Annotated in this window: 48 protein-coding genes and 1 pseudogene (1 of these 49 running past the window's edge); 30 read left to right on the top strand and 19 right to left on the bottom strand. The window is 70.3% G+C overall.

What is annotated here, in order from left to right; all coding sequences use genetic code 11:
* The 4 genes from cysD to QMO76_RS35260 all read right to left on the bottom strand — a co-directional run.
* Positions 1 to 877, bottom strand: partial view of a sulfate adenylyltransferase subunit CysD gene (cysD, locus tag QMO76_RS03575; RefSeq protein ID WP_306359712.1) — the 5' portion only. Its footprint begins 95 nt before the window's first position; 877 of the gene's 972 nt are visible here — the first part of the coding sequence; its start codon is at positions 875 to 877; its stop codon lies beyond the left edge, outside the window.
* Positions 856 to 1,563: a phosphoadenylyl-sulfate reductase gene (locus QMO76_RS03570; RefSeq protein ID WP_306359711.1), complete on the bottom strand. Its 708-nt coding sequence runs from the start codon at positions 1,561 to 1,563 to the stop codon at positions 856 to 858. Before QMO76_RS03570 ends, cysD begins: the two co-directional genes overlap by 22 nt.
* A gap of 16 nt (positions 1,564 to 1,579) precedes the next feature.
* A complete protein-coding gene (locus QMO76_RS03565) occupies positions 1,580 to 3,370 on the bottom strand; it encodes a nitrite/sulfite reductase (RefSeq protein ID WP_306359710.1) in 1,791 nt (596 codons plus the stop codon).
* Between the two features lie 138 nt (positions 3,371 to 3,508).
* Complete coding sequence (locus QMO76_RS35260) at positions 3,509 to 3,601, bottom strand: Ms4527A family Cys-rich leader peptide (protein WP_368857812.1); 93 nt, start codon at positions 3,599 to 3,601, stop codon at positions 3,509 to 3,511.
* 121 nt (positions 3,602 to 3,722) lie between these two features.
* Between QMO76_RS35260 and QMO76_RS03560 the strand changes: the two genes are divergently transcribed.
* From QMO76_RS03560 to QMO76_RS03530, 7 genes are all read left to right on the top strand, one after another.
* A complete protein-coding gene (locus QMO76_RS03560) occupies positions 3,723 to 3,851 on the top strand; it encodes a hypothetical protein (RefSeq protein WP_306359709.1) in 129 nt (42 codons plus the stop codon).
* Between the two features lie 121 nt (positions 3,852 to 3,972).
* A complete protein-coding gene (gene hemW / locus QMO76_RS03555) occupies positions 3,973 to 5,196 on the top strand; it encodes a radical SAM family heme chaperone HemW (protein ID WP_372341892.1) in 1,224 nt (407 codons plus the stop codon).
* Positions 5,197 to 5,338: 142 nt separating this feature from the next.
* Positions 5,339 to 6,481, top strand: coding sequence for an epoxide hydrolase family protein (locus tag QMO76_RS03550; RefSeq protein WP_306359708.1), 1,143 nt, complete (start codon positions 5,339 to 5,341; stop codon positions 6,479 to 6,481).
* Positions 6,482 to 6,536: 55 nt separating this feature from the next.
* Complete coding sequence (locus tag QMO76_RS03545; RefSeq protein WP_306359707.1) at positions 6,537 to 7,115, top strand: thioredoxin family protein; 579 nt, start codon at positions 6,537 to 6,539, stop codon at positions 7,113 to 7,115.
* Positions 7,116 to 7,278: 163 nt separating this feature from the next.
* On the top strand, positions 7,279 to 8,319 hold the full coding sequence (hrcA, locus tag QMO76_RS03540) for a heat-inducible transcriptional repressor HrcA (RefSeq protein WP_306359706.1): 1,041 nt from the start codon (positions 7,279 to 7,281) through the stop codon (positions 8,317 to 8,319).
* Between the two features lie 65 nt (positions 8,320 to 8,384).
* Positions 8,385 to 9,536, top strand: coding sequence for a molecular chaperone DnaJ (dnaJ, locus tag QMO76_RS03535; protein WP_306359705.1), 1,152 nt, complete (start codon positions 8,385 to 8,387; stop codon positions 9,534 to 9,536).
* A gap of 4 nt (positions 9,537 to 9,540) precedes the next feature.
* Positions 9,541 to 10,281 (top strand): 16S rRNA (uracil(1498)-N(3))-methyltransferase, encoded by a 741-nt coding sequence (locus QMO76_RS03530; protein ID WP_306359704.1) that lies wholly within the window; start codon positions 9,541 to 9,543, stop codon positions 10,279 to 10,281.
* A 204-nt stretch (positions 10,282 to 10,485) separates the two neighbouring features.
* Here the strand turns inward: QMO76_RS03530 and QMO76_RS03525 are convergent, their stop codons facing one another.
* Complete coding sequence (locus QMO76_RS03525; protein ID WP_306359703.1) at positions 10,486 to 11,760, bottom strand: MFS transporter; 1,275 nt, start codon at positions 11,758 to 11,760, stop codon at positions 10,486 to 10,488.
* Between the two features lie 101 nt (positions 11,761 to 11,861).
* Here QMO76_RS03525 and QMO76_RS03520 point away from each other — a divergent pair, with 101 nt between their 5' ends.
* The 6 genes from QMO76_RS03520 (at position 11,862) to era (ending at position 17,279) form a co-directional block, all read left to right on the top strand.
* Positions 11,862 to 12,791 (top strand): LysR family transcriptional regulator, encoded by a 930-nt coding sequence (locus QMO76_RS03520; protein ID WP_306359702.1) that lies wholly within the window; start codon positions 11,862 to 11,864, stop codon positions 12,789 to 12,791.
* 147 nt (positions 12,792 to 12,938) lie between these two features.
* A complete protein-coding gene (locus QMO76_RS03515; protein ID WP_306360167.1) occupies positions 12,939 to 14,018 on the top strand; it encodes a PhoH family protein in 1,080 nt (359 codons plus the stop codon).
* Positions 14,019 to 14,040: 22 nt separating this feature from the next.
* Positions 14,041 to 14,595, top strand: a complete 555-nt coding sequence (gene ybeY, locus QMO76_RS03510; protein ID WP_306359701.1) for an rRNA maturation RNase YbeY — start codon at positions 14,041 to 14,043, stop codon at positions 14,593 to 14,595.
* Positions 14,592 to 15,953 carry a hemolysin family protein gene (locus tag QMO76_RS03505; RefSeq protein WP_306359700.1) on the top strand — a complete coding sequence of 454 codons (1,362 nt, stop codon included), beginning with the start codon at positions 14,592 to 14,594 and terminating at the stop codon, positions 15,951 to 15,953. The genes ybeY and QMO76_RS03505 overlap by 4 nt, the downstream gene beginning before the upstream one ends.
* Positions 15,946 to 16,356: a cytidine deaminase gene (locus QMO76_RS03500; protein WP_306359699.1), complete on the top strand. Its 411-nt coding sequence runs from the start codon at positions 15,946 to 15,948 to the stop codon at positions 16,354 to 16,356. Before QMO76_RS03505 ends, QMO76_RS03500 begins: the two co-directional genes overlap by 8 nt.
* Positions 16,347 to 17,279, top strand: a complete 933-nt coding sequence (gene era / locus QMO76_RS03495; protein WP_306360166.1) for a GTPase Era — start codon at positions 16,347 to 16,349, stop codon at positions 17,277 to 17,279. The genes QMO76_RS03500 and era overlap by 10 nt, the downstream gene beginning before the upstream one ends.
* A 19-nt stretch (positions 17,280 to 17,298) precedes the next feature.
* On the opposite strand, the gene QMO76_RS03490 is transcribed toward era, so the two are convergent.
* The gene (locus QMO76_RS03490; protein ID WP_306359698.1) at positions 17,299 to 18,360 is read right to left on the bottom strand and encodes an aldo/keto reductase; all 1,062 of its coding nucleotides are present in this window, start codon (positions 18,358 to 18,360) and stop codon (positions 17,299 to 17,301) included.
* A gap of 115 nt (positions 18,361 to 18,475) precedes the next feature.
* On the opposite strand from QMO76_RS03490, the gene QMO76_RS03485 reads away from it, so the two are divergent.
* On the top strand, positions 18,476 to 19,318 hold the full coding sequence (locus QMO76_RS03485) for a helix-turn-helix transcriptional regulator (RefSeq protein WP_306359697.1): 843 nt from the start codon (positions 18,476 to 18,478) through the stop codon (positions 19,316 to 19,318).
* Here QMO76_RS03485 and QMO76_RS03480 read toward each other — a convergent pair.
* The 4 genes and pseudogenes from QMO76_RS03480 to QMO76_RS03465 all read right to left on the bottom strand — a co-directional run bounded on the left by QMO76_RS03480 (position 19,305) and on the right by QMO76_RS03465 (position 22,375).
* Entirely contained in the window at positions 19,305 to 19,685 is a 381-nt protein-coding gene (locus QMO76_RS03480; RefSeq protein ID WP_306359696.1) for a DUF1304 domain-containing protein, read from the bottom strand. The two genes, QMO76_RS03485 and QMO76_RS03480, sit on opposite strands and share 14 nt — an antisense overlap.
* Before the next feature lie 50 nt (positions 19,686 to 19,735).
* A complete protein-coding gene (locus QMO76_RS03475) occupies positions 19,736 to 21,190 on the bottom strand; it encodes an amidase (protein ID WP_306359695.1) in 1,455 nt (484 codons plus the stop codon).
* 198 nt (positions 21,191 to 21,388) lie between these two features.
* Positions 21,389 to 21,881 (bottom strand): annotated as a pseudogene (locus QMO76_RS03470) (2OG-Fe(II) oxygenase).
* The gene (locus tag QMO76_RS03465) at positions 21,878 to 22,375 is read right to left on the bottom strand and encodes a methylated-DNA--[protein]-cysteine S-methyltransferase (RefSeq protein WP_306359694.1); all 498 of its coding nucleotides are present in this window, start codon (positions 22,373 to 22,375) and stop codon (positions 21,878 to 21,880) included. Before QMO76_RS03465 ends, QMO76_RS03470 begins: the two are co-directional and overlap by 4 nt.
* Positions 22,376 to 22,738: 363 nt before the next feature.
* On the opposite strand from QMO76_RS03465, the gene recO reads away from it, so the two are divergent.
* The 5 genes from recO (at position 22,739) to QMO76_RS03440 (ending at position 26,039) form a co-directional block, all read left to right on the top strand.
* Positions 22,739 to 23,515 carry a DNA repair protein RecO gene (gene recO / locus QMO76_RS03460; RefSeq protein ID WP_306359693.1) on the top strand — a complete coding sequence of 259 codons (777 nt, stop codon included), beginning with the start codon at positions 22,739 to 22,741 and terminating at the stop codon, positions 23,513 to 23,515.
* 272 nt (positions 23,516 to 23,787) lie between these two features.
* Positions 23,788 to 24,015 (top strand): hypothetical protein, encoded by a 228-nt coding sequence (locus QMO76_RS03455; protein WP_306359692.1) that lies wholly within the window; start codon positions 23,788 to 23,790, stop codon positions 24,013 to 24,015.
* 63 nt (positions 24,016 to 24,078) lie between these two features.
* On the top strand, positions 24,079 to 24,882 hold the full coding sequence (locus QMO76_RS03450) for an isoprenyl transferase (protein WP_306360165.1): 804 nt from the start codon (positions 24,079 to 24,081) through the stop codon (positions 24,880 to 24,882).
* Positions 24,879 to 25,283 carry a CesT family type III secretion system chaperone gene (locus tag QMO76_RS03445; protein ID WP_372341891.1) on the top strand — a complete coding sequence of 135 codons (405 nt, stop codon included), beginning with the start codon at positions 24,879 to 24,881 and terminating at the stop codon, positions 25,281 to 25,283. The genes QMO76_RS03450 and QMO76_RS03445 overlap by 4 nt, the downstream gene beginning before the upstream one ends.
* 75 nt (positions 25,284 to 25,358) lie before the next feature.
* The gene (locus QMO76_RS03440) at positions 25,359 to 26,039 is read left to right on the top strand and encodes a TetR/AcrR family transcriptional regulator (protein WP_306359691.1); all 681 of its coding nucleotides are present in this window, start codon (positions 25,359 to 25,361) and stop codon (positions 26,037 to 26,039) included.
* Positions 26,040 to 26,060: 21 nt separating this feature from the next.
* On the opposite strand, the gene QMO76_RS03435 is transcribed toward QMO76_RS03440, so the two are convergent.
* Complete coding sequence (locus QMO76_RS03435; RefSeq protein ID WP_306359690.1) at positions 26,061 to 26,678, bottom strand: TetR/AcrR family transcriptional regulator; 618 nt, start codon at positions 26,676 to 26,678, stop codon at positions 26,061 to 26,063.
* A 103-nt stretch (positions 26,679 to 26,781) separates the two neighbouring features.
* Here QMO76_RS03435 and QMO76_RS03430 point away from each other — a divergent pair, with 103 nt between their 5' ends.
* Positions 26,782 to 27,750 carry a hypothetical protein gene (locus tag QMO76_RS03430; protein WP_306359689.1) on the top strand — a complete coding sequence of 323 codons (969 nt, stop codon included), beginning with the start codon at positions 26,782 to 26,784 and terminating at the stop codon, positions 27,748 to 27,750.
* A 120-nt stretch (positions 27,751 to 27,870) separates the two neighbouring features.
* Here QMO76_RS03430 and QMO76_RS03425 read toward each other — a convergent pair whose 3' ends face one another.
* Entirely contained in the window at positions 27,871 to 28,296 is a 426-nt protein-coding gene (locus QMO76_RS03425; protein ID WP_372341890.1) for a Fur family transcriptional regulator, read from the bottom strand.
* The gene (locus QMO76_RS03420; protein ID WP_228807276.1) at positions 28,293 to 28,688 is read right to left on the bottom strand and encodes a metalloregulator ArsR/SmtB family transcription factor; all 396 of its coding nucleotides are present in this window, start codon (positions 28,686 to 28,688) and stop codon (positions 28,293 to 28,295) included. The genes QMO76_RS03425 and QMO76_RS03420 overlap by 4 nt, the downstream gene beginning before the upstream one ends.
* A 201-nt stretch (positions 28,689 to 28,889) precedes the next feature.
* On the opposite strand from QMO76_RS03420, the gene QMO76_RS03415 reads away from it, so the two are divergent.
* The 4 genes from QMO76_RS03415 to QMO76_RS03400 all read left to right on the top strand — a co-directional run bounded on the left by QMO76_RS03415 (position 28,890) and on the right by QMO76_RS03400 (position 46,302).
* Positions 28,890 to 30,281 (top strand): glycine--tRNA ligase, encoded by a 1,392-nt coding sequence (locus tag QMO76_RS03415; protein WP_306359687.1) that lies wholly within the window; start codon positions 28,890 to 28,892, stop codon positions 30,279 to 30,281.
* Between the two features lie 189 nt (positions 30,282 to 30,470).
* Positions 30,471 to 31,187, top strand: coding sequence for a DUF6875 domain-containing protein (locus QMO76_RS03410; RefSeq protein ID WP_372341889.1), 717 nt, complete (start codon positions 30,471 to 30,473; stop codon positions 31,185 to 31,187).
* A gap of 6 nt (positions 31,188 to 31,193) precedes the next feature.
* Positions 31,194 to 44,750, top strand: coding sequence for a non-ribosomal peptide synthetase (locus QMO76_RS03405; protein WP_306359684.1), 13,557 nt, complete (start codon positions 31,194 to 31,196; stop codon positions 44,748 to 44,750).
* Between the two features lie 109 nt (positions 44,751 to 44,859).
* On the top strand, positions 44,860 to 46,302 hold the full coding sequence (locus QMO76_RS03400) for a molybdopterin-dependent oxidoreductase (protein WP_306359683.1): 1,443 nt from the start codon (positions 44,860 to 44,862) through the stop codon (positions 46,300 to 46,302).
* 18 nt (positions 46,303 to 46,320) lie between these two features.
* On the opposite strand, the gene QMO76_RS03395 is transcribed toward QMO76_RS03400, so the two are convergent.
* Both QMO76_RS03395 and QMO76_RS03390 read right to left on the bottom strand, forming a co-directional pair.
* Positions 46,321 to 46,761, bottom strand: a complete 441-nt coding sequence (locus QMO76_RS03395) for a DUF6247 family protein (RefSeq protein ID WP_306359682.1) — start codon at positions 46,759 to 46,761, stop codon at positions 46,321 to 46,323.
* Between the two features lie 74 nt (positions 46,762 to 46,835).
* A complete protein-coding gene (locus QMO76_RS03390) occupies positions 46,836 to 48,830 on the bottom strand; it encodes a YgcG family protein (RefSeq protein ID WP_306359681.1) in 1,995 nt (664 codons plus the stop codon).
* Between the two features lie 65 nt (positions 48,831 to 48,895).
* Here QMO76_RS03390 and QMO76_RS03385 point away from each other — a divergent pair, with 65 nt between their 5' ends.
* The 5 genes from QMO76_RS03385 to QMO76_RS03365 all read left to right on the top strand — a co-directional run bounded on the left by QMO76_RS03385 (position 48,896) and on the right by QMO76_RS03365 (position 53,265).
* On the top strand, positions 48,896 to 49,591 hold the full coding sequence (locus QMO76_RS03385; protein ID WP_306359680.1) for an MBL fold metallo-hydrolase: 696 nt from the start codon (positions 48,896 to 48,898) through the stop codon (positions 49,589 to 49,591).
* A gap of 29 nt (positions 49,592 to 49,620) precedes the next feature.
* Positions 49,621 to 50,283 (top strand): YdcF family protein, encoded by a 663-nt coding sequence (locus QMO76_RS03380; RefSeq protein ID WP_306360163.1) that lies wholly within the window; start codon positions 49,621 to 49,623, stop codon positions 50,281 to 50,283.
* Positions 50,284 to 50,286: 3 nt separating this feature from the next.
* Complete coding sequence (locus tag QMO76_RS03375) at positions 50,287 to 51,540, top strand: deoxyguanosinetriphosphate triphosphohydrolase (RefSeq protein ID WP_306359679.1); 1,254 nt, start codon at positions 50,287 to 50,289, stop codon at positions 51,538 to 51,540.
* Positions 51,541 to 51,666: 126 nt separating this feature from the next.
* The gene (locus QMO76_RS03370; RefSeq protein WP_306359678.1) at positions 51,667 to 52,374 is read left to right on the top strand and encodes a hypothetical protein; all 708 of its coding nucleotides are present in this window, start codon (positions 51,667 to 51,669) and stop codon (positions 52,372 to 52,374) included.
* Between the two features lie 189 nt (positions 52,375 to 52,563).
* Complete coding sequence (locus tag QMO76_RS03365; protein ID WP_306359677.1) at positions 52,564 to 53,265, top strand: 2OG-Fe(II) oxygenase family protein; 702 nt, start codon at positions 52,564 to 52,566, stop codon at positions 53,263 to 53,265.
* A 13-nt stretch (positions 53,266 to 53,278) separates the two neighbouring features.
* Here the strand turns inward: QMO76_RS03365 and QMO76_RS03360 are convergent, their stop codons facing one another.
* Genes QMO76_RS03360 through QMO76_RS03350 form a run of 3 tightly spaced genes read right to left on the bottom strand, consistent with a single transcriptional unit; the run spans position 53,279 to position 55,147 of the window.
* Positions 53,279 to 53,953, bottom strand: a complete 675-nt coding sequence (locus tag QMO76_RS03360; RefSeq protein WP_306359676.1) for an energy-coupling factor ABC transporter ATP-binding protein — start codon at positions 53,951 to 53,953, stop codon at positions 53,279 to 53,281.
* Positions 53,950 to 54,498, bottom strand: a complete 549-nt coding sequence (locus QMO76_RS03355; protein ID WP_306359675.1) for a biotin transporter BioY — start codon at positions 54,496 to 54,498, stop codon at positions 53,950 to 53,952. The genes QMO76_RS03360 and QMO76_RS03355 overlap by 4 nt, the downstream gene beginning before the upstream one ends.
* A gap of 58 nt (positions 54,499 to 54,556) precedes the next feature.
* On the bottom strand, positions 54,557 to 55,147 hold the full coding sequence (locus tag QMO76_RS03350; protein ID WP_306359674.1) for an energy-coupling factor transporter transmembrane protein EcfT: 591 nt from the start codon (positions 55,145 to 55,147) through the stop codon (positions 54,557 to 54,559).
* Between the two features lie 109 nt (positions 55,148 to 55,256).
* Here QMO76_RS03350 and dnaG point away from each other — a divergent pair, with 109 nt between their 5' ends.
* Positions 55,257 to 57,173, top strand: coding sequence for a DNA primase (gene dnaG / locus QMO76_RS03345; RefSeq protein ID WP_306359673.1), 1,917 nt, complete (start codon positions 55,257 to 55,259; stop codon positions 57,171 to 57,173).
* Positions 57,174 to 57,213: 40 nt separating this feature from the next.
* On the opposite strand, the gene QMO76_RS03340 is transcribed toward dnaG, so the two are convergent.
* Complete coding sequence (locus QMO76_RS03340; protein WP_306359672.1) at positions 57,214 to 57,459, bottom strand: hypothetical protein; 246 nt, start codon at positions 57,457 to 57,459, stop codon at positions 57,214 to 57,216.
* Positions 57,460 to 57,671: the final 212 nt, after the last annotated feature.

Below are 57,671 nucleotides of genomic sequence, written 5' to 3'. Positions count from 1 at the left end.
CCACCTCGGCGAGGATCGCCGCGTTGTCGGCGGCATCGGAGATGATCGCGCCCGTGGTGGAGCCGTCGCCGACGGTGCGGTAGCGCACCGATTTGACGACCAGCTCCTCACCCTCGGCCGGTCCGCCCCAGCTGCCCGGGGTCATCCACATGCCGTCGCGCAGGTACACCGGGCGCTCGTGGGCGTAGTAGATGGTGGCCAGCTCCACGTTCTCGCGGGCGATGTAGCGCCAGATATCCAGCTCGGTCCAGTTGGACAGCGGGAACACCCGCACATGCTCACCGGGTGCGTGGCGACCGTTGTACAGGTTCCACAGCTCCGGCCGCTGCCGCTTGGGATCCCAGCGCCCGAAGGCGTCGCGCAGCGAGAAGATGCGCTCCTTGGCGCGCGAGCGCTCCTCGTCGCGGCGGCCGCCGCCGAAGACCGCGTCGAAGCGGTTCTCGGTGATGGCGTCCAGCAGCGGCACGGTCTGCAGCGGATTGCGGATGCCGTCGGGGCGCTCGGTCAGCCGCCCGTCGGCCAGGTACTCCTCGACCGAGGCGACATGCAGGCGCAGCCCGTACTTCTCGACCACCTTGTCGCGGAACTCCAGCACCTCGGGCAGGTTGTGCCCGGTGTCCACGTGCAGCAGCGCGAAGGGCAGCGGCGCGGGCCAGAACGCCTTGATGGCCAGGTGCAGCAGCACCGTGGAGTCCTTGCCGCCGGAGAACAGGATCACCGGCCGCTCGAACTCACCCGCCACCTCGCGGAAGATGTGGATGGACTCCGACTCCAGCGCGGCCAGGGTGTCGAATTCGGGGACGGTGTTGTCGGTGACAGGGGTGTCGGTGACAGCGTTCGGCTCGATCAAACTGGTCATGAGGCGTGCAACCCGCATTCGGTCTTGGCGAGCCCGGCCCAGCGGCCGGATCGCGGATCGGATCCCGGTTCCGGCTTCCGTGTGCACGGAGCGCAACCGATGGACGGATATCCCTCTTCCACAAGGGGATTGACGAGGATGCCGTTGGCCTCGATATAGGCGGCCATCTCTTCGTCGGACCAGGCGGCGATCGGATTGATCTTCACCAGGCCGAACGCCTCGTCGAAGGAGATCAGGGGCGCGTTGGCGCGGGTCGGGGACTCCACCCGGCGGATACCGGTCACCCAGGCGTTGTAGCCGGACAGCGACTTGCGCAGCGGCACCACCTTGCGCAGGCGGCAGCACTCCCCGGCGTCGCGGGCGAACAGATCCTTGCCGAGCAGCTGATCCTGTTCGGCCACAGTGTGTTCGGGTGTGACGTTGACGATGTTCACGCCGTAGACCGTCTCCACGGCGTCGCGGGTGCCGATGGTCTCGGCGAAGTGGTAGCCGGTGTCGAGGAACAGCACGTCGACGCCCGCGCGGACCTGCGCGGCCAGCTGCACCAGCACGGCGTCCTGCATATTGGAGGCGACGATGTAATCGGATCCGAAGGTGTCCTCGGTCCAGCGCAGCAGTTCCTGTGCGGAGGCGTCCGGACCGAGTTCGGCCGCGCCCTTCTCGGCGATGGCCCGCAGTTCGGATTCAGCGAGTTTCGTTTTCATACCGGATATCTCCCAACTACCGCAGATCTGCCTCGTCGGCGCGAACAGCCCACTGCGCGAACCGTTCTTCACCGTCACGGTTCTTGACGAAGTTGCGCACCACGCGCTCGATGTAGTCGCCGAGCTCGGCGCTGGTCACCTTGTGCTGGCGCAGCTTGCGGCCGAAACCGCTGTCGAGCCCGAGGCTGCCACCGAGATGAACCTGGAAGCCCTCCACCTGATTCCCGTCGCCGTCGTCGACGAGCTGGCCCTTGAAGCCGATATCGGCGATCTGGGACCGGCCGCAGGAGTTCGGGCAGCCGTTGATATTGATGGTGATCGGCACGTCCAGATCGGCATTGATATCCGCGAGCCGCTGCTCGAGCTCGGGGGCCAGCACCTGCGAGCGCTTGCGGGTCTCCACGAACGACAGCTTGCAGAACTCGATACCGCTGCACGCCAGCAGATTCCGCCGCCAGTGCGACGGGCGGGCGTGCAGTCCCAGCGGTGCCAGCTCGTCGATCAGCTGATCGACCTTGTCGTCGGCCACATCCAGGACGATGAGCTTCTGGTAGGGGGTGAAACGCACCCGATCGGAGCCGACCCGCTCCACCGCGTCGGCCACCTGCTGCAGGATGGTGCCCGAGACGCGACCGGCGATGGGGGAGAAGCCGACCGCGTTGAGCCCGTTGCGCAGCTTCTGCACCCCGATGTGGTCGATGGGGCGCGCGGGCCGCTCCGGGGCGGGGCCGTCGACGAGCTTGCGCTTCAGGTACTCGGTCTCGAGCACCTCGCGGAACTTCTCGATGCCCCAGTCCTTCACCAGGAACTTGATGCGGGCCTTGGTGCGCAGTCGGCGGTAGCCGTAGTCGCGGTAGAGCGCCACGATGGCCTCCCACACGTCGGGCACCTCGTCGAGGGGCACCCACGCGCCAAGACGCTGCGCCAGCATGGGGTTGGTGGACAGTCCGCCGCCGACCCAGACATCGAGTCCGGGACCGTGCTCGGGATGCTCGACGCCGATGAAGGCGACGTCGTTGATCTCGTGCACCACGTCCTGCTGGCCGGAGATGGCGGTCTTGAACTTGCGCGGCAGGTTGGAGTAGCGCTTGTCGCCGATGTAGCGCTTCACGATCTCGTCGATGGCCGGTGTGGGATCGAGGATTTCGCCGAAGGATTCACCGGCCAGCGGCGAACCGAGGATGACGCGCGGGCAGTCGCCGCACGCCTCGGTGGTGTGCAGGCCGACCTCCTCGAGCCGCCGCCAGATCTCCGGCACGTTCTCGATCTCGATCCAGTGGTACTGCACGTTCTCGCGGTCGGAGAGATCGGCGGTGTCGCGGCCGAATTCGGTGGAGATCTCGCCGATGGTGCGTAACTGCCGGGCGTCGAGCGCGCCCGCGTCGCAGCGCACCCGCATCATGAAGTACTTCGCCTCGAGAATGTCGATGTTCTCGTCGCCGGTCCAGGTGCCGTCGTAGCCCTCTTCGCGCTGGGTGTAGAGGCCCCACCAGCGGAATCGGCCGCGCAGATCGCTCTTGTCGATGGAGTCGAATCCGGCCTTGGAGTAGATGTTCTCGATGCGGGCGCGGACGTTGAGCGGGTTGTCGTCCTTCTTGTTCTGCTCGTTCGGGTTCAGCGGCTCGCGGTAGCCGAGCGCCCACTGGCCCTCGGACTTGCGGCGGACCGGTCGGCCGGTGCGCTCCCGCGGTGCCACGGGCGCTTCCGAACGCGGCCGGTCCGGGCGCACGCGTCGCTCGGCGGCGGGGCGCGGCGGCCGGGCGGGGCGAGCGGAATCGGAACTGGTGGCGTCGGTGCTCGACGTCATGGGGATCGCTCCTGATGGGTCTTGCGGGCAGGCGGGAGGGGCTGGCTCACGCCTCCGATATCAGTGATACGGCTATCAGCGAACCGGTCTCCGCGGCGTCGCGGTGACGCCGGTTTCCGGGAAGAGTGGGGAGCCGATCTACCGGAGGCTTCCGGGCAGACAGCTCGCGCTGCAGACGCGCTTGAAGTCGACATGGCGTCGTGCCACGAGTCGTACCCCAAGTGCCGTCATGCAGCTTATTGTGCCATGTCAGACGGGTCGTTCCGACCGCTCGACGGTATTTTCCGGACATCTCCGGGAAATCCCCTGGACAGCCGACCTGATTTGTGACGCGTCTCATAGCCCGGCCAAGGTGCGCCAGCGCTATCTGTCCCACGACGGCGAACTCCGGTCCGAGGGCAGCCCGCTCTACGGCATGACGAAGGAGGACGGCCGCTGGCTGCTCACCTTCTGCCAGAACACCCCGGTCGTCGACCACTGAATCCGTCGACGGTTCCGCCCGGCCCGCCGCGCCCGCCCGGCACGCGGGGCGGGAGCGGATTCGGGATGCACAGCGAGGTGGCGGCTGCGGTGTGATGTGCGCGACCGGTCAGACTGGAGGGGTGACCGCATCCGCTCCGTCCTCCGCTCACGCCGCCCCGGCGGGCTCCGAGTCGTCGGCGCCGACGCTGCGCGACTTCGGGGGCGGGGCGTTCGGGATCTACATCCACGTGCCGTTCTGCGCCACGCGGTGCGGGTACTGCGATTTCAACACCTACACGGCGGGGGAGTTGGGCAGCTCCTCGTCGCCGCAATCCTGGTTCGAGGCGCTGCGCGGCGAACTGGCCACGGCGGCACGGGAATTCGAGGCGCTGCCGAGTGCGGTGCCGCCGGTGGAGACCGTGTTCGTCGGCGGCGGGACGCCGTCGCTGCTCGGCGGCGACGGACTGGCGGACGTGCTCGACGCGGTGCGGGCGAACTTCACCCTCGCCGCCGGCGCCGAGGTCACCACCGAATCGAATCCGGAGTCCACCTCCCCGGCCTTCTTCGAGCGGCTGCGCGCGGCCGGATACACCCGCATCTCGCTGGGCATGCAGTCCGCCGCCGCGCACGTGCTGAAGGTGCTCGACCGCACGCACACCCCCGGCCGGGCGGTGGCCGCCGCCCGGGAGGCGCGCGCCGCCGGATTCGACCACGTCAACCTGGACCTCATCTACGGCACCCCGGGCGAGACCGACGCCGATCTGGACGCCAGCATCGACGCCGTGCTCGCCGCGGGGGTGGACCACCTCTCGGCCTATTCGCTCATCGTCGAGGACGGCACCGCGCTGGCCCGCCGTGTGCGCCGCGGTGAACTGCCCGCCCCCGACGAGGATGTGCTCGCCGCCCGCTACGAACGCCTCGACGCCCGCCTCGAACAGGCGGGCCTGAGCTGGTACGAGGTCTCCAACTGGGCCGCCGACGACGCCGCCCGCTGCCGCCACAACCTCGGCTACTGGGACGGCGGCGACTGGCTCGGCGCGGGCCCGGGCGCACACAGCCACGTCGGCGGCGTCCGCTGGTGGAATGTGAAGCATCCGGCGCGCTACGCGGACCGGGTGGCGACCGGCGCACTTCCCGCCGCGGGGTGGGAACCGCTCACCGCCGAGGAGCGCTACACCGAGCGGGTCATGCTCACCGTCCGCCTGCGCAGCGGCCTGCCCCTGGACGACCTCGATGCCGCCGGTCGCGCCGCCGCCGCGCGGGTCATCGCCGACGGGCTCGCCGACCGGCTCGCCGACCGGCTGATCCTCACCGACCGCGGCCGCCTGCTGGCCGACGCGGTCGTCCGCACACTGCTCACATAGCCCGACCGCAGTGCGGTCCGGTCTACCCGGGGCGATCACGGGGGCGGGCGCGCCGAATCCGCGCCGCGAGACCGGGGCAGCCGACTAGGCTGCTGCTCACCAGGGCTTTCGAGTTCGTATCGCGGCTGCGAGGAAATCCGTCATGTACGACGAGGACATTGTTCCGTTCCAGGTGGAGATCGGCCGGGACGAGCTGTCGGATCTGCGCCGACGGCTCGGCGAAACCCGCTGGCCGACACAGATTCCCGGCGTCGGCTGGGCGCGCGGCGTACCGGTCGACTATCTGCGCGAGCTGGCCGGGTACTGGGCGGAGCGGTTCGACTGGACGGTGTGGGAGAAGCGGCTCAACTCCTATCCGCAGTACCGCACCACCATCGACGGGACGCGAATTCACTTCCTGCACATTCGTTCTCGCCACCCCGATGCCATCCCGCTGGTGCTGCTGCACGGCTGGCCCGGGTCGGTGCTGGAATTCCTGGACGTGATCGAACCGCTCACCGATCCCGGGGACGACGGCCCGGTCTTCGACCTGATCATTCCGTCGCATCCCAACTTCGGCTTCTCCGGTCCCGCCCCCGACATCGGCTGGGACAGCACCCGCACCGCCCGCGCCTACGCCGAACTCATGCGCCGCCTCGGCTATCCGCGCTACGGGGTGCAGGGTGGCGACTTCGGCGCGTTCATCGCCCCTGACCTCGGCCGCATCGATGCCGACAGCGTGATCGGCGTGCACGTCAACGCCGCCACCATGGGATTCATCCCCTACGGCCCGGTACCCGACCAGGAGGTCGAGACCCTCACCGAACTCGAGCGCATCCGGCTGGTGCGCCTGGGCCGCTACCTGTCCGACGGCAGCGGCTACTTCCAGATCCAGGGCACCCGGCCGCACACCCTCGGCTTCGCGCTGGCCGACTCCCCGGCGGGCCAACTCGCCTGGATCGTCGAGAAATTCGAGTCCTGGACCGGAACCGACGGCACCCTGGACGAGCGGGTGAACCGCGACCACCTGCTGGCCAACATCTCCGTCTACTGGTTCACCAACACCGGAAGCTCCTCGGCCCAGCTGTATTACGAGTCGCTGCACACGCGCAATCTCCCCACCCCCTCCCGCATCCCAACGGCGGTCGCCAATTTCGCCGAGGATGTCGCCATCCGGCGCTATGCCGAACAGGTGAACAAGATCGTCCGCTGGACCGACTACGACTCCGGCGGCCACTTCGCCGCCATGCAGACCCCCGACATCCTGGCCGCCGACATCCGCGCCTTCTTCGCCGAACTGAGCTGATTCGCGATCCCACGGAACCCTGCGCGGTCGCGCCCCGGCGGCGGACAATGGGCGGATGGCGCTCCAATCCCTGATGGTTCAGCTCGGCACGCCCGCCCCCGACTTCACCCTGCCCTCCGTCGACGGCGACACGTACTCGCTGGGCAGCTTCGCCGCCCAGCCGGCCCTGCTGGTCGCCTTCCTGTCGAATCACTGTCCGTACGTGCGGCGGATCGAGCGCGCGTTCGGCGCGGTGACCGCGGAACTGGCCGGTGAGGGCCTGGCCACGGTCGCGATCAGCAGCAACGATGTGCGCAACTACCCCGACGACGACGCCGACCACCTGCGCGAGCAGGCGCAGCGGGCCGGATTCCGGTTCCCGTACCTCCTCGACGAAGCGCAGGAGGTGGCCAAGGCATTCCGGGCCCAGTGCACACCGGACCTCTTCCTCTACGACGCCGACCGCCGACTGGCCTATCGCGGCGAGTTCGACGCCGCCCGCCCGGGCAACGACCTGCCCTCCGACGGCGCGTCGCTGCGGTCGGCGGTGTCGTTCGTGTTCGCGGGCGGCATCGTCCCGGAACCGCATGCGCCCAGCATCGGTTGCGGCATCAAATGGAAACCCGGCAATGAACCGCGCATGACCTTGCCGTAGTTCTTCCGGCAGGTATCCACGCAGCTGGCGACGGGTGCGCGGGCGATACGCCGCCGGGCAATTAAACTGGATCGCGGATCAACCGGGAATCCGCGGGTCCACCCTGCGCTCCGAACGGTGCGGGCGGGCGGCGGACCCGAAGGCGAACGAGGAGGTGGGGCAGATGTCGAGCACCGAGCAACGACGGCTCGAAGTCCTGCGCGCGATCGTCGCGGACTACATCGCGACCAAGGAACCGATCGGGTCCAAGAGTCTGGTCGATCGGCACAACCTGGGCGTTTCCAGCGCGACCGTGCGCAACGACATGGCGGTACTGGAGGCCGAGGGCTACATCACCCAGCCGCACACCAGCTCCGGCCGCATCCCCACCGACAAGGGCTATCGCCAGTTCGTCGACCACATCGCCGAGGTGAAACCGCTGTCCGGGGCCGAGCGGCGGGCGATCATCGAATTCCTGGAGAACGGCGTCGACCTCGACGACGTGCTGCGGCGCGGGGTGCGACTGCTGGCCCAGCTGACCCGCCAGGTCGCCATGGTGCAGTACCCGACCGTCACCGCCTCCACCGTCCGCCATCTCGAGGTGGTCGCCCTCAATCCCGCCCGGTTGCTGCTGGTGGTCATCACCGACACCGGCCGCGTCGACCAGCGGCTGGTGGATCTGGGCGATGTGGTCTCCGAGGAGGATCTGGCCGCGCTGCGCGGCATGCTCGGCAACGCCATGGACGGCAAGCGGCTCGGCACGGCCTCGGCCGCGGTCGCCGCACTGCCCGAGCACGCCCCGGCCAGACTGCGGGATGTGCTGGTACGGGTGTCGACGGTGCTGGTGGAGACCCTCGTCGAACATCCGGAGGAGCGGCTGGTGCTCGGCGGCACCGCCAATCTGACCCGCAGCGCCTCCGATTTCGCGGGCAATGGCTTCCCGGGCTCGCTGCGCTCGGTGCTGGAGGCGCTCGAGGAGCAGGTGATCGTGCTGAAGCTGCTGGCAGCGGCGCAGCAGCCGGGTACCGTGACCGTGCAGATCGGGGAGGAGACCAAGGTCGAGCAGATGCGCGGCACGGCGGTGGTGTCCACCGGCTACGGCGTAACGGGTACCGTGCTCGGGGGAATGGGTGTGCTCGGTCCGACCCGGATGGACTACCCCGGGACCATTGCTTCGGTGGCCGCGGTCGCCCGGTATATCGGTGAGGTGCTCGCCGAACGGTGAGCCGGTTGAAGAGTGTTTCCCCGCACGGGCGGGGATGAGCCCCAGGACAGGACTAGAGAGCGCAAGTGGCACGGGACTATTACGCACTGCTCGGTGTCGCGCAGAACGCGACCGACCAGGAGATCAAGCGCGCCTATCGCAAGCTGGCGCGTGAACTGCATCCCGATGTGAATCCGGATCCGGGAGCGCAGGAGCGCTTCCGCGAGGTGTCGAGCGCCTACGAGGTGCTCACCGACCCGGAGAAGCGGCGCATCGTGGACCTCGGCGGCGACCCGCTGGAGTCCGGCGGTATGGGCGGCGGCTTCTCGGGTGCCGGTTTCGGCGGCCTCGGCGACGTCTTCGAGGCGTTCTTCGGCGGCATGGGCGCTTCCGGTGGCCAGCGCAAGCCGCGCGGGCGAGTGCAGCCCGGCGCGGATTCGCTGCTGCGGACCCGGCTGTCGTTGCAGGAGTGCGCGGTGGGAGTGACCAAGCACCTCACCGTCGACACCGCCGTGCTCTGCGACCTGTGCCAGGGCGCGGGCACCAATGGCAACTCCAAGCCGGTGCGCTGTGAGACCTGCGGCGGCGCGGGTGAGGTGCAGACCGTGCAACGGTCCTTCCTCGGCCAGGTCATGACCTCACGGCCGTGCCCGACCTGCCGTGGCGCGGGTGAGACCATTCCCGATCCGTGCCGCAAGTGTGGCGGCGACGGCCGGGTGCGGTCGCGGCGCGAGATCGCCGCGCCCATTCCGGCGGGCGTGGCCAGCGGCATGCGCGTGCGACTGGCGGCGCAGGGCGAGGTCGGCCCCGGCGGCGGCCCGGCCGGTGACCTGTACGTGGAGATCGTGGAGCAGCCGCACGACACCTTCGTGCGCGACGGCGACGATCTGCACTGCACCATCCGCGTGCCCATGGTGGACGCGGCGCTGGGCGCGACGGTGGTCATCGACACCATCCTCGACGGACCGGTGGAACTCACCATTCCGGCGGGCACCCAGCCCGGCGAGGTGTCGGTGCTGCGCGGCCACGGCATGCCCAAGCTGCGCGCCAACTCCCGCGGCGACCTGATCGCGCACCTGGACATCGTCATCCCGAGCAAGCTGGACGGCAAGCAGACCGACCTGCTGCGCAAGTACAAGGGCCTGCGCGGCAACGAGCGCACCGAGGTGCTCTCGGCCCAGTCCGAGCACAACAGCGGACTGTTCGCCCGGCTGCGCGCCTCCTTCAGCGGACGCTGAGCCGGTGGCCGCCACCGTCTTCTACCTCGACGAGGTCCCCGAATCGGGCGGCACCGCGGTCCTGGACGGCCCGGAGGGGCGGCACGCCGCCACGGTGCGCCGCATTCGGGTGGGTGAGCCCATCACCCTGTCCGACGGGCACGGGGTCCTCGCCGAATCGGAAGTGGTGGCGGCGCAGAAGGATCGGCTGGAACTGAAGGTTCTCGGCCGCCGGGTCGCCGCCCCGGCGACCCCGAGGGTGACGGTGGTCCAGGCACTGCCCAAGAGCGACCGCTCCGAACTGGCCGTGGAACTCATGACCGAGGCGGGCGCGGACGCCATCGTCCCCTGGCAGGCCGCCCGCTGCGTCTCCAACTGGGAAGCCAAGGCGCACAAGGCCGTAGAGAAATGGCGCACGGCGGCCAAACAGGCCGCCCGCCAATCGCGCCGCGCCTACATCCCGGACGTGGCCGACCTGCACCGCACCGCCGACGTGCTGGACCTGGTCCGCGCGGCCAAGTCGGCGGGCGCGGTCGTCGCCGCCCTGCACGAATCCGGCACCGGCCGGTTCACCCGCCTGCCCTTCGACGGCGCGCCCGAGATCGTGCTCATCGTCGGCCCCGAAGGCGGCCTGGACGATGCCGAACTGGCCGCACTCGCCGACGCGGGCGCGGCCATCGTCCTGCTCGGCCCCACCGTGCTGCGCACCTCCACCGCCGCCGCGGTCGCCCTCGGCGCGCTCGGCGCGCTGACACCCCGCTGGTAGCCCCGCACGCCGACAGCCGCACCATCGAGCTGCCGTGCGAGCCGTGACATACGGCAGCCGGGTCGCGCAGCATGCCCACCAAGGCCTGAGCAGCCCGCAGCACGGCAAGTCCGCACGACCCGCTACGGGCAGGACGACACGACCTGCGATCCGGAGTTGATCAAGTGGTGGAGGACGACGCGGCGGTGCCGTTGCCGACGGGTTTCAGACCGGTTCCGACGCGCCCGGTGCGGGTGTGCTGAAGGCGTCGCTATCGGCGGCGTGTGCGGCGAGGGCGTGCCGTGCCGCCCGGGCGGCACGGCACAACGGCACCGCCAGCAGCGCGGCCGCGCCGACGAGTACGGCCACGTACGCGGAGAGCCCGGCCCAGCCCAGATGGCCGTACGCCAGGCCCGCCGCGCCGCCGATAACCGAATTGCCCAGGTAGTACGCGAAGACGTAGAGCGACGATGCGGCGGCGCGGTTGCCGACGGCGGCCGCGCCCACCCAGCCGCTGGCCACCGCGTGCGCCCCGAAGAAGCCTGCGGTACAGAGCAATACGCCGAGCAGGAGGAGCGGCAGGCGGTCGGGCAGGGTGAGCGCCACACCCGCGGCCATGGCCATGACGGCCGCGGCGAGGACGCGGTGTCGGCCGTGCCGATCGGCCCAGCGGCCCGCGAACGTGGCCGTCACGGTGCCCGCCAGGTACATGGCGAAGACCGAACCCGCCACGGCCTCGGACAATTCGAAGGGCGGTCGGGTGAGGCGGAAGCCCAGGAAGTTGTACAGGGCGGTGAATCCGCCCGCCAGCACGAAGGCCGTAGCGAACAGCGGGAGCAGGGTGCGGTGACGCAGGTGGCCCGCGAGATCCGCTGCGAGCGTGCGGATGTCGGCGGTGACCGGGGTGAAGCGCCGCGACGGGGGCAGCACCCGCACGAACCACACGGTGCACCCCGCCGCCGCCACCGCGAGCACGGCCGCCGCCCAGCGCCACGAGGCCGCCTCCAGCGTCACCGCCGGAATCAGCCGTCCCGCCAGACCGCCCACGCTGGTTCCCGACACATAGACGCCCATGGCCGCGCCCAGCCCCGCCGAGCCGATCTCCTCGGCCAGATACGCCATGGCCACGGCGGGCACCCCGGCCAGCGCGAGCCCCTGCAAGGCGCGACCGGCCAGCAGCACATCCAGTGTCGGCGCGAAGGGCAGCAGCAGCCCGATCGAACAGCTCGCCACCGCCGACGCCCGCATCACCCGGGTGCGCCCGAACCGATTCGACAGCACGCTCACCGGCACGATCGCCAGCGCCAGCACTCCCGTGGTGAGCGAGACCGCCAGCGCGGCGTGCGCCGGAGCCGCCCCGAACGCCGCCGACAGGCTGGGGAGCAGTGCCTGCGCGCTGTACATGGACGCGAAGGTGGTCAGACCCGCCGCGAACAGGGCGAGAATGATCCGCCGGTCCCGGGCCGAGTGCTCGGCGGAAGCGGCCGCTGCGATGCTCATTTGCTCACCATGCGCACACCGGGCATGACAAAGGAAATGCATAATGAATGGGAAGTTGATGCCGAATCAGTATTTGTGCAGCTAGTCGATGGAGGTCGGGGATGGCCGGTGACGATCTGCACTGGTTCATCACGCTCGCCGAACTCGAGCGCGTCGGCGCTGCCGCCGAACGCCTGCACCTGACCCAGCCGACCCTGTCGCGCATGCTGGCCCGCCTGGAACGCCGCCTCGGCGTGCGGCTGTTCGACCGGTACGGAAAACGACTCACGCTCAACGACTTCGGGCGCGTCTACTACGAGCACGCGCGCCGCGCCCGAGCCGAGCTCGATGCCGCGGAGCGGGAACTCGCCGACCTCGCGAATCCCGCCAAAGGCGTGGTGCGACTGGCCTTTCAGCATTCCCTGGGCGCGCGTCTGGTCCCCGAGCTGATCGCGGGCTTCCGCCGCCGCACCGGGCGCACCACCTTCACCCTGAGCCAGGACGCGGCCGACGCGGTGACCGCCGCGGTGCTGGACGGCCGTGCCGATCTGGGTCTGGTCTCGCCCAAACCGGCCGCGCCCGGGTTGGGCTGGCGGCCGCTGCTGCGCCAGCAGCTGGCGCTGGCGGTGCCCGCCGACCATCGGCTCGCCGGGCGGCGGCAGGTCGGCCTGGCCGATGCCGCCGATGCCGAATTCATTGCCATGCACCCGGGTTTCGGCATGCGGCGGGTGCTCGACGACCTGTGCGCCGCCGCCGACTTCCGCCCCCGCATCGGCTTCGAATGCAGCAATCTCGGCACCATCGCGGGTCTGGTCGCGGTGGGTCTCGGGGTGGCGCTGCTGCCACTCGAGGACCCGCGCGTCACGGGTCTCCAGCCGGGGCTGACGCTGCTGCCGCTGGCCGATTCGAACGCCCTGCGCACCGTGGGCATGATCTGGTCGCCCGGCGCCGCGCCGTCGGAGGCGGTGCGGCGGTTCCGCGACTTCACCCTCGACTGGGCGGCGGCGCGGCCCGAGCCGCGCCCCGGTCACCAGCCCGGCTCGGCCGGGTGACGGTCTCGCAGCGGCACTGCCGGTAGCAGCATATTCACTGGGCCGTGTCGGTGGGCAGCGCTAAACTTTCATCAACGAAGGTGACGTTCGAGACCGGAAAGCAGGCTATAGCCACTTTTGAGAACACCAGGCGAAAACGGCGACCAGATCACTCCCGTCGCGGGCATCGGGGCCGGCGGCAACGGGTCCGGACCGGCGGGGCGGACCGTGCGTTCGAGTATCGAACTCGCACCGGAATCGGTGTTCGGATTCCTGGGTTCGGCGGATGAGAACCTGCGTGAACTCGAACGACTGCTCGACGCCGATATCCACGTCCGCGGCAATTCCGTCACCCTCACCGGCAAACCGGCCGATGTGGCGCTCGCCGAGCGCGTCATCGCCCAGTTGGTGGCGCTCACCGCGCGCAACCGGGTGGTGACCCCCGAGGCGGTCCGGCACACGTACTCCATGCTCACCGAGGGTTCCTCGGATTCCCCGGCGGAGGTGCTGAGCCTGGACATCCTGTCCCGGCGCGGCAAGACCATCCGGCCCAAGACGCTCAATCAGAAGCGCTATGTCGACGCCATCGACGAGCACACCATCGTGTTCGGCGTGGGTCCGGCCGGTACCGGCAAGACCTACCTCGCCATGGCCAAGGCCGTGCAGGCGCTACAGACCAAGCAGGTCAACCGCATCATCCTGACCCGGCCCGCGGTCGAGGCGGGGGAGCGGCTGGGCTTCCTGCCCGGCACGCTCAACGAGAAGATCGACCCGTACCTGCGCCCGCTCTACGACGCCCTGCACGACATGATGGATCCCGAGGCCATTCCGAAGCTCATGGCCGCGGGCGTCATCGAGGTCGCCCCGCTGGCGTACATGCGCGGTCGGACCCTTAATGATTCGTTCATCATCCTGGACGAGGCGCAGAACACCACGGCCGAGCAGATGAAGATGTTCCTCACCCGCTTGGGCTTCGGATCGAAGATCGTGGTGACCGGTGACATCACCCAGGTCGACCTGCCCAGCGGCGCGCGGTCGGGGCTGCGGGCGGCGACGGAGATCCTGGATGGGATCGAGGACATCCATATCGCCGAGCTCACCAGCAGCGATGTGGTCCGCCACCGGCTGGTCGGGCAGATCGTGGACGCCTACGACCGCTTCGAGTCGGAGGCCCGGCCGCAGGTGACGGCGCACTATCCGGGCAATCGCGCGCAGCGGCGTGCCGCGAGCCGAGCGGAGCGGCGCTGAACTCGGCCGATAGGCTGAGCGGGTGAGCATCGAGATCGCCAATGAATCGGGTATGGACGTATCCGAAGAGGAGCTGGTCAGTGTCGCGCGTTTCGTGATCGGCCAGATGGACGTACATCCGGCGGCCGAACTGTCGATGGTGCTGGTCGATCTCGACACCATGGCCGATCTGCACATGCGCTGGATGGATCTGCCCGGTCCCACCGACGTCATGTCCTTCCCCATGGACGAGCTGGAGCCGGGCGGGCGTCCCGACGCCGGCGAGCCCGGCCCGTCCATGCTGGGCGATATCGTGCTGTGTCCCGAATTCGCGGCACAGCAGGCCGGCAAGGCCGGACATTCCGTCGACCACGAGTTGGCGCTGCTGACCGTGCACGGCGTCCTGCACCTGCTCGGCTACGACCATGCCGAGCCGGAGGAGGAGAAGGAGATGTTCGCCCTCCAGGCGTCGCTGCTGGAGGGCTGGTACGAGAGTGTGCGCGAGGCTGCGCGCCGCGCCGAACTGGCCGAACGGGATGCGCGGTTGCTCGGCAAGACCGGCTTCACCGCCCCCGGAGATCCCCTGGACCCGGCGTGAATTCACTGTTTCTGCTGACACTGGCGATCGTGCTGGTGCCGTTGGGTGGCATTTTCGCGGCGCTGGACTCGGCGCTGAACACCATTTCGGCGGCCCGGGTGGACGATATGGTGCGGGCCGAGCGGCCGGGCGCGGCGCGGCTGGCGCACATCATCGCCGACCGGCCCCGCTACGTGAATCTCATGGTGCTGCTGCGGGTGCTGTGCGAGATCACCGCGACAGTGCTGCTGGCCGCGGTGCTGCTGGACTGGCTGGACCAGCTCTGGGCGCTGGTGGTCACCGCCGCCGTCATGGTGCTGGTGGACTACCTGGTGATCGGGGTCGGACCGCGCACGCTGGGTCGCCAGCACGCGTATTCCCTCGCACTGGCGGCGTCCTTGCCGTTGCAGGCCATCGGCACCCTGCTCGGGCCGATCAGTCGGCTGCTCATCCTCATCGGCAACGCCATCACTCCGGGCAAGGGATTCCGCAACGGCCCCTTCTCGTCCGAGATCGAACTGCGCGAGGTGGTCGACCTCGCCGGTGAGCGCGGCGTGGTGGCCGACGACGAACGCCGCATGATCCAGTCGGTGTTCGAACTCGGCGACACCGCGGCCCGCGCGGTCATGGTGCCGCGCACCGAGATGGTGTGGATCGAGTCGGAGAAGACCGTGGCGCAGGCGATGTCGCTGGCGGTGCGGTCCGGGCACTCGCGGATCCCGGTGATCGGCGAGAACGTCGACGACATCGTCGGCGTGGTGTACCTGAAGGATATGGTGCCCTACGCGGATCGCAGCCGGAAGGTCCGCGTGCACGAGGTGATGCGCCCGGCCGTGTTCGTTCCGGACTCCAAACCGCTCGACGTCCTGCTCGACGAGATGCAGCGCCGCCGCAACCACATGGCGGTGCTGGTGGACGAATACGGCGGTATCGCCGGGCTGGTCACCATCGAGGACGTGCTCGAGGAGATCGTCGGCGAGATCGTGGACGAGTACGACCAGAACGAGGTGCCCGACGTCGAGGATCTCGGCAACGGCAAATACCGTGTCTCCGCGCGACTTTCGGTCGAAGATCTGGGCGAGCTGTTCGGCATGGCTATCGAGGAGGAGGACGTCGACACCGTCGGCGGGCTGCTCGCGCACGAATTGGGGCGTGTGCCGCTGCCGGGTTCGAAGGCGGTGGCGCACGGACTGGTGCTGAAGGGGGAGGGCGGGGCCGACGCCCGCGGCCGGGTGCGCGTGCACACGGTCGTGGTGAAGCGGGCCGCCGAGAAGGCCGATGCCGGCAAGGCCGCATCGGAACGGGTCGACGGCGATTCGGCCGGAGCGGACGGCGTCGGCGGGTCCGGCGCGAATGAGGATGGAGAGGCCGATGATTGAACTGGATGCCGAGGACAACAAGCTGCTGGTCCTGGCGCGCGGGGCCATGGGCCGCAGCGGAGGGACGGGCGGCGCGGCGATCCGGGACACCGACGGGCGCACGTACGCCGCCGGTGAGGTATCGCTGCATGCCCTGCGGCTGACCGCGTTGCAGGCGGCCGTGGCGGCAGCGATCTCCAGCGGCGCGGAGGGTTTCGAGGCGGCGGTGGTGGTCGGCAGCCCGTTCTCCGACCGCGGAGTGACCGCCGTGCGTGAGGTGTCGGAGGCGGCGAAGATCATCTTCTCCGACGCCAAGGGCAAGGTCTTCGACATTGTCGACGGGCCCGTGGAGGGCGATCCCGCCCAGCGCTCCGGCGTACCGGAGGGCTTCGACCAGCGCACCGGATCCGAGGTATTGGAATGAGCGAATTCCGTTCGGGTTTCGTCTGTTTCGTGGGAAGGCCGAATACCGGCAAGTCCACGCTGACCAATGCCATGGTGGGGCAGAAGATCGCCATCACCTCCTCGCGCCCGCAGACCACCCGGCACACCATTCGCGGCATCGTGCACCGCGAGCACGCCCAGCTGATCCTGGTGGACACCCCCGGCCTGCACCGGCCCCGCACCCTGCTCGGGCAGCGGCTCAACGACCTGGTGCGCGACACCTATTCCGAGGTCGACGTGATCGCCCTGTGCATCCCGGCCGACGAGAAGATCGGCCCCGGCGACCGCTGGATCGTGGAGCAGATCAAGCTGATGGCGCCCAAGACCACCCTGCTCGGCGTGGTCACCAAGATCGACAAGGTGAGCCGCGACCAGATCGCCCACCAGTTGGTCGCGGTCTCGGAACTGCTCGGACCCGACGCCGACGTGGTGCCGGTATCGGCGGTCGAGGGCGAGCAGGTGGAGATCCTCGTCGATGTGATCGCCTCGAAAATGCCCGAGGGACCGGCCTTCTACCCCGACGGCGAACTCACCGACGAGCCCGAGGAAACCCTCATGGCCGAGCTCATCCGTGAGGCCGCCCTCGAAGGCGTGCGGGACGAACTTCCGCACTCGCTGGCCGTGGTCATCGAGGAGGTGCTGCCCCGCGAGGTGGACGACGACGACCCGAATGCCAAGTCCGCCAAGGAAATGCTCGATGTGCACGCCCTGCTCTACGTCGAACGCTCCAGTCAGAAGGCCATCATCATCGGCAAGGGCGGCTCCCGGCTCAAAGAGGTCGGCACCAACGCCCGCAAGCAGATCGAGCACATTCTCGGTACCCGCATCTACCTGCACCTGCACGTCAAGGTCGCCAAGGACTGGCAGCGGGATCCGAAGCAGTTGGGCAAGTTGGGGTTCTGAGCCGGTCGTGCGGCGCCCCTCACCGCCGCGCCTCGATGGTCAGCCCGCCGGTGGTGACGGTGCGCGTCATCTCCCGCTCCAGGAATTCGTGCGGGAAGCCCGGATCGACGGCGCTCGCCGCCTCCAGCCGCGTCACCTGCTCGGCATCGAACTCCACCGTCAGGGCACCGAGATTGTCCTCCAACTGGTCGGGTGTCCGTGCTCCGATGATCGGGGCGGTGACGGCCGGATTGCGCAGCGTCCAGGCCAGGGCGACCTGCGCCGGGGTGCGGTCCAGTTGCGCCGCCACCTCCTTCACCACCTCGGCGATGGCGAGTCCGCGTTCGGTGAGCGCGCCGCTGGCGATGGCGAGGTTCTTGCGGGTGCCCTCGGGGGAGGCCACACTGTCGCCCAGGTCGGCCCGGCTGTACTTGCCGCTGAGCACCCCGCTGCCCAGCGGTGACCACGGAATCACGCCCAGGCCCAGCTCCCGGGCCATGGGGATGAGTTCGCGCTCCACCGTGCGCTCGATGAGGCTGTACTCGATCTGCAATGCCACCAGCGGTGACCAGCCGCGTAGGTCGGCGATGGCCTGCATGCGGGCCACCTGCCAGGCCGGGGCGTCGGAGATGGCCACGTACAGCACCTTGCCGTGGCGCACCAGATCGTCCATGCCGCGCAGGATCTCCTCCACCGGGGTCAGGAAGTCCCAGGCGTGCAGGTACAGCAGATCGAGGTAGTCGGTCCGCAGATTGCGCAGGCTGGCCTCCACCGAGGCGAACATGCTCTTGCGGTGGTTGCCACCGGAATTCGGATCGCCAGGCCGTCGCAGCATGGTGTATTTGGTTGCCAGCACCAGACTTTCGCGGTTGTCGCGGGTGAACTCGCCGAGCAGCCGCTCGGAGCTGCCGCCGGTGTACATGCTGGCGGTGTCGATGAAGTTGCCGCCCCGCTCGGTGTAGATGTCGAGCAGTTTGCGTGCCTCGCTCGCCTCCGCACCCCAGCCCCAGTCCGAACCGAAGGTCATGGTGCCCAGGGCGAGCGGGGACACCCGCAGCCCGGAGCGGCCCAGCGTCCGGTAGGTGTCGAGGGTCAGTGTCATCGGTCCTCCTGTGCTCGTCGCGTTCGCCGACGAGTCTGCGGGGCGGGCGGCGATGCGGTAAGGGAGGAATCTTCCTGGGAACGCCCGTCCCACCCCCACCGTAGGATCGACGGCGATGACTGGCACCGTGGACACGACCCGGGAACTCGCCGCCTTCCTGCGTTCCCGGCGCGAACGACTGGACCCGCGCGACCTCGGCCTGCCGCCGCGCCGCCAGCACCGGCGCACCCCCGGCCTGCGGCGCGAGGAGGTCGCCGAACTGGCCGGGGTGAGCACCGACTACGTGGTGCGGCTGGAGCAGGGGCGCGGCCTGCGGCCGTCACCGGAGGTGCTGGAGGCGCTCGCCCGCGCGCTGCGCCTGGACGATGTGGAGCGCGCCTACCTGTTCGACCTGGCCCGGCGGCGACGGCCCGACGGCGTCGGACCCGCCACCACGGCGGCTCCGGAACTGGTGCGGTTGGTGCACGACCTGTCACCGCTTCCGGCCATGGTGGTGAACCACCGCTTCGACATCCTCGCCTGGAACCGGGAGATGTCGCTGCTGCTGGTGGATTTCGACGCCCTGCCGCCGCGGCAGCGCAACACCATGTGGCTGTGCGTGCTGCATCCGGGCCTGCGGGAGTTCTTCGGTGATCGGGAGCGCACCATGCGCGAGGGCATCGCGGGACTGCGCGCGGCCTGGGCCGGGCATCCCGACGATGCGGTACTCGCCGAGCGGATCGAGGAATTCCGTTCCGGGAGCACGGAATTCGAACACTGGTGGGCGCAGCGGGACGTGCGGGTGAACGGCCGCGGCCACAAGGTGTTCCACCATCGCGAGGTCGGCGTGCTCACCGTGCGCTACGAGCAGCTGATGCCATTGCAGGATCCGGATCAGCGCCTGGTGATCTATCGCGCCGCCGACGAGGCGAGCCGGGCCGCACTGAACCGGCTGGGTGCCGGTCCTACAGCTGTGTGAGCGCGGCCAGCAGCGTCAGCGCAGGGAAGAGGGCCTGCTTGCCCGCCGCGGCGGCCTTGTCGCGGTAGCGGGCGACCAGGACCACGGCCGCGGCGAGCATCGAGCCGCAGCTCATCAGGATCAGCGCCCAGCCCGCCGAGGCGTCGGCGCGGACCATGGCCACGCCGACGAATGCGCCGATGGCCAGAAACAGGTTGTAGAACCCCTGATTGAATGCCCACGGCTGCGCCGCCGCCACCTCTCCCTCGGCGACGCCGAAGATACCGCGATGCACCTTCGGGTCGGTGAACCGCACCACCTCCATGTAGAAGATCCCCACGTGCACCAGGCCCGCCAGCGCGGCCAGGATCTGTACGACTGCCAGCACGACGGCCTCCTCGAGCTAGGGACTCGGTCCAGGGTCCGGCCGTGCGGACGCTACCGGGCGCGGCGCTGATCACCCGGTAGGCACGCCGCCGGATTGTCCAGCCACCACGGCGCGGGCCGGTGCTCGTACCACTTCAGCTCCGACTCCAGCTGGGCGGCAACCGAAACCAGCAGCTCCTCGGAATTGGCCGGGCCCATGAGCTGGGCGCCGACCGGCAGCCCGGCGGCGGTGAACCCCGCGGGAACATTGACGCTGGGCCAGCCCAGCACATTCCACGGCCAGGTGTACGGGCAGGCGGCGGTGATGAGGGCGTCGGTCGCCATGGTGCCGATGCCGTCGATCTCGGTGACACCCGGCGGCGGCGTCGCGGTGGTGGGGGAGAGCACCACGTCGAACGTGTCGTAGATCGCGCCGATGCGCATGCGCAGCAGGGGTTCGGCCGCGCGGGCGGCGAACAGGGCCGGGCCGAGCACGCGGCCCAGCAGGGCATTGTGCCGGGTGCGCGGATCGACGGCCGCGCCGGGCAGCCGGTCGAGCGCGTGCCGGATGCCCACCATGGAGCGGGGCAGGAAGCTCGCGCCGAGCAGTACGCCGTAATCGACGTCGGCCACCGTCACCTCGTGGCCGAGGCCGCGCAGGGTGTTCGCCAGGGCGTGGACGCGCGCCGCCACCTCGGGGTCGAGCGCGGTCTTGGTGGCGGTGAAGGGGATGCGCAGGGACAGCGCGATGCGCAGGCGGCCGGGATCGCGGCCCACCGCCTCGGAGACGCGCAGGGTGCGCGGGGTGTGCCTGTCGCCCGGATGCGGTCCGGCGGCGGCATCGAGCAGCAGGGCCGCGTCGGCCACGGTGCGGGCGAGCGGGCCGTGCACGGTCAGGCCCTCGAACGCCTCGGCCAGCGGCCAGGTGGAGATGCGGCCGCGCTGCGGTTTGATGCCCACCAGGTTGTTCCACGCCGAGGGGATGCGCACCGACCCCGCGCCGTCGGAACCCAGTGCGGCGGGGACCAGTCCGGCCGCCACCGCCGCGGCGGAACCTCCGGAGGAGCCGCCCGGCGTATGGTCGGCGCTCCACGGATTCCGGGTGTGCCCGAAGGCGTCTCCGCTGGTGAACGGGAGCTGTCCGAGTTCGCAGGTATTGGTCTTGCCGACGATCACCGCACCGGCCGCGCGCAGCCGCCGCACCGATTCGGCATCCTCGGTCTTGACCGGGAAATCGCCGCCACAGCCGAAAGCCGTTGCGGTACCGGCAAGATCGGTGTCGTCCTTGATGGCGACGGGCACGCCGAGCAGCGGCAGCCGCTCCCCGTCCGCGATCCGTCGATCCGCCTCCGCCGCGTCGGCGAGCGCCCGCTCGCGCACCACCACCCGGAAGGCGTTCAGCGTGGACTGGCTGGCCTCGATCCGATCGAGCGCGGCCGCGGTCGCCTCCACCGAGCCGACCTGCCCGGCGGCCAGCGCCGCCGCGAGTTCCACCAGCCCCATTTCGCCTACCGCCGCCATCGTCATGTGATTCCCGTCTCCCTGATGTCCCGTTCGCAAGGTAGCGCGATTCTGGTCACACGTCCAATGTGTCCGCGCGCACCGAGGGGGAACCGGTGGCGGCGTCGCGCAAGAGAACCCCGCCACCGGTTCCCCCTCGCGGACAGGAGCGCGACTCGCGGGGGCGCCGTTAACGAGACGCTGCCCGCCAGCGCCGGTCCACCGCTAGGCCGCGTCATGGAACACCAGGCCGAGGGTGTGGCGGCGACCCGAGCGCACGGTGCTCACGCCGTGGCGCATGGGGCCGACCGACCAGCCTCGGCTGGAGCGCACCGGTCGATCGCGGGTGGTGAACACCAGTCCGCGGCCCTGCGGCAGGACGGTCGCCGAGCCGCGGGACTGGGCGCGCGCTCGCTGTTCGACCATGAGGAATTCGCCGCCGGTGTAGTCCCCGCAGCTCCCGCACCACCGCGGGCAGGTCGTGGGTGAAGTACCGGTACTCACCCGAGCCGAATCGGTGCCGCTCCATGTTCACGGTGGTGCGGAACAACTCGTCGCGCTCGTACAGTTCGGTGAGCGCCCGGCATTCGTCGGCGTGCAGCAGCGGCCCGGTGAGGGCGCTGCCGTACGCGTCGAGTTCGGCCGTGATGCCACCCCAATCCTGCTGTGCCACCACATGTTCCCGGTGCCCGGTGGTATCGGGCAGGGCCGCTGTCATGCGGGCAGCAGCACGTGCTCGAGCTCCAGCAGCCGCTGCTTGCGCTGTAGCCCGCCGGAATACCCGGTCAGGGTGCCGTTCGCGGCGATCACCCGGTGGCAGGGGCGCACGATGAGCAGCGGGTTCGCGCCGACGGCCGCGGCGACCACCCGCACCCGTTCCCGCCGTTCCCCCGCCCGCGCCGCGATCTCGCCGTAGGTGGCGGTGCAGCCGTACGGGATCTCCTCGACGGCCCGCCACACCCGCCGCTGGAATTCGCTGCCGACGCCGACGAATTCGATCTCGAACCGGGTGCGCGCCCCGTCGAAGTACTCCCGCAGCTGCGTGGCGACCTCGTCGAACGCCGCCGCGTCGTGGGTCCACTCGGGCAGCACGATCGCTCCGCCCTTCTGCCCCGGCACCGACACCGAGGCGAGCGCGACCCCCTCGCCGACCGGTTCCCCGACCAGCAGCAGTTCCCCGAGCGGGCTGTCCATTGTCGTGTAGACGGTCATGGCCGCCTCCTCTCACTCGTCGTTCCCCACCGACTCTGCCGCCCCGGCAATGACATGACTAGCGGAAATCGGACGTGTCATTTCCTGGCTTCGACCCTGGCGGTGAGCCGGATGACGGTGGCGCCGCGGTTTCCCGAGCGGTCCCGCCGTGCAATCCGGCCACCCCTGCCGCCCATGTTCACGAGCGTCGTGCGGCGGCGCTCTGCCGCCCCCGGAACCCCTCCACCGGAGCCGCTGTCGCGAATGAACCCGCCCGTCGCCGTCGGCACGGCTGGTTCCGCCGCCCGGCACGTCCCGCCCACGCCGCGACTCGGCCCCGGCCGACAGCGCGATCGGTCGGGGCGACGTGGGAGACTTACCCGCGTGCGTTTGTATCGGGACCATGCCGTGGTGGTGCGCCAGCACAAGCTGGGCGAGGCCGATCGCATCGTCACGCTCCTGACCCGCCAGCACGGGCTGGTGCGCGCGGTCGCCAAGGGAGCCCGGCGCACCCGCTCCAAGTTCGGTGCGCGCCTGGAGCCGTTCGCCTACGTGGACGTGCAGCTGTATCCCGGACGCACGCTCGACACCATCACCCAGGTGCACACGGTGGAGGCGTTCGCCGCCGATATCGTCGCCGACTACGGCCGGTACACCGCCGCCTGCGCGGTGCTGGAGACGGCCGAACGGCTGGCGGGCGAGGAGCGCGCTCCCGCCCCCCGCCTGCACACCCTCACCGCCGGCGCCCTGCGCGCCATCGCCGCCGCCCACCGCCCGCACGAACTCGTCCTGGACGCCTTCCTGCTGCGCGCCATGGGTTTCGCGGGCTGGGCACCCGCCCTCACCGACTGTGCCCGCTGCGCCACCCCCGGCCCGCACCGCGCCTTCCACGTGGCCGCGGGCGGCGCGGTGTGCGTGCACTGCCGCCCACCCGGCGCCGCTACCCCCGCCCTCGGCGTCCTCGACCACATGCACGCCCTGGAACGCGGCGACTGGTCGCTGGTCGACACCGTCCCCGACCAGCTGCGCCGCCAGGCCACCGGCCTCATCGCCGCCCACCTGCAATGGCACCTGGAACGCCAGCTGCGCACCCTCCCGCTCATCGAACGCACCCGCCCGCACGAACCCCTCGAAGCCTCGACCACATCCCAGGTGTGTTGACCCCAGAACTGGCGCCCCACGATGGCGATATCGGCACGCCGGTTGCACACAGCGAGCGACACGCCGACAAGTGGGCCGATGGGCGCTAGCCTGGCAGCGCCTGGTTGTCTTGCTGAGCGGTGGCGCTAACACGGTTCAGTTGGATGCCCAGCGGGGTAGGCCGAGTGGGATGCTGCACCATCCCGATCCGGGACAGGTCTACTCAGGATGCGTGGACACTGACAGACCGTGACATCGTGTCGGCTCCCGGACCGGCGGAACGGGATTCATCTGTGTCAGCCGTGCTTTCGGCCCTCTCGTCCTGGGCAATTGTCGTCGTTCTCGTTGTGATTCTCGCATTCGTGTACGCGCTCGTCAGATTGGTCGTCACGACTCGTCACCCCGGTGATGAATTGCTCGTGCGCGTGTTCCCGCCGCGCATCGAGGTTCGCTACGCGCGTCGTGAGAAGGCCGAAGCACCGGTTCTCGCCCAGGCGTCGGGTCGCGAGAAACGTCGCTGACTTGTGGAGAGTTCGCGGCGATAGTGGTGGTCCTCGGTCGGGCGCCGCGCGCGGTGGTGCAGGATTGAGGGCGTGATCGGTAATCGCAAGTCCTCCGTAGCCACGTCTGCCGTGCGTCCGCCGTCGCCGCATCCGTCGGGGGCGACGCCGCCCAATATTCCGGCCGAGTTCGTGCCGAGGCATGTGGCGCTGGTGATGGACGGCAACGGTCGGTGGGCGCAGGAACGGGGGCTGCCGCGGACTGCGGGCCACGAGCGGGGTGAGGCCGTGCTCATGGACACCGTCGAGGGCTGCATCGAGATCGGGGTGAAGTGGCTGTCGGCGTACGCGTTCTCCACCGAGAACTGGCGGCGCAGCCCGGAGGAGGTGCGCTTCCTCATGGGCTTCAACCGGGATGTGATCCGGCGGCGGCGCGATGAGATGAACGAGATGGGGGTGCGGGTGCGCTGGGCGGGGCGGCGACCGCGGTTGTGGCGCAGCGTGATCAAGGAACTCGAGGTCGCCGAGAAGCTCACCGAGGACAATTCGGTGATGACCCTGACCATGTGCGTGAACTACGGCGGCCGTGCCGAGATCGCCGATGCCGCAAGGGAGATCGCGCGCCGGGTGAAGGCGGGCGAGATCGATCCGGAGAAGATCAACGAGGATGTCTTCGCCCGGTTCCTGGACGAGCCGGATATGCCCGACGTGGACCTGTTCCTGCGTCCCTCGGGTGAGTTCCGCAGCTCCAACTTCCTGCTGTGGCAGTCGGCGTACGCCGAATACGTCTTCCAGGACACGCTGTTCCCGGATTTCGACCGCCGCAACCTGTGGGCGGCGTGCCTCGAGTACGCCCAGCGCGACCGTCGGTTCGGTGGGGTGAAGTGAGCGAGACGGCCACCGCCGAGGAACTCCAGGCCCGCGCCGGTGCGTGCCTGGAGCGCTACGACGTCCCGGTGAAGGTGGAGGACGGCGGTCTGGGCTTCCAGTACGAGGGCGCGCTCTGCTCACTGCGCGGGGTCAACCTCGCCCCGGGTCTGGACGTGCTCACCCTGACCTGCGTCCTGGCCTGGGATCGGCCGCTGAAGCCGCAGTTGCACAAGCGCGTCGCCGAACGCAATGCCGGACTCCAGTTCGGTTCCATCACGGTCATCGGCCACGACAAGCAGGCCGATGTCATCCTGCGCTACACCTTCCCGGCGGCCGGACTGGACGATGAGGCGCTGGCGACCATGCTGCTGCTGGTGCTGTCGGGGGCGGGCCGGGCCAGGCAGGGTCTGCTGCCGTAGCGATTCCGATATGCCGCCGTGATGTAGTGAAACAGCTTCCGCATCTGTGTATCATTGTCTCTCTCAGGAGGACACGTGGAATCTGCGCTGCCCGTCGACAATCCGGACCCGGGTGTGGAGACGCTGCTCGAACGCGCCTATCAGCAGGTCGTCGAGCGTGTCGACGACACCGACCCCACCAGGGCGAAACTGCTCGACGCGGCCTTCGAGCAGTTCTGCTGGCTGGGCATCCAGCGCTCCACCATGGAGGATGTGGCGCGCCGCGCCGGGGTCTCCCGCATCACCCTGTACCGCCGGTTCGCCACCAAGGACCTGCTGGTCGAACAGGTGATCCTGCGGGAGTTCCGCCGGTACTTCCGCCAGTTCTTCCTGGATATCGCCCCCGCCGAGTCCGCGGCCGAGCGCGTGGTGCTCGGTTTCGTGAGTTCGCTGCGCACCATCCGGAACAACCCGCTGATCGGCGGCCTGATCGCCGCGGAGCCGAACCACCTGGTGAGCTCGCTCATCGGCGACGACGGGCGCACCGTGGCCATGGTGCGCCAGTTCGTGGCCGGTCAGCTGCGCCAGGAGCAGCGGGCGGGCACGGTGTCGGAGGCGGTGCAGGTCGATCTGGTGGCCGAGCTCATGGTGCGCACCTGCGCGTCCTTCCTGGCGATTCCGAGCCAGATCGTCGATCTCGACGACGACGAGCAGCTGGCCGGGATCGCGCGGCGGTTCCTGGTGCCGATGCTGCGGCCGGACGAGCCGGCGGGCTGAGCCGACCGCCGCGAAACCCGTTCAGGCGGGGGCGATCTCGTCGGCCCGGTATTGCGGGAACAGCAGTTCGGTGCCGCGGGCGATGTCCTCCGGGGTGGTGTCGCCGATGATGAGGTGCTGCAGGATGTAGCCGGGCAGGATGCCCATGAGCGTCTTGGCGACGGCGTCGATGTCGGCGTTCTCGGGTAGCCAGCCGACTTCGCGCATGCGGCGGGCGTACTCCCGCCAGAGTGCGCGGATTCCGCCGATATTGGTGCGCACGAAGTCGGCGATATGGGGGTTGGTGAGCGCCAGTGACCACGCCTGCGGGAGCAGTCGCACCGGACCGCCGGGTTCGGCCTGCTGCGTGATCGTTTCGGCCATGAGGCGCACGAGTTCCGGGGGAGTGGGCAGCGGATCGCGGTGCACCGCTTCGGTGAGTGACTCGCGCAGTCCGCTGCTGGCCTGGTAGATGAGCGCGGCGACGATGTCGTCCTTGCTCTTGAAGTAGCGGTAGACGGCCCCGGCGGAGAGTCCGGCCTCGGCGAAGACGTCCTGCATGGTGGCGGTGTGCAGGCCCTTGCGGGCAAAGCAGGTCTGGGCGGCGTCGAGGATCTGCTGCCTGCGGCGTTCCAGGTGTTCTTCGCTGACTCTGGGCATGCCTCAAAAGTAAAACGAATATCCGTTCTTGACAAGCTGACAACCGGATGTCAGGGTTGTCCCATCAAATAGAACGAGCCTCCGATTTTCTTGGGAGCATCTGATGAACACCACCCAGCGCGCCATCGCCCTCGGGATCGCCGCCGCCCTCATCCAGGCCGTCATGCTCATCGCCTTCGCCTGGCCCGCCGTCAATATCGGGGCGCGCGATCTGCCCGTCGCCGTGGCCGGACCACAATCGGCCGTCGTGGCGGACCGGCTCACCCAGCGCGACGCGAACGCCTTCGAGATCACCACCGTCGCGGACGAATCCGCCGCCCGCGCCGCCATCGGCGACCGAGAGGTGTACGGCGCCATCGTGACCGGCGACGGGCAACCCCGCGTGCTGGTCGCTTCCGGTGCGAGTCCGGTTGTGGCGCAACAGCTCACCGCCATCGGCCAGCAGCTCGCCGGTACCCCCGCCGCTCCCGTCGAGGATGTGGTGGCCGCCGACCCCGATGACCCGCGCGGTGCCGGATTCGGCGCGATGGTGCTGCCCCTGGTGTTGTCCGGTCTCGCCGCCGGTGTGCTGCTGTCGCTGCTGATCCCCGCGGTCGGCGGACGAGTCACGGGCCTGTTCACCTTCGCCGTCACCGGTGGACTGCTGAGCATGGCCATCGTGCAGGGCTGGCTGTCGATCCTGCCCGGTTCCTACTGGACCCTCGCCGCCATCGCCGGTCTGGTCTCCTTCACGGTCGCCGGAACGGTGGTCGGCCTGGCCACCGTGCTCGGCCGCGCCGGTATCGGCCTGGCCGCGCTGACCCTGCTGCTGATCGGCAACCCCTTCTCCGCGGCCACCTCCGCCCCCGAACTCCTGCCGCAGCCCTGGGGCGCGCTGGGTCAGCTGCTGCCGCCCGGCGCGGCGGCCACCCTGCTCCGCTCGGTGGCGTTCTTCGACGGCGCCGGTGCGGCGGCCCCGCTGGCCGTGCTGCTCGTCTGGGCCGCCGCGGCGCTGGCCCTGCTCGGGCTGGGAGCCCTGCGCGTCCGCCGCGTCGAGGCTCCCGCCGGGGCCCCGGTCCCGGCCACTGCCTGAGGCACTGCCCGGCGATACAGCAGCGCGGCGCCCGCTCCCCGAGGAGCGGGCGCCGCGCCGTCATGCGCTGTGCGTGGACCGCGCGGCGGCGAGCCTGTCGTGCGGTGTCGCCGATCGCGCTCAGCGCTTGCCGTTGGCGCACGACCGGCAGCAGCCGAAGATCTCCACCGTATGGCTGATATCGCTGAATCCGTGTTCGGCCGCGACGGTGTCGGCCCACGCCTCCACGGTCGGCCCCTCCACCTCGACCGTGCGCCCGCAGTGGCGGCAGACGAGATGGTGGTGGTGTCCCTTGGAGCACTGCCGGTAGACCGATTCGCCGGAGTCGGTGCGCAGCACGTCCACGTGCCCGGCGTCGGCGAGCGACTGCAGGGTCCGGTAGACGGTGGTCAGGCCGATGCCCTCGCCTCGTTTGCGGAGTTCGTCGTGCAGCTCCTGCGCCGACCTGAACTCCTCGATATCGGAGAGCAGCGCCGAGATGGCGCTGCGCTGACGGGTGCTGCGGACCCCGACCGTCTTGGTTTCCGACTTCCCCGCCACGATCATCCTTCCTCGGCGTGCGCCACGGCATCGACCACGATATGCGCCAGATGCTCGTCGACGAGTTCGTAGATCACTTCGCGTCCGGTCCGCTCACCGCGCACGACGCCCGCGGATTTGAGAATCCGCAGGTGCTGGCTGATGAGCGGCTGGGTGACACCCAGGGTGTCGACCAGTTCGTGCACGCAGCGCGGCGATTCGCGCAGTTGCAGCACGATGGCGATACGCACGGGTGCGGCCAGTGCGCGCAGCAGTTCCCCGGCATTGTCGAGGATGCCACGCGGCGGGACGGCCGGTGGGGTGGGTGACCGGTACGGGTACGGGTCGTGCGGGATCGCGGTCGGCGCTTCGGTGTCCACGCGGGATCGCCGCGTGGGGGCGCCGCTGTCGGCGGTCATCGAACCAACTCCTTATTGGAAACCACTGCCATTATTGGTATGCACAGGTGCGCATGTCAAACAGGCGCGCGGTGAGCCGGCATCGGCAGGATATGTGGGGGCCGCGACACCGGAGGCTGGTGGGTGCAAATCCGCTTGGTCGGTGCCGATAGTCTGGAGCCAATCCCTTGCAATCTTCCGGACCGGATGGAGAAATCTCGAGTGGCACCCAAGTCGAAGGTGGACACCGTCGCCAACCTGGCCAAGCGCCGGGGCCTGGTGTACCCGTCGGGTGAGATCTATGGCGGCACCAGGTCGGCGTGGGATTACGGCCCGCTCGGAGTCGAGCTCAAGGAGAACATCAAGAAGCAGTGGTGGCGCTCCATGGTCACCAGTCGCGAGGATGTGGTCGGCCTGGACTCCTCGATCATCCTGCCGCGGCAGGTGTGGGTCGCCTCCGGTCACGTCGCGGTCTTCAACGATCCGCTGGTGGAATGCCTGAACTGCCACAAGCGGCACCGGCAGGACCACCTGCAGGAGGGCTACGCGGAGAAGAAGGGCATCGACGACCCGGACAGCGTGTCCATGGAGGTCATCGCCTGCCCGGACTGCGGCACCGTCGGCAAGTGGACCGAGCCGCGCGACTTCAACATGATGCTCAAGACCTACCTGGGCCCGATCGAGTCCGAGGAGGGTCTGCACTACCTGCGGCCGGAGACCGCGCAGGGCATCTTCGTGAACTTCGCGAACGTCATGACCACCGCGCGCAAGAAGCCGCCGTTCGGCATCGCCCAGATGGGCAAGAGCTTCCGCAACGAGATCACCCCGGGCAACTTCATCTTCCGCACCCGGGAGTTCGAGCAGATGGAGATGGAGTTCTTCGTCAAGCCGGGCGAGGACGAGCAGTGGCATCAGTACTGGATCGACACCCGGCTGGCCTGGTACACCGATCTGGGTATCGCTCCGGAGAACCTGCGACTCTACGAGCACCCGAAGGAGAAGCTCTCGCACTACTCGACCCGCACGGTCGACATCGAGTACCGCTTCCACTTCGCCGGCAGCGAGTGGGGTGAGCTGGAGGGCGTCGCCAACCGCACGGACTTCGACCTGAAGACCCATTCCGAGCATTCCGGCAATGACCTGAACTACTTCGACCAGGCCACCGGTGAGCGCTACACCCCGTACGTCATCGAGCCCGCGGCCGGTCTGACCCGCTCGCTCATGGCCTTCCTCATCGACGCCTACAGCGAGGACGAGGCGCCCAATGCCAAGGGCGTCATGGAGAAGCGCACCGTGCTGCGGCTGGACCGCCGCCTCGCGCCGGTGAAGGCGGCGGTGCTGCCGCTGTCGCGCAATGCCGAACTCTCGCCCAAGGCGAAGGATCTCGCGACGCGGCTGCGCAAGCACTGGAACGTCGAGTTCGACGACGCTCAGGCCATCGGCCGCCGCTACCGTCGCCAGGACGAGATCGGTACTCCGTTCTGCATCACGGTCGATTTCGATACCCTGGAGGACCAGGCGGTAACGGTTCGGGAACGGGATTCCATGGCGCAGGAGCGAATCGGCCTCGATCAGGTGGAGAACTACCTGGCTACGCGGCTGCTGGGTGCCTGAATAAGATCACAAGAAAGGACCGGTCGATATCGACCGGTCCTTTCTTTTTGCCTTCTGCCCCAACAATTCGGGGCACACGCAGAAATTCGGGTATGCGACTACTCGTGTTAACGACCCATGACCGTCGCACTATTTATGTGTGTGGGCATCGGCGCCTGACGCTGTAGCTCTATCTGCCTGAGGTGAGTCATGAGCGAGCGAGTAATCGGTCCCCGCTCGGGCCTGCAATGGGTCTCATTGGGGGACAAGTCACTATCCATGTGTACCGCGGCGCGGTCCACGGTAGCTTCATTCGCAACCTGGGCGGATCGTTTTCTGACCCAGCCCTGCGACGAACTGGGTCGGGACGGACCGGTATGTCCGTACGTTCGGCCCTCCATCCGGCGCGATCTGCTCTGGCTGGGACAGGTCCCGGCCGCTCGGCCGGGGCTGGGTTGGATGCGTACGGTCATCGGGGACGCGCTGGCGATCTATCCCGAATTGCCCACCGGGAACGGCAGTTCCACCTCGGTGCTGCGCGCATTGATCACCGTGTTACCGAACCTCGGGGACTATTCGCTGATCGACGATCTCCACGCGGAATTCAAGAGCAGATTCGTGGAACGCGGATTCATGCTGGGACAGTTCTATCCCGGCTGTGATCAACCGGGATTGTGGAACAAGGAATTTCGGCCCCTGGACGCACCGCTGCCCATGCTGGTGGTGCGCACCATGATGACCACGGACTTCCCGTTCCTGCTCGACCGCACGGAATGGATGGACGCCTATGTCCGCAAGTTCGCGCCGATGATTCCGGCGCATGTGCGGTCGGTGGTGGTGGGACGCTTGACCGCTCGCGCCGACGCCCCGGTACCCGCCTACGAGGTGCGGGCGGAGGATTCCGCCAGCCCGCTGCCCGCGCGGTGACCGGCCATGACGCGCGAAGTCACGGCACAGGCCACCGCCACGGTGTTCCCGCTGTCCCCGGCGCAGTCCGGAATGTGGTACGCACAGCAGTTGGATCCGAGCGTTCCGCTCTCGGAGGCCCAGTACATCGAGATGCGCGGACCGCTGGATCGGGAGCGGCTGCGCGCCGCGGCGATCATCGCCGCACGGGAATTCGGTTCGGGGGTACTGCGGCTGGTCGAGATCGACGGGGAGCCCTACCAGGTGGTCGATCCCGGCTTGGAGGCGGCGGTCGGGTACCTCGACCTCAGCGGGCGGCCGGATCCGATGGCGGCGGCGCTGGAGTGGATGCGCGCCGAGGTCGCCGAACCCATCGACCTGCTGGGTGACCGGGTCGGGATGTCGGTGGTCGTGAAGGTCGGCGCCGACCACCACCTCTGGTACTCGCGGGCACACCACATCCTCATCGACGGCTTCGGCTCGGTGACCATGCTCTATCGGGTGGCCGAGCTCTACAACGCGGCGACGCGCGGGGAGTCGCCGCCGCCGGGCACCGCCGCCTCGCTGCTCGAGATGCACGAAGCCGAAGTGGCGTACCGGAACTCGAGCCGCTACCGCACCGATCAGGAGTACTGGCGCGAGATCGTGGCGGGCATGCCCGAACGCTGCTCGCTGGTCTCGGCGACCGCACCGGCCTGCGCGCTGGCCCGGGAACAGCGCGGTGAACTGTCGCCGGACACGGCCGCGCGGCTCGAGGCCGCGGCGCGCCGCTTCGACACCAGTTCCGCCACCCTGGTGATGGCGGCGCTGGCGCTGTACTACGCGCGGCTGACCGCCATGGACGAGGTGGTGATCAGCCTGCCGGTCTCCGGTCGCACCACCGCGCTGCTGCGGCGTTCGGGCGGCATGGTCGCCAATGTGGTGCCGCTGCGGGTGCGAGTTCCCGACGGCGGCACCGTCGGCGACGTCATGGCGGCGTTGCGGGTGGCGGCATCGGGTGCGCTTCGTCATCAGCGCTTCCGGCACGAGGACATGCGCGACGGCGCGGAGGATCAGCCCGAATTCGGCCGGGGCCTGGTCGGCCCGGTCGTCAACATCATGCTGTTCCCGCGCGGGTTCGACTTCGATGGTGTGGAGTCGAGCCTGCACGTGCTCACCTCCGGACCCATCGAGGATCTGTTCGTCAACTTCTACCAGCACGGCGCGGATGCGCCGATCCATGTGGACTTCGCCGCGAATCCCCGCCTCTACGACGACGATTCGCTGGGCCGCCACCACGGTCGCTTCCTGATCCTGCTGGAATCGCTGCTGGACGCGGCCCCGGCGACGCCGCTGTCGGAGCTGGCGTACCGCGGCCCGGCCGACGAGGCGGTGTCCCGGGGTGCGTTCGGTCCGGAACCGCCCGAGCCGCGGCTGCTGCCGGACATCTTGCGCGACGGGCTGCGTCGTGCCGGGCGCGATGCGGTGGCGGTGGTGTCGGGGGACCGTCGACTCACCTACGGCGAACTCGACACGCTCTCGGATCGTCTGGCGCGCAGGCTGATCGCCGCGGGTCCGGCGGCCGGTGCGACCGTGGGGCCGGAGACCCCGGTGCTGCTGGCGCTCCCGCGCTCGGTGGCGGCGGTGGTCGCCGTCTGGGCGGTGGCCAAGACCGGAGCCGCCTTCGTTCCGCTGGGGGCGGCCCTGCCCGGGGATCGCGTGCTGCGCATCGCCGGGGAATGCGATGCGCGCATCGGCCTGGCGGTCACGGAAACCGCTCCCGGACTTCCGGGTTCGGTCGCCTGGCTGGTGCTGGAAACGGATACCGGTGAACTCGTCGAGATCGAGCGGCACGACCCGGAGCCTGGCGACGCGCTACCGCGAGCCCGGATCGACAATCTCGCCTATATCGTGTTCACCTCTGGCTCGACCGGTGCGCCCAAGGGGGTGGCCGTCACCCATCGCGGCCTGGCCGGGCTGGCCGCCGCGATCGTCGAACGCTACGACGTCACCCCGGAGTCGCGGGTATTGCAGTGTCTCAACCCGAGTTTCGACGCCGCCGTGCTGGAATGGCTACAGGCGTTCGCGGCCGGGGCGGCGCTCGTGGTCGCCGACGCCGATCCGGTGCTCGGCGCGGACATGGCTCGCATCGTGCGCGAATACGCTGTGACACAGGTGTGTTCGACGCCGGCCGTCCTGGCCACCCTGGAACCCGATGCCCTGGACGGCGTGCGGGCGGTGTCCACCGGCGGGGAGCCGTGCCCGCCCGAACTGGTGGCCCGCTTCGGTCCCGGGCGGCGGCTGCTGAATTCCTACGGCCCCAGTGAGACCACGGTGGCCGTCACCTACACCGACGCACTGCTGCCGGGAGTGCCCGCGGGACTCGGCGATCCGATTCCCGGAGTGGGGATGCTGGTGCTGGACCGGCTGCTGCGTCCGGTTCCGATCGGCGTGGTCGGTGAACTGTATGTGGCCGGTGCGGGTGTGGCGCGCGGCTATGCCGGGCGGCCGGGGCTCACCGCGCAGCGTTTCGTGGCCGCGCCCTCGGGTGAACGCGTCTACCGCACCGGCGATCTGGTGCGCTGGACCGCCCCGGGCGTCCTGGACTACGTGGGCCGCGGCGACTTCCAGGTGAAGCTGCGCGGAATGCGGATCGAACTCGGGGAGATCGACGCGGTGCTGGACGCCCACCCGGGCGTGGAAATCGCGGTGACGGTGGCGCGTCCGGTCGGCGCGGGGACCGCTCTGGCGTCCTACGTGGTGCCCGTGGCGGGTGCCCGGATCGGTGAGCCGGATCTGCTCGAGCATGCCGCGCGGCGGCTGCCCCCGTACATGGTGCCCGCCACCGTGACGGTGCTGGGCGCACTGCCGCTCACCGGGAACGGCAAGGTCGATCGTGCGGCCCTGCCGGAACCGGCGGTGGCGTCGCCGGTGCGGCGGCGGGCGGCGGCCACCGAGGCCGAGCGGCTGCTGTGCGCATTGTTCGGCGAGGTGCTGGGTTCCGGACCGGTGGACCCCGAATCCTCCTTCTTCGCCCTGGGCGGCGATTCCATCATGGCCATCGGCCTGGTGTCGCGCGCCCGCGCCGCCGGGCTGGTGTTCTCCGCGCGCGACGTCTTCGAACATCGCACCCCGGCGGCCCTGGCCGCCGCCGCGCACCGGGCCGCCGATGGGCCGCGACGGCTTCCGGAGCTGCCGGGCGGGGGAGTGGGCCGCATGCCGCTCACCCCCATCGCCGCCTGGCTGCTGGCGCGGCCGGGCTGGGAGCGCTTCGCCCAGTCCATGGTCGTGCGGCTGCCCATCGGCATCGAGTCCGCGGCCCTGGTCCGGACGGTGCAGGGCCTGCTCGACCGCCACGACATGCTGCGCGCGCGGGTGGTGGAATCGGTGGCGGGTCCGCTGCTCGAGGTGCCGCCACCGCGGCTGGCCGACGCCGAGCGGCTGCTGACCCGGGTGCCGTGCGGCGATCCCGATCCGCGCGTCGACCGCGAACTCGTCGAGGCGGTGCGGCGTCTCGATCCCCGCGGTGGCCGCATGCTCGCGCTGACCTGGCTTGATCCCGGACCGGCGGCGCCGGGTCGGCTGATCGTCGCCGCTCATCATCTCGCCTGCGATGCCATCTCGTGGCGCATTCTGCTGCCGGATCTCATGACCGCCTGGTCGCGCACCTGTACCGGCCATGCCGCCGACTTGCCGGAGACCGGAACATCCGTGCGCACCTGGGCGCATGTCCTGTACGCCCTGGCCGTCGAGGAGGACGCGACCGCGCTGCCGGAGGGGTTCGCCGACCGGTTCGGCGGCCTCGACTACTGGTGTGCCGTCCTCGCCCCGGATCCGGTGCTCGGTCGCCGTCGCCTCGACCCCGCGGTGGATACGCATCGGAGCGCGGGCCGCATCCGCATGGAGCTGCCCGAGGCCGCGACCGAGGCGCTGCTCACCCGAGTGGCCGAGGTCTACCGCTGCGGCGTGGAGGAGGTGCTGCTCGCCGGCCTGGTGGTGGCGTTGTCGCGGTTCCGGGCGCGCCGCGGACTGCCCGATGCCGACACCGTGGTGACCGTGGAGCGGCACGGCCGGGACGAGACCGTCGCCCCCGGCGCGGACCTGTCGCGGACGGTCGGCTGGTTCACCCGGCAGGTGCCGCTGCGCGTCGGGCCGGCTGCGGAATCCGTTGTGGCGGTGGTGAAGACTGTCAAGGAACAGGTGCGTTCGGTCCCCGCGGGCGGTGTCGGCTACGGCCTGCTGCGGTATCTGAGTCCGGCCGGTCGCGACCTCGCCGCGCTGCCGGAGCCGCAGCTCGGTTTCAACTATCTCGGCCAGATTCCCGGTGCCGCCGTCGAGGCCGACTGGATGCCGGTGGGGATGACGGACCGGCTGGGCGGGCACGCGCATCCGGATATGCCGCTCGCCGCGGTGTTGTCGGTGGACGCCGCCGCCCTGGTGACCGAGCGCGGCACCCGGCTGCACGCCGTCTGGCAGTACGCCTGTGCGGCCATCGACCACGCGGCCGCCGACGAGATCGCCCACGGCTGGCTCGCGGCGGTGGCCGAGATCGCGCGGCGGGCGACCGAACCGGGGGCCGTCGGCCGCACGCCCGGCGACCTCTCGTCGGTCGACGCCACGCAGTCCGAGATCGACGCCTGGGAGGCGCGTTTCGGCCGCTTGGACGACGTGTGGCCGCTGACGCCGCTGCAACGCGGGCTGCTGTTCCGAGCGCAGCTCGCCCCGGACGGACTGGACGGCTACTCGGTGCAGGCCGTCATCGATATCGAGGCCGAACTCGACCGCGATCGGCTGGCGGCCGCGGCCGCCGCGCTGGTGCGCCGCCATCCGGCATTGCGGGCGGCCTTCCTCCAGACCGCGGAAACGGCAGTGCAATTGATCGTCTCGGATGTGGAGGTGCCCTGGACCCAGCTGGACGCGCACGGTGCCACCGATGCCGAACTCGACGAACTCGCGGCGCGGCAGTTGCGCGTCCCGTTCGAGGTGGATCGCCCACCGCTGCTGCGCTTCGCCTGTATCGCGGTGGCCCCGAACCGGTTCCGGCTCGTCATCACCAACCACCACCTGATTCTCGACGGCTGGTCCATGCCGCTGCTGTTCGGCGATCTCGTCGCCCTCTACGAAACGGGCGGCAGCGATACCGGATTCGAGGAACCGCCCGCGCCGAGCCGCTACCTGGAATGGCTCGCCGCCCGCCCGCGCGACGCGGCCCGCGCCGCCTGGGCATCGGCCCTGGCCGGGCTGGACGGTCCCACCCTGGCCGCCCCGGCCGTGGCCCGTGCCGAGGCGGCCGCGACGCCCGTCGCCCACGAGGTGCCGCTGCCCGCCGACTTCGCCGCTACGCTGCGCCGCGCCGCCGCGGACCGCGAGGTCACCGTCAACACGCTGGTGCAGGTGGCGTGGGCGCTGCTGCTCGCCGAACTGACCGGCGACACCGATATCGTCTTCGGCGCGACGGTCTCCGGCCGCCCGCCGGAGCTGCCCGGCTCCGATCGCATGGTCGGCATGCTGGTCAACACCGTTCCGGTGCGCATCACCCTGCACCCCGCCGAACCCGTGATCGACCTGCTCACCCGCGTCCAGACCGAGCAGAGCACCCTGGCCGAACACCACACGTTGGGCCTGGACGAGATCCAGGCGCTGGCCGGGATCGGCCCGCTCTTCGACACCGCGACCGTCTTCGAGTCCTACCCGGTCGACGCCGCGGCCCTCACCGCCGCGACCCATCGGGCCCGGCTGCGCGTCACCGGCATCCGCGGCCACGACGGCACCCACTACCCGCTGGCCTTGGCCACCTACGCCGGTGACGGCCTGCGCCTGGTGCTCAGCCGCTCACCCCGCCATGTCGACGCCGACCGCGCGGAGTCGATGGTTCACGGCCTGTCCCGCATCCTGTCCGCCTTGGCCGGCGGCGACAACCTCCGCGTCGCCGCCGTTCGCGGTATGACGGGCGTTCGCGCGGACGCGGGGTGGTCCGGTCCGCTCGCACTGCCATCACGCCTTCTTCCGGAACTCTTGACCGCCAATGGGATACCGGACGCACTCGCTGTGACCCTGGCTGTCCCGAATTCGGCGGTGTCCACGGCGTACGGTGCCGCCGGTAGCGGAGACCTCGGTCGCGGCGGGCGTGCGGAGCCGGGTTCGAGCGCGCGAAGCGAGCCCGATATCGGCGGTCTCGAGCCGACCGGACACACGACGCCGGGATCGAATGTCCGCGACGCATTCGGGTTCGGTGCGACCGCCGCGACCTACGCCCAGCTCGACGAGCTGTCCAATCGGCTCGCCCGCGTGCTGATTCGGGCCGGTGCCGGACCGGAGCGAACGGTGCTGCTGGCACTGCCGCGCTCGGTCGACCACATGATCGCGCTGTGGGCGATCGCCAAGATCGGCGCGGCGTTCGTGCCGGTGGACAGCGGGCAGCCCGCCGTGCGCACGGCCGCCATCGCCACCGAATGCGGTGCGGCCCTGGGTATCAGCGCGGCCGGGGCGGGCGCGGCCCTCCCGGATGCGGTGCAGTGGCTGCTGCTCGACGATCCGGAGACCGGCGCGGCGACCGCCGCCGTTTCGGGTGCCGCCGTCGACGACACCGCCCGCCTCACCCCGCTGCGGCCCGAACATCCCGCCTACGTGGTGTTCACCTCCGGCTCCACCGGAACGCCCAAAGGCGTGGTGGTCACGCACGCGGGCCTCGCGAATCTGGTCGCCGCCACCGCCTCGCGCGGTCGCATCGGCCCCGATTCCCGCCTGATGCACGCCCTGAACCCGACTTTCGACGCCGCGATACTGGTGTGGCTGAACGCCTTCGCGGTCGGTGCCACACTCGTCGTCGCACCGCCCGGGGCGAGTGCGGGACCCGAGCTGGCCGACGCCATCGCGGCCGCTGCGCCGACCCACCTGATCTGCACGCCCGGTGTCCTCGCCACCCTGAGCGACGAGCAGCTGCGCGGAGTGGAGGCGGCCGTCATCGGCGGTGAGCCCTGCCCGCCCGCGCTGGTCGCACGGCTGGGTTCGACTCGCGCCCTGGTGAATTCGTACGGCCCGGCCGAAACCTCGGTGGCGGTGAGTTTCAGCGAGCCCATGAACCCCGATACCGCCGCCGTGATCGGCGCGCCGGTACCGGGTGTCACCCTGCTGGTGCTCGACCGCTGGCTGCGGCCGGTTCCGACGGGCACGGTCGGCGAGTTGTACGTGCGCGGCCCCGGCTTGGCTCGCGGCTACGCCGGGCGCACCGCGCTGACCGCGATCCGCTTCGTGGCCGACCCGTTCACGGCGGGCCAACGGCTGTACCGCACCGGCGATCTGGTGCGGTACACCGCGCCCGGCGTGCTGGAATACGTGGGGCGCGGTGACTCCCAGGTCAAGGTGCGCGGCATCCGGGTGGAGCCCGGAGAAGTGGATTCCGCGCTCACCGCACATCCGCTGGTCGAGTCGGCAGTCACGATCGCCCGGCGCACCCGCGCGGGCACGACCGCTCTGTTCTCCTACGTCACCTCCCGCACCACCCCGCCCACCGCTGAGCCGCCGTCGGTCGCCGGGCCGATCGAGCGCCCGCCAGACACCGAGCCCTCGTTGGACACCGGGCCGATCGAGCCGCCGGGGCCGCCCGCGCCGCCATCGGACACCGGGCCGACCGGGCCGCTGTCGGGCACCGAGCTGGCCGCGTGGCTGTCCTCGCGGCTACCGCGCTACCTCGTGCCGTCGAGTATCACCGTGCTGCCCGAACTGCCGCGCACGGCGACGGGCAAGGTCGACCTGCGCGCCTTGCCGGAACCCGAAGCGCCGGACACGGAGTACGTGGCCCCGACCGGTACCGAGGCCGTCGTGGCCGATGTCCTCGCCGAGGTACTGCACGCCGATCGCGTAGGGGCGCGCGACGACTTCTTCACCCTCGGCGGCGATTCGCTGCTCGCGGCCCGGGTGGCGGCCCGCCTGAGCGCCGCCCTGCACACCACGGTCCCGGTGCGCACCCTGTTCGAGGCACCCGTGGTGGCCGATCTCGCCCGCCGCCTGGATGCCTCGGCCGCGACCGCCGTCGCGCCACCGCTGGTGCCGGGCCCGCGGCCCGACCGGATACCGCTGTCTCCGGCTCAGCAGCGGATGTGGTTCGTGAACCGCTACGACCCGACGTCCCCGGCCTACAACATCCCGTTGGCCCTGCGGCTCTCGGGTGACCTCGACCGAACGGCCCTGCGCCACGCGCTCGTCGACGTGCTGGAACGGCACGAAGCCCTGCGCACCGTCTACCCGGACAGCGATGGCGTCGGCAGCCAGCGGGTCGTCACGGCCGCGGCGGTGGAACTCGACCTGACCCCGATCCCCGTGCGCGCGGCCGATATCGGCGCGGCGGTCGCGGCGGCCGTCGGCACCGGATTCGATGTCACCGCCTCGGTTCCGCTGCGGCTGCGGCTGTTCCGGGTCGAGCGGTCCGACGAGTTCGTCCTGGTGGTGGTCGCCCACCATATCGCCCTGGACGGATACTCGATGGCGCCGCTGGTCCGGGACGTGGTGACCGCCTATACCGCGCGGGTGGACGGTGCCGCACCCACGTGGCAGCCGCTGCCGGTGCAGTACGCCGACTACACCCTCTGGCAGCACACCCGGCTCGGGTCCGCCGATGATCCGGAATCCCTACTGCACCAACAGCTTCGATACTGGACCAAAGTCCTCGCCGACGCGCCCGAGCAGCTGGACCTGCCCACCGACCGACCCCGCCCGGCTCGTGCCTCGCATCGCGCGGCCGAAGTGTCCGACCGTCTGGACGCCGACCTGGTGGCGGCCGTGGACCGCTGTGCCCGGGCAGGCAGCGCGACCCCGTTCATGGTCCTGCACGCCGCGCTGTCGATCCTGCTGGCCCGCCTCGGCGGTGCGCGCGAGGTGGTGATCGGCACGCCCGTCGCCGGACGCGGGGAACGCGAACTCGACGACCTCGTCGGCATGTTCGTCAATACGCTCGCCCTGCGCACCGATATCCGCGCCGAGGAGGGCTTCGGCGCACTGCTCGAGCGCGTGCGCCGCACCGACCTGGACGCCTTCGGCCACGCGGAGCTGCCGTTCGAGCGGCTCGTGGAGGAGCTGGCACCGGCACGCTCGGCGGCCCGGCACCCGATCACCCAGGTCATGCTGGTGTTCCAGAACCTCGCCCGGCCGGAGTTCACCCTCCCCGGCCTGACGGTCGCGCCTCTGGAGCTGCCGCGGACCGTGAGCCGATTCGACCTGAGCCTCACCGTATCCGGCGGTGCGGACGGCATGCGGTTGCGCTGCGACTACGCCACCGACCTGTTCGACGCCGATACCGTGCGAACGCTGCTGCGCCGCCTGGTGGGACTGCTCACCGCCGTCACGGCCGACCCGGCGCGGCCGGTGGGAGATATCGAGCTGTGCACCGAGACGGAACTGGCCCGCCTGCGCGAGCACACCCCGCCCGCCGCGCCGCCGCTCCCGCTGGCGGACCTGCTGGCCGAGGCCGTCGCGGCCAACCCGGACGGCCTCGCCGTCCGCTGCGCGGACCGCCAGCTCACCTACCGTGAACTCGACGCTCGCGCCGAGCGGCTGGCACGGCTGCTGACCCGCGCGGGCGCCGGACCGGAAACCCTGGTGGCCGTCGGCATCCCGCGATCTCTGGAATCGGTTCTCGCCGTCTGGGCCATCGCCCGCACCGGGGCCGCCTTCGTACCCGTGGACCCGACCTATCCGCCGGAGCGCATCGCGCACATCGTCGACACGGCCGGGGTGCGGCTCGGACTGACCGTGCACGCCTGGCGCGACCGCCTGCCCGCCACCGTGCGCTGGTGGAATCTGGACGGCGCGGACATCGACGGGACCGCCGCCGACGAGCAGCGCGAACCCCCGCCCCGGATCCGGCCCGAACACCCGGCCTACGTGCTGTTCACCTCGGGCTCCACCGGTGCCCCGAAGGGCGTGCTGGTCACCCACTCCGGATTGGCGAATATGGCCGCGGCACAGCGGAAGCGGTGCCGCATCACCTCCGACTCCCGGGTACTGCACGTCGCCTCACCGAGTTTCGACGCCTCGGTGCTGGAGCTGGTCATGGCGGTGAGCGCGGCGGCCTGTCTGGTGGTGGCCCCGCCGACCGTCTTCGCGGGCGGCGAACTGGCGGATCTGCTGGCACGCGAGCGGGTCTCGCATATCGCGCTCACCCCGTCGGCGCTGGCGACGGTCGATCCGGCCGGGCTGGACGAGCTGCGCGTGATCATCAACGGCGGCGAGCCCTGCCCGCCGGAGCTGGTGGCCGCTTGGTCCGCCCCGGGCCGATCGCATTACAACGACTACGGCCCGACCGAGGCGACGGTGTGGGCCACCGGCAGCGCCGCACTGCATCCGGGGGCCACCGTCACCATCGGCACGCCCGCCCCCGGCGTGCGGGCCGTGATTCTCGACGACCGGCTGCGCCCGGTCCCCGACGGTGTGGTGGGAGAGCTGTACCTGTCCGGGATCACCCTCGCCCGTGGCTATATCGGGCGCGGCGACCTGACCGCGGCCCGTTTCGTCGCCGATCCGTACGGCGCCGCCGGTGAGCGCATGTATCGCACCGGCGACCTCGTGCGGCGGCGCGGCGCCGAGCTCGAATACCTGGGTCGCACCGACAATCAGGTGAAATTGCGCGGTCTGCGCATCGAACTCGGCGAGGTGGAGGCGGCGCTCACCGCCGACCCGGCCGTCGCCCGCGCGGTGGCCGCCATTCGTGACGACGGCCGCGGTGCCGCGCTGGTCGCCTACGTGGTGGGCGAGGCCGGGCCGCCGGATGTCAGGCAGCTGAGACAGACTGCCGCACAGCGACTCCCGTCCTATATGGTGCCCTCGGCCGTCGTGGCGCTGGAATCCCTGCCGCGCACCGCCAATGGCAAGCTCGACCGCGACGCACTCCCCGCGCCGGAGCACACCGCCGCCGAACGGCGCATGCCCGAAACCGCCGCCGAACGCGCGGTGGCGGCGGCCTACCGGGAGGTGCTGGCGGTCGACCGGGTCTGGCTCGACGACGACTTCTTCGCCCTCGGCGGCAATTCGCTCATCGCCACCCGCGTGGTCGCCCGTCTCGGCGCGGCGCTGGACACCGCCGTGCCGGTGCGGGCGCTGTTCGACGCGCCCACGGTCGCGGAGCTGGCCGAGCTCGTCACCGCCGGTGCGGCGTCCGGCCGTACCCGGCCCGGTCCGCGGCCACGACCGGAACGCATCCCGCTGTCGGCGGCACAGCGTCGCATGTGGTTCCTGAACCGCTACGATCCCGACTCACCGGCATACAATATCCCGGGTGCGTTCGATATCGCCGGGGCACTGGACATTCCGGCACTGCGCGCCGCGCTCGACGATGTGGTGGCGCGGCACGAGATCCTGCGGACCCGCTATCCGGCCGACGCGGACGGCCTGCCGTGGCAGGAGATCCTGCCTCCCACACCGGGATCGACACCGCTGACCGAACTCGAGGTGGCCGCCGAAGACCTCGACGACGCGGTGGCGGCGCGACTGTTCCGAGGCTTCGACCTCACCCGCGAAACCCCGCTGCGCGTCTGGGCGCTGCGCCTGGCACCCGAGCACGCCGTGCTGGCCATGGCGGTCCACCACATCGCCGCCGACGGCTGGTCGATGGGACCGTTGGCACGAGATGTGCTGGCCGCCTACGCGTCGCGCCTGTCGGGCGAACCGCCGCGGTGGACGCCGCTGCCCCTGCAATACGCCGATCACGCCCTCTGGCAACACGATCTGCTCGGTGCCGCCGACGACCCGGCCGGTCTCGCCCACCGCCAGCTGGAGTTCTGGCGCACCACACTCGACGGGCTGCCCGAACGGCACGGCATCCCCACCGACCGGCCCCGCCCGGCCAGCCCCTCGGGCCGCGGCGACCGCATCGCCTTCACCATCCCGGCCGAGGTGCACGACCGCGTCCACGTCCTGTCCCGGGCATACGGAGCGAGTCCGTTCATGGTGGCGCACACCGCACTCGCGGTCCTGCTGGCCCGGCTGTCCGGCGTCCCCGATATCGCCATCGGCTCGGTGGTCGCCGGACGCGGCGACGGGGAACTCGACGAGCTGGTGGGCATGTTCGTCAACACCGTCGTGCTGCGTTCACATCTCGACCCGGCGCTGAGCTTCGCCGCCGCGCTGTCCGACACCCGCCGCGCCGACCTGGCCGCCTACGGCAATCTCGACCTCCCCTTCGAGCAGGTGGTCGAGGCGCTGGCACCGACCCGCGACACCTCGCACCACCCGCTGTTCCAGGTGCTGCTGGCCTTCCAGAATCTTCCCCCCGCGGTAACCACCCTGCCCGGCTTGCGCATTCGGCCGCTGGATACCGCGGCCCCCGGTGCCAAATTCGACCTGGAGTGGATGCTCGCCGAGCACTTCGGCCCCGCCGGGGAGCCCGCGGGCATCACCGGCTCGCTCATCTTCGCCACCGACCTGTTCGACCGCGGCACCGCCCAGGCCATGGCGGAGGGCTTCCTGCGCCTGCTCGAGGCGGCGACCACCGCACCCGACACCACCCTCGCCGCGCTCACCGGCTGGACCGGTGCGGTCACGGCCACCGGCATCCCCACCGTGCGCGGCCGCCAGGAACCGACCCCGCCGCGTCCCTACCGCGCACCCCGCACCGCACTGGAACGGCTGGTGGTCGATGCCTTCGAGGCCGTGCTGGCGAGTCCGCGAATCGGCGTGGACGACAACTTCTTCGACCACGGCGGCAACTCCATGGCGGCGGTTCGGCTGGTCGAGCGGTTGCGCGCGAGCACGGGCGACGCCGTCGCGCTGCACTGGATGTTCGCCGAACCCACCCCGGCCGCCCTGGCCCGCCGCCTGAGCGACACCGCACCCGATTCCGTGGATGCGGGCATCGTTCTTCCGCTGCGGTCGACCGGCACCGCACCCGCGCTGTTCTGCGTCCACCCCGCCATCGGATTGGCGTGGTGCTACGCGGGATTGGTGCGGTACATCGACCCGGCGCGGCCCGTGCACGGCATCCAGTCACCGGAGCTCTCCGAGGGCGGTACCGTCCGCGACCTCGCCGACCGGTACGCCGACGAGATCCAGCGGACCCAACCGCACGGCCCCTACCACCTGCTCGGCTATTCGGCGGGTGGGCTGCTGGCCCATGCCGTGGCGGTGGAGTTGCGCCGTCGCGGCGCGGCGGTGCCCTCGTTGATCATGATGGACGCCCGCGCCGACGCCGAGGTCACCGACGACGGGATGCCCGCCCCCGAACTCCTGCTCGCCGAGTTCGGCGGGGTGGACGTGCCGGAGGGCGTCGCCATCACCGCCGAGCGCGCCGCCGAACTGCTGCGCGCCACCACGGGGGCCGCCGCCCTCACGGCCGCCGACCTCGACCGCCTCTACCGTGACCTGCGTCGCCTGCTGCACCGCATCGGCGCTCACCGTCCCGGCGTCTTCGACGGCGACCTGCTGTTCTTCACCGCCGCGGCCGGGCCGCCGGAACCCAACGTGGACACCTGGGCCCCCTATATCGACGGCGAAATACACGAGGTCACGCTCGAATTCGAGCACAACAGGCTGATCACGCCGGAAGCGCTGGCCCACATCGGTCCGCACGTGGACGCGTACCTGGCGCGCCACGGGTCCGGTGTCCGTACCGCGTGACCGAGCATTCTCCGGATTTCCGGCCGATGGCGGCGAACCCTGCGAGGGGTTGTCCGGGTTGGGGAACAATGGGCCGAGACGACCGATCGTGTGGGAAGCAGGTTCGACTGTGTCGAGGAACGGGAAGCGCCGGGTGTTCGGGGCCGCCGCGGTGGGACTGGGTGCCCTTGGTACCGGTGAGCTGATCGCCGCGAGCGGTGGAGGCTCGCTCATCGACGGGGTGAGTCGGCTGCTGGTCGACACCGCGCCGACGCCGATCGTCGAGGCGACCGTGGCCATGTCGGGTGAACACGACAAGGAGACCACCCGCCTCGGCGCCGTGCTGGGCGGTGTCGCCGCCGCGGCCGGACTGTCGGCGTTGCCCGAACGGCTGCGCGTACCCGCCGCGCTCGCCGCCGGGGCGGGGGTCGGCGCGCTGTCGCTGCGGCGACCGAGTCGTTCCGGCGCCGCGGTCGCCGGGAGCGCCGCCGCGACCGCCGTGCTGAGCGCCGGACTGCGGCGTCCGCCACGCGGGCTCGGCGCCCGATTGCTCTGGGCCACCGCCGGTGTCGGACTCCTCGCCGGTGCCGAGACCCTGCTGCGCCGGGCCGACCGGCGCTACCGGGAGCGCGCGCAACGGGTCGGCCCGCTGGGCGCGCGTCAGCCGATTCCCGACGACGGCCTCGGCATCGAACCCGGACTGTCGCCGCTCATCACCACGAGCGGGAAGTTCTATGTGGCGGATGTGAATGCGCGCCCACCCCGGCTCGACCCCGAACACTGGCGGCTGTCCATCCGCGGTATGGTCGCGCATTCGCTGCGGCTGTCACTGCGCGAATTGGCCGAGCAGGCCGAGGAATTCGACGCGGTCATGGTGTGCGTGCACAACACCGTCGCCGCCGGGCGCGCCGGGAACGCCCGCTGGCTCGGGGTGCCGCTGACCACGCTGTTCGATCACGCCCTGCCCGAATCCGGGGCCACCCGGCTGGTCACCCGCGCCAGCGACGGATTCACCATCTCGCTGCCACTGGCCCCGTTGCGCACCGGCGAGTGGCCCGGGTACCTGGTCATCGGCATGAACGGCGAACCGCTCGCCCCCGAACACGGTTTCCCGGCCCGGGTTTTCGTGCCCGGCCTGTACGGCCAGTACACCGGCGCGAAATGGCTCACCGAACTGGAGCTCACCGACGACAGCCAGGTGGACTACTGGTGGAAGCGCGGCTGGACCAGCGATCCGCTGTGGGTGCGCCCGCAGGCCCGCATCGACGTCGCCTCGGTGGGCAGCCCCGGCTCCGGCAAGTGCACCGTCGCGGGCGTCGCCTGGGCACCGCCGCACGGCGTGGCGGGTGTCGATATCCGGATCGACGAAACCGAGTGGCTCCCGGTCGAACTCGGCGCCGAACTCGCACCGGCGGCCTGGCGGCGCTGGCGTACCGTCGTCGACCTGCCGCCCGGCCCGCACACCGTGGAGGCCCGCGTCACCAGCCGCTCCGGCGAGGTGCAGGACGCCGACGTGCGCCCGCCCTACCCGCTCGGTCCGGGCGGCCTGCACCGGGTCACGGTCGACGCCTGACGCGCGGCCCGCGACGCCTCACAGCCGCGGGTCGTTGACCAGGCGGAAGTCGTGCAGGTCGTCGTGGTCTCCGGCCGCGGTGAAGTAGCGGCCCGGGAGTTCGTTGGCGGGCATATCGCAGGCGCGGGCGATCACCGACGCGGGCAGGCGCAGCAGATCCCGGCCCAGGTGCCAGGGGGTGACGAGACGGGCCTCGTCGCCGAAGAGCAGCACACAGCGCACCGGCACCCGGCCGTCGGGCAGCAGCGCGCGATCGGCGGTGTGCCGCCAGGTGGCCAGGGTGTCGAACAATCCGGTGAGGTCGAGACTTTCGCGCGCCGCGTCCAAGGCGTCGGAGTACTCGCGATCGAAGCGCTGCACATCCGCAGGGTCCAGACAGGACCGGATCGCGGCCGGGCTGGCATGTGCGGGTAGCGGAAATCCGTGCTCGAACTTGGCGTAACCATGCTCGGCTGTCATGAGCCCACGCTAGTCCGCGGTTCCGATCTCCGGTTGCGAAACGGCGCGCATCGCCCGCGGAGCCGGGCCACCGGTCAGAAACGCCCGCCGCGGCTGATGCGTCGCGAGCCCTGCGAGCCGCCGAAGGATCCGGGCCCGTAGCCCCGGCCGCCACCTCCACCACGACGGAATCCGCTGCCGCGCCGGTACCCGGTGCCCATTCCGCGCAGCATGCCGTCGACGAGAATGCCGCCGAGCACCGCGCCGGTCTGGGAACCGCCGGTGGGTGCGTGGCTGGCCTGCCAGGACCGCACATTCGCCTCGGCGGTGTGCAAGGCGGTGGTGCCGAGTTCCACTGCGCGCTGGGCCGATCGCAGCGCCTCGCCGGGGTCCGTGGTGGCGAGTTCCCGCGCCCGCTCCAGATTGCGCTGCGCCTCGGCCAACCGGGTGCGGGGCTCGGCGTCCACGCCGCCGCGCCGGGTGCTGATGAAATCGGCCGCCGCGTTGATGCGTCCGTGCGCGGCCGTCATGGCCTGATCGAGGCGTCGAGCCAGATCGTCGGCGGCCAGTTTGCGATCGGTGGCGGCGGCGATCGCCTTGTCCAGCGCGGTGTCCGCGGCCACCGCCCGCTGGAAGACCCCGAGCGGGTTGGCCTCGCCGTTGGTGGTGGCGTCGTCCAGGGCCGCGCGCGCTTCGGCGGTCGCCGCGGGGAGTTCGGTTCCGCCGTGGTCGCCGAGGGTTTCGGCCGTGGCGAGATCGCGGCGCAGCTCCGCCACCATCCCGGCCAGCCCGGATCGTGCGGCGGCGATATCGGTCGCGGCGGTGTCCACGGCGTCCAGCAGCGTCCGCGCCGCCTCGACCGCCGACTCGGCGGCGCGAATGGCTCCGACCGCGGCACCCTGCTCGCCAACGGGTCGCGCCGCCGCGGCGCGCCCCTGCTCGATACTGTGCTCCGCGAACGCGATTCGCTCGCGCGCCATGCTCACATTGTCGCGAATCGGCGCGATCACCGACGCCGGATGCTCCCGCACCAGCGTGTCCAGCGTCGCCTCCGCCCCCGGCATCCGCGCCGTCAGCTCCACCAGGCTCCGCGTCAGCCCGTCCAACCGGTCACCGGCGTTGATGAGCAGATTCCGCATGCCGTCGAATTCCTCGACCTTGGCGTCGAGTTCCCGATCGGCCCGCCCGCAGGTGGCGATGAGGTCCACCAGCATGGTGCGGCGCTGATCCGGGGACTCCGGGATCGCGTCGTCGAGCTGCTGTCGGATCGAGAACGCTTTGGCCAGTGCGTGTTTCGCGGCCTCCAAGGCGGCGGCGAACGGTGCGGTGGTGGTGTCGCCGAATTCGTCGGCGGCCAAACGCAATTCCTCGGTACTGGTGCGAATCGCGTTGTCGGTGTCCACGAGCAGTTCCCGTGAGCGCGCGTCCAGGGTCGGCAGCGGCAGTGCGGCCAGCGCGGCGGTGTCGGTGGGATCGATCTCCCGCACCCGCTCCAGTTCCCGACGCTCCCGTTCGGCCCGCCGGGACCGCGACCACCACCACAGCCCCGCCAGCACCAGTGCCACGACCGCGGCGGCGATCAGCAGCGGCAGGATGCTCGTCCCCGGCGGGTTCATCGCCGCCGACAGCCCGTTCGCGGTCGCCACCGCGGCCCCGGCCCAGTCCTCGGCCCGCAGCCGCGGCTCCACGTCGTCGGTGAGCATGCGGTCCAGCTCGCTCTCGCCGACCTCGTGGGGGAGGCTGCCGGTGAAGGCGTAGGCGCGGTCGTCCACGGCGACGGACAGCAGCACGTCGCGGTCCCCGAAATTCGAGGCCGCCGCCGTGCGCTCACCCCACTCCCGGGGGTCCATCCCGGCGAAGTCGCGCACATAGACGATCCACAGCCGCTCGCGCTCGGCGTCGTAGAGCTTCTCCACGGCCGCCGTGACCTCGGCCTCCTGCGCGTCGCTCAACACCTGCGCGGTGTCGGTGACGTACCCGGGCAGTCGCGTCGGCTGCTCGGCCCGCACCGCGGCGGGCGGAGTGGCCAGCAGTGTGACGGCCAGCAGGAAGCCGGTCAGAACCAGGATCAGTGGCTTCGGTAGCGCCATGGTCTCGAATCTATCCGCAGGGAAGGGGTGCGTGAGTTTTCTTCCTACCACCCCTGTCGGCGGCCATGACTACCATCGGGATTGTGATCACGATCGATTCGCCCTATACGGGCCATGTCGCCCCCGGCAGCAATCCGCAGCAGCGGGAGGTCCCGGGCGCGCGCATCGTGAAGATGTCGGTCGGCCAGATGGACAACAACGTCTACCTGGTGCGGTGCACCGCCACCGGCGCGACCTTGCTGATCGATGCCGCCAATGAGGCCGAACGCCTACTGGAGCTCATCGAGCAGGAGGCCCCGGGCAGGGTCGAGCTCATTGTCACCACGCATCAGCACCCGGACCACTGGTGGGCGCTGAAGGAGGTGGCGGCGGCCACCGAGATTCCCACCGCCGCCCACGAACTCGACGCCCCCACCTTGCCCGTACCCCCGGACCGGCTGCTCGCGGACGGCGATACGGTGCGCATCGGCGAACTCGACCTCGAGGTCGTCCATCTGCGCGGTCACACCCCCGGATCGGTCGCGCTGGCCCTCACCGACGGCGCGGGCCGCACCCACCTGTTCACCGGGGACTCGCTCTTCCCGGGCGGCGTCGGCAAGACCGGCACCCCCGAGGATTTCACCTCCCTGCTCGGCGATGTCGAGTCGAAGCTGTTCGCCCGCTTCGGCGACGACACGGTCGTCTATCCGGGCCACGGTGACGACACCACGCTCGGTGCGGAGCGCCCGCGGTTGCCCGAGTGGCGGCGACGCGGTTGGTGAACATCCCACGGCGCGGCCACCCCGCCCCGGTGCGGGCGGCCGACCACGAGCGGGGCGGCTGCGCACGCGCTCTCTGGCGCTGGACCGCGCGCCTGCTGGCGGGCGCGGTGCTGGCCGGTCTGGTGGTGGTCGGCGGTACGGCCGTGCGAGTCTGGCAGGTCGCCCGGATCAGCGACCATTCGAAGGCCGACGCCATCGTGGTGCTGGGCGCGGCCCAGTACGACGGCACCCCGTCCACGGTATTCGAGGCGCGCCTGGACCAGGCGTACCGGCTGTTCCAGCGCGGAGTGGCCCCGCTGATCGTCACGGTGGGCGGAAAACAGCTGGGCGACAACTACACCGAGGCCGCCTCGGGCAAGAACTACCTGAAGTCCCGCGGTGTCCCGGCCGACAGCATCCTGGCCGTCGAAACCGGTTCGGACACCCTGCAGAGCGTGGAGGCCGTAGCCAAGGCCCTCCACGCCCGGGACAAGACCTCGACGGTGCTGGTGAGCGATCCGTGGCATTCGCTGCGCACCCGCACCATGGCCCGCGACGCCGGACTGGAGGCGTGGACCGCCCCCACCCGCACCGGCCCGGCCGTCTACACCCGGGAGTCGCAGGCACACGGCATCTTCCGGGAGACCTTCGCGCTGATCTGGTATCGCATCACCCACTACTCGGCCGATTTCGAGTACACCGCGGAGCAGTGAGTGATGAGTTCCGATCCGTACACCGACGACGACCGGGCACGCCTGGTCACCGAGTCCGCCAAGACGGCCGGACTCAGCTGGTCGTCGACTCCGGCGCGCCGCACCGATTTCTCCCGCGACCGCGCGCGCGTCCTGCACTCCGCGGCGCTGCGGCGGCTGGCGGACAAGACCCAGGTCATGGGTCCGCGCGAGGGCGACACCCCGCGCACCCGGCTCACCCATTCGCTCGAGGTCGCGCAGATCGGCCGCAGTATCGCCGACGGGCTCGGCTGCGATCCGGATCTGGTCGACCTGGCCGGAATGGCGCACGATATCGGCCATCCGCCCTACGGCCACAATGGTGAGAAGGCCCTCGATCAGTTCGCCGACGCCCACGGCGGATTCGAGGGCAACGCCCAGAACCTGCGCATCCTCACCCGGCTGGAACCGAAGGTCGTCGACGAGCACGGGGCGAGCGCGGGCCTGAACCTCACCCGCGCCGCCCTGGACGCGGTGATCAAGTATCCGTGGGGGAGAAGCGCTCCCGGTGGCAAGTTCGGCGCGTACGACGTGGATATGGAGCGGCTGGCGTGGGTCCGCCGGAATGCCCCGGATCGCCGTCAGTGCCTGGAGTCCCAGATCATGGATTGGTCCGATGATGTGGCGTACTCCGTGCACGACGTGGAGGACGGTGTGATCGCGGGCCGCATCGATCTGCGCGCCCTGGCCGATCCGGCGGAGCAGGCGGCTCTCGCCGAACTCGGTGCGGCACAGCATCGTTCGCTCAGCCCGGACGAGCTCGCGGCCGCCGCGCAGCGCCTGTCCGAGCTGCCGGTGGTGGCCGCGGCCTGCGATTACGACGCGACGCTGGCCGCCTCGGTGGCGCTCAAACGCCTCACCAGCGAATTGGTCGGCCGCTTCGCCACCGCCGCGGTGGAGGCCACCCGGGAGGCGTGGGGCGGTCGCCGACTGTGCCGCTACGCCGCCGATCTGGCGGTGCCCCCGATCGTGGCCGCCGAGGTCGCCGTGCTGAAGACGGTCGCCCTGCGCTACGTCATGTCCGATCGCGGCCACCAGGTCCGCCAGAGTTCCCAGCGCGACCGTATCCTGGTGGTCGCCGACCATCTGCTCGCCACCGCACCACACGGCCTGGACCCCGTCCTGCTGCCCTGGTGGGAGGTGGCCGCCGACGACACCGCCCGGGTGCGCGTCGTCGTGGACCAGATCGCGTCCTACACCGAGAGCCGATTGGAGCGTGTCGCGGCCGCAATCCCCTAGCGCACCCCCTAACCGGTCGCGAAACCTCGTACCGCCACCGGTCGATATGTCACCCTGGAAGGTGAGAGACCGTCGCGCCCAACCGTTCCCGCGACGGCAATTCGGCGAGCAGGGGACACGGTGCCGATGGGACTCGAATCAGCCGTCGACTTGGATCGGTATCCGTTGGACCGCCGTGACCCCGCGGTCCTGAAATCCCTGATGGCGCAGTGGCGTGTCGAATTCGAATCCACGGGCACGGTACTGCTGCGCGACTTCTTGAAAAGGGGAGCCATTATCGAAATAGCCGAGATGGTCATCGAACCGACCGATTCCGTGTCGGATTCGACCGTCGGCGTCACCACCCTGACCTACGATCGGATACCCGAATCCTCGCCACTGAAACACCTCTATCGCTGGGAACCGCTGCTCGATTTCGTTTCCGGCGTGGTCGGCGAGCACGCCTACCGGTCCGCGGACGACCTGGCCGCGGTGACGGTGCACGGTCACGAACCCGCCGATGAGAACTGGCATTTCGATACCGCGGACTACACGCTCACCCTGCACATCCTCGCTCCGGAGTACGGCGGCATGTTCGAGTACGTGCCGCTGCCCTGGGCGACCGGGGAATCGTTCCCGGCCCAGCTCATCGCGAGTCCGCGCCGACATTCGGTGCGGGTGCTGCCGACCCTGCCCGGTGCGCTGATGCTGCACGCGGGCCGGCTGTCGGCGCATCGGGTGACACCGAGCCGGGGACCGGTGCCGCGTGTGAGCGCGACCATGGATTTCCATTCTCGGCCCGGCCGCGTTCTCGGCGCGGAAGCCCGCCGCCGTCGTTTCGGTGCGGAGGGGTGAGTATGCGGTCTCGAATAGTGAGACGTGGATTTGTCGAGTGTCGTTCGGCTGTGTCATCCTGCACCCGAAATCATTCTCCCGTGAATGATTTGTTCCAGTTGGTTTTTTCGGGTGCGCCGCATTCAGAGGGGGCTGGTCGCCATGGGCGATAGATTCCGCGTACCAACGCTCGATGTGGCCGGTCTGCGAATGAACAGGACAGATTTCGGCGCTCGGCTCCGAGACGCATTGGCCGACACCGGTGTCTGTTATTTGGTCGGCGTCGAGATGCGGCAACTTCCGCACGTCGACGTCCTCGCGGCGGCCAGGCGATTCTGCGCGCACGCCGCCGCCTCGGGCGTGATCGACATCGCGCACCTGCCCGACGACGTCGCCACCGCCCCGCTGCGCCAGTCGGTGTCGGACTGGGCGCGCGGTCTCGCGGCACTGTCACCGGATCTGCTCGCCGCGCTCGCATCGGCGCTGGGATACCCGGAGGATCACTTCGACCGCTGGGTCGGACGAGTAACGACGGTGCGCCCGCAGCTCGTGCATGTCGTCGCACGGCCGGACCGGCGCTTCGCACCGGATACCGCCGTCCACGGCGACACCGGCTTCCTAACCTTCCTGCTGCCGGACCTGCTGTGCGGTCTGCTGGTCGAGGACGCCGCCGGACAGTGGTGGGATGTGCCGCCCCGGGAGAACTCGGTGCTGCTGACGGTCGGCGGCGAGGCCGAGGCCGCCACCGCGGGGCGGGTGCGCGCGGCCGCGCACCGGCTGTGGTCCCCGCATGCCGCCAAGGGCCGGGTCGCCGTCACCGTGGCGGTCGAATCGTCCGTGCCGCCCGGGGCGGCGGATCGAAACGAATTCCAGGCCGCGCCACCGCGGTTCGCCGCCAACTCGCCCGGCTGACGCGCGAGCCCGGCTACGGGTGCATGGCGAGGTAGCGGGCGACGCTGTCGGCGGGCGGGCCGTCGGCGACGACGCGGCCCTCGTCGAACACCAGCACCCGGTCGAAGTCGGCGAGCAGGTCCAGATCGTGGGAGACGACCACCACGCGCTGCGGAATGGTGTGCAGCAATCGCGTGATGTGGCGTTTGTTGCGCAGGTCGAGCAGGGTGGTCGGCTCGTCGAAGACGACGTGGTCGGGTCGCACGGCGAGTACCGCCGCGATGGCGAGCAGCTGTTTCTGTCCGCCGCTGAGCAAATGGGCGGGGTGGTCGCGGTAGTCGCTCAATCCGTACTCGGCGAGCACCTCGGTAACGCGGGCGGCGATCTCCGGCTTGGCCAGTCCGTGGTGCTTCAGTCCGAAGGCCAGGTCTTCGGCCACGGTCGGCATGACGATCTGCACGTCGGGATCCTGGAAGACGAACCCGACCCGGCGGCGCACCTCGCGGCCGCGCTTGCGGGTGTCCAGCCCGTCCACCCGCACCCGGCCCTCGGTCGGGATCTGCAGGCCGTTGAGCAGCCGGGCGAAGGTGGATTTGCCCGAGCCATTGGAGCCGATGATCCCGATGCGCCGCTCGCTCAGCGTCAGGTTCAGGCCGCGCAGCACCTCGCGCTCCCCGAAACGATGGCCGACACCCTCGAGTTCGATCATGCGCGGGCCGGGATGAGGGGGTAGGCCCGGCGCACGGCGACGGCGGCCAGCGAGCCGATCACCGTTTTCACCGCATCACCCGGGAGGAAGGCCGCCGAGGTGACAATGGCCTTGCCGAGCGGGATATCGGCCGCGACGGCCATCCACGGAATGCCGATGGCGTACAACACGATCGCCCCGCCGAAGAAGTTGATCGCCAGCGCGACGGGCAGGCTGTAGCGCCGCCACAGCCGCTCGGTCAGCAGACCGATGACCAGTGCACCGACCGGATAGGCGAGCACGAAGCCGCCCGTCGGGCCGAGAATCACCGACAGCCCGCCGCGCCCGCCCGGCAGTACCGGCAGGCCCGCCAGGACCAGGACGACGAACAGCAGCATGGCCAGGGTGCCGCGCTTCGCGCCGAGGATCGATCCCGCCAGGATCACGCCCAGGGTTTGCGAGGTGAACGGCGCGAAGGCCCCCGGCAGTTGGATGAGCGGGAAGAACCCGAGCACCACCATGATCGCCGTGAACAGCGCCACCTGCGCCAAATCCCTACTACGCACCGGAGCATCGTAGGGGAGGGGCGGGTGTGATCTGGTACGGCGGTCTCGCTTGCCGCGGCTACTGCAATCCGCGGGCGTCGAGCGCTTCGCCGAGATTGTCCGCCATGCGCAGGGTGCGGATGAGCAGCGGAATGAGGAAGGCGGTGCTGCGCTCGATGCCGCGCGCCCGCTGCGCGGCCCGAACCAGCTCGGCCTGTTCCCGGATGACCGGAATGAAGCGGATGGTCATGGCCACGAGCAGGCCCACCCGCTCCGGGCGCACGCCGACCGGCCGCAGCGGGCCCAGTGCCCGTTCGATGGTGTCGATCATGGCCGAGGTGCGCGTGGTGAGCGTCACCAGATTCGCCAGCAGCACCAGGGCCAGAATCCGCTCGCTCACCAGCACGGCGCTCACCCAGCCGGTGAACATCAACTGGGCCACGGCGATCAGCGCCAGGAACGGGGCGATGGCCAGCACCTGCCGCCCGGTCGCCCGCCAGGGAATCCGCGCCAGCGCGTACAGGGCCGACACCACGCCCAGCGCCACCGCCAGCCACACCGGCGAGGAGACGAAGAACAGGGCGGTGCCCGTGATCGCCAGCACGATCAGCTTCGCTCCGGCGGGCACGGCATGCACCGGCGTCCGGGCGTCGTGATAGAGGCTGAGCACCGCTAGATGGTGGCATGCGACCCACCCTTTCCCGAGGTGCGGGTGCCGCTGCCGATCTCCGGGTGCGTCCGGGTCTCGCGTGTCGCCGTGGCGCGGCTAGACTCGCGGCGTGGCCGGACGACTCCCTGATCGTGATATCGCAGCGATTCGTGAACGAGTCCGGATCGAGGATGTCGTCGGCGAATACGTCGCCCTGAAAGCGGCCGGTCCGCTCTCGATGAAGGGCCTGTGCCCGTTCCACGACGAGAAGTCCCCCTCGTTCCACGTGCGCCCGCAGCACGGCCACTTCCACTGCTTCGGCTGCGGTGAGGGCGGCGACGTCTTCGCCTTCCTGCAGAAGATCGAACACGTCGGATTCGTCGAGGCCGTGGAGCAGTTGGCCGACCGGATCGGCTACAAGATCAATTACGAGGGCGGCGGCACCTCGGTGCAGCGCGACCGCGGCACCCGCAGCCGCCTGGTGGCCGCCAACCAGGCCGCCCACGAGTTCTACCTGGCGCAGTTGGGCGAACCCGAGGCCGAAGCCGCCCGCAAGTACCTCACCGACCGCAATTTCGACGCGGCCGCCGCCAGACAGTTCGGCTGCGGTTACGCCCCCGGCGGCTGGGACGCGCTCACCAAACATCTGCTGCGCCGCGGTTTCGAGTTCAAGGAGCTGGAGGCGGCGGGCCTGTCCAGGCAGGGCCGCCAGGGCCCCATCGACCGCTTCCACCGCAGGCTGCTGTGGCCCATCCGCAATCTCAGCGGTGACGTGATCGGCTTCGGCGCGCGTCGGCTCTACGACGACGACCAGATGACCGCCAAGTACATCAACACCCCGGAAACGGTGCTGTACAAGAAGTCCCAGGTGCTGTTCGGCCTCGACCTGGCCAAGCGGGAGATCGCCAAGGGGCATCAGGCGGTGGTGGTCGAGGGCTACACCGACGTGATGGCCATGCACCTGGCGGGCGTGAAAACCGCCGTGGCGTCCTGCGGTACGGCCTTCGGTGACGAGCACCTCGCCGTGCTGCGCCGTCTGCTGATGGACGACAACTTCTGGCGCGGCGAGATCATCTACACCTTCGACGGCGACGAGGCCGGGCAGGCCGCCGCCGTCAAGGCGTTCAGCGGCGACCAGAAGCTCGCCGGGCAGACCTATATCGCCGTGGCGCCCGACGGCATGGATCCGTGCGAATTGCGCCAGCACTCCGGCGACGGTGCAGTCCGCGACCTGGTGGCCCGCCGAGTTCCCCTGTACGAGTTCGTGATTCGCGGCCTGCTCGCCCAGCACAACCTGGATTCCCCCGAGGGGCAGGTCGACGCCCTGCGGCGCGCCGTCCCCGTGGTGGCGCAGATCAAGGACAACGCGCTACGCAAGGCGTACGCCACCAAACTCGCGGGCTGGGTGGGCTGGGACGACATCCAGCTGGTCGTCCGCCGGGTCGGCGAGGAGGCCCGCAAGATCGCCCGCGGCGGCGCGCGCCCCGGCATCCCGGGACGCGAGGCGGCGCAGGAGGTCACGACCCACCCCGCCGCCCGCCCCAACCCCAACGATCCGACCCTGCTTCCGCAGCGCCAATCCCTGGCCGCCGCACTGCAATACCCGGCCATGGCGGGCCCCCTCTTCGACGCTCTCGACCCGGAGGCCTTCACCCACCCCGCCTACATCGCCGTCCGCACCGCCATCACCGACGCCGGCGGCGTCTCCAGCGGCATCGGCGGCTCCGAATGGGTCGCCCTGGTCGCCGACAACACCCCCGACCTGACGCTGCGCGCCCTGGTCTCCGAACTGGCCGCCGAGCCTCTCCCGGTCAAATCCGCCGACGACGTCCCCCGCGTCATCACCGGCGTCCTGGCCCGCACCCAGGAAGCCTGGGTGGGCCGCCAGATCGCCCAGCTCAAGTCCAAGCTCCAGCGCATCTCCTCCACCGAGCAGACCGACGCCTACATGGAACTCTTCGGCGACCTGGTGGCCCTGGAGCAATACCGCAAGAGCCTGCTCACCCAGGCCATGGGCAACTCCGACGACTTCGCCATCGGCAGCTGAGCCCCCACCCGGCGGCGCGACGGCGCAGCCGAGCCCCCTCTCAGCGGCGCAGTTGATCCTGGGGCACCATCACCGTGGTGCGCTCGTCCAGCGGCACCATCGGCTCCAGCTTCGGCTGCGTACTCAACTTGTCCGCCAGCTTCTGCCGACTCACCAGCACCAGCTTCCGCGTGACCGGACTCCCATTGATGGCCCGCGCCGTCTTGCTGATCTGCTCATACCGAGCCCGCCCGGCCTTCGCGCCCAACACATACCCGGCAGCGACGCCGATGATCAACCGCAGCATTGAGAAGTGCTCCTCCCGTAGGCCAGTCCGCGCCTACATCCTGCCCGAACCCCCCACCCCCTGTCGATCCGGCACCCCACCCCGACCCCACCACATGTCCGCAGGTAGAAGGGCGATTTGGGAACTTCACCGAACGTACGCTAAAGTTTCAATCCGTTCGGCCCGCCAGGCCGGAACGGGAGCAATCCCCTATAGCTCAATTGGCAGAGCAG

The sequence above is a fragment of the Nocardia sp. CC227C genome (genome assembly GCF_030767025.1).
In the GTDB taxonomy this organism is placed as follows: Bacteria; Actinomycetota; Actinomycetes; order Mycobacteriales; family Mycobacteriaceae; genus Nocardia.
The sequence above is the reverse complement of the archived record's forward strand: the minus strand, read 5'-3'. Positions and strand labels throughout refer to the sequence as shown.

Bases quoted from the DNA above. Each gene is read 5' to 3' on its own strand.
- QMO76_RS03570 (WP_306359711.1), bottom strand. From the start codon at position 1,563: ATGAAAACGAAACTCGCTGAATCCGAACTGCGGGCCATCGCCGAGAAG.
- QMO76_RS03565 (WP_306359710.1), bottom strand. From the start codon at position 3,370: ATGACGTCGAGCACCGACGCCACCAGTTCCGATTCCGCTCGCCCCGCC.
- QMO76_RS35260 (WP_368857812.1), bottom strand. From the start codon at position 3,601: ATGACGGCACTTGGGGTACGACTCGTGGCACGACGCCATGTCGACTTC.
- QMO76_RS03550 (WP_306359708.1), top strand. From the start codon at position 5,339: ATGTACGACGAGGACATTGTTCCGTTCCAGGTGGAGATCGGCCGGGAC.
- QMO76_RS03545 (WP_306359707.1), top strand. From the start codon at position 6,537: ATGGCGCTCCAATCCCTGATGGTTCAGCTCGGCACGCCCGCCCCCGAC.
- hrcA (WP_306359706.1), top strand. From the start codon at position 7,279: ATGTCGAGCACCGAGCAACGACGGCTCGAAGTCCTGCGCGCGATCGTC.
- QMO76_RS03525 (WP_306359703.1), bottom strand. From the start codon at position 11,760: ATGAGCATCGCAGCGGCCGCTTCCGCCGAGCACTCGGCCCGGGACCGG.
- QMO76_RS03520 (WP_306359702.1), top strand. From the start codon at position 11,862: ATGGCCGGTGACGATCTGCACTGGTTCATCACGCTCGCCGAACTCGAG.
- QMO76_RS03500 (WP_306359699.1), top strand. From the start codon at position 15,946: ATGATTGAACTGGATGCCGAGGACAACAAGCTGCTGGTCCTGGCGCGC.
- QMO76_RS03490 (WP_306359698.1), bottom strand. From the start codon at position 18,360: ATGACACTGACCCTCGACACCTACCGGACGCTGGGCCGCTCCGGGCTG.
- QMO76_RS03485 (WP_306359697.1), top strand. From the start codon at position 18,476: ATGACTGGCACCGTGGACACGACCCGGGAACTCGCCGCCTTCCTGCGT.
- QMO76_RS03475 (WP_306359695.1), bottom strand. From the start codon at position 21,190: ATGACGATGGCGGCGGTAGGCGAAATGGGGCTGGTGGAACTCGCGGCG.
- QMO76_RS03465 (WP_306359694.1), bottom strand. From the start codon at position 22,375: ATGACCGTCTACACGACAATGGACAGCCCGCTCGGGGAACTGCTGCTG.
- QMO76_RS03435 (WP_306359690.1), bottom strand. From the start codon at position 26,678: ATGCCCAGAGTCAGCGAAGAACACCTGGAACGCCGCAGGCAGCAGATC.
- QMO76_RS03430 (WP_306359689.1), top strand. From the start codon at position 26,782: ATGAACACCACCCAGCGCGCCATCGCCCTCGGGATCGCCGCCGCCCTC.
- QMO76_RS03425 (WP_372341890.1), bottom strand. From the start codon at position 28,296: ATGATCGTGGCGGGGAAGTCGGAAACCAAGACGGTCGGGGTCCGCAGC.
- QMO76_RS03420 (WP_228807276.1), bottom strand. From the start codon at position 28,688: ATGACCGCCGACAGCGGCGCCCCCACGCGGCGATCCCGCGTGGACACC.
- QMO76_RS03410 (WP_372341889.1), top strand. From the start codon at position 30,471: ATGAGCGAGCGAGTAATCGGTCCCCGCTCGGGCCTGCAATGGGTCTCA.
- QMO76_RS03405 (WP_306359684.1), top strand. From the start codon at position 31,194: ATGACGCGCGAAGTCACGGCACAGGCCACCGCCACGGTGTTCCCGCTG.
- QMO76_RS03395 (WP_306359682.1), bottom strand. From the start codon at position 46,761: ATGACAGCCGAGCATGGTTACGCCAAGTTCGAGCACGGATTTCCGCTA.
- QMO76_RS03390 (WP_306359681.1), bottom strand. From the start codon at position 48,830: ATGGCGCTACCGAAGCCACTGATCCTGGTTCTGACCGGCTTCCTGCTG.
- QMO76_RS03385 (WP_306359680.1), top strand. From the start codon at position 48,896: ATGACTACCATCGGGATTGTGATCACGATCGATTCGCCCTATACGGGC.
- QMO76_RS03375 (WP_306359679.1), top strand. From the start codon at position 50,287: ATGAGTTCCGATCCGTACACCGACGACGACCGGGCACGCCTGGTCACC.
- QMO76_RS03370 (WP_306359678.1), top strand. From the start codon at position 51,667: ATGGGACTCGAATCAGCCGTCGACTTGGATCGGTATCCGTTGGACCGC.
- QMO76_RS03365 (WP_306359677.1), top strand. From the start codon at position 52,564: ATGAACAGGACAGATTTCGGCGCTCGGCTCCGAGACGCATTGGCCGAC.
- QMO76_RS03360 (WP_306359676.1), bottom strand. From the start codon at position 53,953: ATGATCGAACTCGAGGGTGTCGGCCATCGTTTCGGGGAGCGCGAGGTG.
- QMO76_RS03340 (WP_306359672.1), bottom strand. From the start codon at position 57,459: ATGCTGCGGTTGATCATCGGCGTCGCTGCCGGGTATGTGTTGGGCGCG.